Below are 57,671 nucleotides of genomic sequence, written 5' to 3'. Positions count from 1 at the left end.
ACCATCATCAGGCGCAGGGCGCTGGTGTTGGAGGTGCGCTGGGCGAGGGGGCGACCGATCAGCGCGCCGATCAGGTAACCCACCAGGTTGGCGGCGCCGAGGTACACCACGTCGTAGGCGGAGAACCACTGGGCCTGGATCAGGGTGGGGATCAACGGTGTATAGGCGAACCGCGCCAGGCCGATGCTGACCAAGCTGGCGCAGAGGCCGGCGAAAATGGGCAGCCAGATCGAGCTGCGGGGAGACGCGTGAGTGTCGAGCATGGTGGCTGTCCTGGGTATTTTTTCTGGTGGCCAGCATATCCAGCTATGATGATGCAATAATGCTGCGAATTGGCGTCACACTGATGCATAAACGCAGCATGGAGAACACTATGAACTGGGACGATGCCCGGGTATTCCTGGCGGTGTGTCGCGAATCCAGCTTGCGCGGCGCAGCGCGGGTGTTGGGAGTGGACCAGGCCACGGTCGGGCGGCGGGTGAATGCGCTGGAGAAATCCCTCAGTGCAACGTTGTTCCTGCGCACCTCCGAGGGTTACGCACTGACCGCCGTGGGTGAGGCCGCGTTGCTTTCGGTGGAGAAAATGGAGCGCTCGGCCCTGGACCTCGAGCGCCAGATCCAGGGCCTGGACGACCGCCTCACCGGCACCGTGCGGGTGAGTACCACCGACTCCCTCGCCATCGATTTCCTGATCCCGGCCATCGCGTGCCTGCACGCCAGGCACCCGGACGTGCGCGTGCAACTGGACGCCTCCACCCAGATCCTCAGCCTGGCCAAGCGTGAAGCCGACATCGCCGTGCGCAACACCCGCCCGGACAACCCGGACCTGATCGCCCGCCGCCTCGCGCGCTGGCCGGTGGGGTTGTTTGCCGCCCAGTCCTACATTGACCGCCACGGCATGCCGACGCCGGGCAGCCTGTTCGAAGGCCACGACCTGGTGGTGTACCAACCCTATCTGCAAAGCCAGAAGGACCTGACGCTGGTCTCCGAACCCTTGGGCCGTGGGCGCATAGTCGCGGCCTTGAGTTCCAGTCTGCTGGTGCGCCGCTCGCTCGCTGCCGGCCTGGGCATTGGTGAAATCCCGGTGCACAGCGGTGAGCTGGACGGCCTGGTGCGCCTATGGCCCGAGCGCACACGGCCGCTGCCTTACGATGTGTGGTTGGTGACCCACGCCGACCTGCGCCACACCGCGCGGGTACGGGCGGTGATCGATGAGATCGTCGCAGTGTTTGCCGGCACCGGCGACTGAGGTCAGCACAGGCTTGCAAGCGTTGATGCGTGCGTGTGGACACAATCGATCCCGATCGATTCTCGACGCACATGGAGCGCATATGAACGAAGCAAGACGTCAGGACCTGGGGCTGTTGTTTCTGCGGGTCAGTGGGGCGCTGTTCCTGCTGTGGGTGCATGGCTTGCCCAAGTTGCTCAACTACAGCGAGCAATTGAAGCTGATCGAAGACCCGTTTCACCTGGGGGCGACGATCACGTTGCTGTTGGCGATTTTTGCCGAGGTGCTGTGCCCGCTGCTGATCATCGCCGGGGTGCTGGTGCGCCTGGCGTGCTTGCCGATCCTGAGCGTGCTGCTGATTGCGCTGGTGGTGGTGCACCCGGAGTGGACGCTGTTTGAAGCGCAGTTTGGCTGGTTGTTGCTGATCATCTTCACGACGTTGCTGATCAGCGGGCCGGGGCGGTGGGTGGTGGGTAAACCGGCTGTGTGAGGAAGCTTTTGTAGTGAGCGGGCTTGCCCCGCTCACCACAATGACCGCGTCTGCCGATCAGCGTTGCAGGAACGCCAGCAGGTCTTCGTTCAGTTGCTGCGTGTGGGTCGCGGCAAAACCGTGCGGCGCGTCCTTGTAGACTTTCAGCTCGGCGCCCTTGATCAACTGGGCGGCCACCTTGCCGGTGGTTTCGAACGGCACGATCTGGTCACCATCACCGTGGATCACCAGGGTCGGTACGTCGATCTTGGCCATGTCCGGGCGGAAGTCGGTGTCGGCGAACGCACCGACGCAATCGACGGTGGCCTTGAGCGATGCCAGCAGGGCGATTTGCAGGGTCTGGGTCAGCACGCCTTCGGAGACGACCTGGCCTTTGTTGAGGCCAAAGAACGGCGTATTGAAATCGGCGATGAACTGCGCGCGGTCCTTGAGCAGGCCGGCCTTGATACCGTCGAACACTTCGGCGGGCACGCCTTGCGGGTAGTCGGCGGTCTGGCCGAAGATCGGCGTGACGGCGCCCAGCAGCACCAGGCCGGCGACACGGGCACTGCCGTGGCGTGCAATGTAGCGCGACACGTCACCGCCACCCATGGAGAAGCCGACCAGAGTCACGTCCTGGAGGTCCAGGTGTTCGATCAACTGGGCGATGTCGTCGGCGAAGGTATTGTAGTCGTTGCCGGTCCACGGCTGGTTCGAGCGGCCAAAACCGCGACGGTCGAACGCGATGGTGCGGTAGCCGCGGCTGCTCAGGTATTCCATCTGGTATTCCCACATGTCCGCGTCCAGTGGCCAGCCGTGGCTGAACAGCACGGGCTTGCCGCTGCCCCAATCCTTGAAATAAATCTGGGTTCCGTCTTTGGCAACAAAAGTGCTCATGGATAACTCCTGGTTGGGGGCAAAAGGCCTCCAGCTCACTATTGCGGCAAACCGGACGAAGGGCTTGTACGGGTGTGCTCGGTTGAACGGTTCAGCGTCTATGCTGGTCCACTGACCTCTCATGTCCGATCACACAGGTGAACGAAATGGCCAAGACCTACAGCTACGCCGCCCAGAACGCCAAGGATGCCCTCAAGCCCTTTACCTTCGAGCGGCGCGCGCCGGGGGCGGATGACGTGCAGCTCGACATTCTGTATTGCGGCGTATGCCACTCCGACCTGCACACCGCGCGCAACGAGTGGCACAACACCCTTTACCCGTCGGTACCCGGCCACGAAATCGTCGGCCGCGTCACGGCGGTGGGCGCCAATGTGAAGGCATTCAAGGTGGGTGATTTGGCGGGCGTCGGTTGCATGGTCGACAGCTGCCAGCATTGCGCTTCCTGCGCCGAGGGCGAGGAACAGTATTGCGAGAACGGCTTTACCGGCACCTACAACGGGCCGGTGTTCGGCGGTGAAAACACCTATGGCGGCTATTCCGACAGCATCGTGGTCAAGGAGAAGTTCGTATTGCGCATCTCCCACGACGACGCCAACCTGGCGGCCGTGGCGCCGCTGCTGTGTGCGGGGATTACCACGTATTCGCCGCTGCACCACTGGAAGGTCGGGCCCGGCAAGAAGGTCGGTGTGGTCGGCCTCGGAGGCCTGGGCCATATGGCGGTGAAAATCGCCCACGCCATGGGCGCCCATGTGACGCTGTTCACCACCTCGCCCAACAAACGTGAAGACGGCCTGCGCCTGGGCGCAGACCAGGTGGTGGTGTCGAAAAACCCTGATGAAATGGCCAAGGTCGCCAACAGCCTGGACTTCATCCTCAACACCGTCGCCGCGCCCCACGACCTGGATGCATTCCTCAACCTGCTCAAGCGCGACGGCACGATGACTCTGGTCGGCGCCCCCGACAGCCCGCACCCGTCGCCCAACGTGTTCAACCTGATCTTCAAGCGCCGCACCCTGGCCGGCTCGTTGATCGGCGGCATCCAGGAGACCCAGGACATGCTGGACTTCTGCGCCCGGCACGGGATTGTATCGGATGTGGAGATGATCGATATCCAGGGCATCAACGAGGCGTATGAACGGATGCTCAAAGGCGATGTGAAGTACCGCTTCGTGATCGACATGGCCAGCCTCAAGAAAGAAACCCACGCGGCCTGATGCCCTGTGGCGTTGCGTCATGGGGATAAGTGCGCCAACCTTGGTGGCCTCATCCCCACGACCAAAGCCCGCCATGCAAGCCACCCGCCTGACCCTCATCTGCCACGCCGTCACGCCCCTGCAAAAACAGGGGCGGTTTTGCGATGACGAGGCAGTGGCCATGGATGGGCAGGGGGCGCCACTGTCACTGGCCATGCGCTACAAAAAGAGCCGGCGTCTGCTGTGTGGCCCTGAGGCGCGCACCCGGCAGACGGCGGGCTTGTTCGGCGCTGACGCGCTGATCGAGCCCGCTTTGCGCGATGCCGATCTGGGCCGATGGAAAGGCCAGGACATCGCTCGGCTGGATGCTGACGAGTTGGACGCCTGGCTGACCGACAGCCGCAGCGCGCCCCATGGCGGCGAGTCGCTGGAGCAGCTGTGCACACGCGTGAGCCAGTGGATGCAGACGCTGGAAGGCCAGCCCGGCCATGTCGTTGCCATCACCCACCCCTTGGTGATCCGCGCCGCGATGCTCTACGTGATGCGGTTTCCGTTCGCGATGTTCTACCGCATCGACGTCGAACCGTTGTCCGCCACCGAGCTGCGCTTCAATAACCTGTGGCGCCTGCGCCTGGAAACTCACGCCTGACCCCGTGAACATGGCAAAATCCACGCCCCGCAATGAGAGCAACCCATGAAACGCATCCTGATCATCGGCATCGGCGCCGGCAACCCTGACTACATCACGATGCAGGCCGTGAAGGCGCTGAACCGCACCGACGTGTTTTTCCTGATGGACAAGGGTCAGAGCAAGGACAAGCTGATCGACCTGCGTCGTGAAATCTGCGAGACCTACATCACCGAACCCGGCTACCGCTTCGTCGAGGCCGACTGCCCTGAGCGCGTGCGCGGTGACATCGACTACACCACCGCCGTGCAGGACTTGAATCGCGACAAGCAGCAAACCTTCGAGCGCATGATCAACGAGGAAATGGCTGACGGTGAGGTGGGTGCATTCCTGGCCTGGGGCGACCCGGCGCTGTACGACAGCACCCTCCGTATCCTGCAGGCGATTCTGGCCAGCGGTCGCTGCGAGTTTGAGTTCGAGGTGATCCCCGGCATCACCAGCGTGCAGGCCCTGGCGGCCCAACATAAAGTGGCGCTGAACCGCATCGGCAAGTCGGTTGAAATCACCACCGGACGCCGGCTGGCGGCAGGGCAGGCGAGTGATGCGGACACCCTGGTGGTGATGCTCGACGCGGAAGATTCCTACCGCACCGTGGCGGATCAGGACCTGGACATCTACTGGGGCGCCTACCTGGGCACGCCGGATGAAATCCTCATCAGCGGCAAGGTGAGCGACGTGGCGGGTGAAATCGAACAGGTCCGCAAGGCCGCGCGCCAGGCCAATGGCTGGATCATGGACACTTACTTGCTGCGTAAACCCTGATTCTGCAGGCGCCGGCAAGCCGGCGCCTGCATAAGGGGATTATTTGCTGCCGGTGATCTGCTTGACCAGCAGCGCATGGCCTTTCACATCATCGGCACGGGAAATCGCCTGGATCACCAGCAGGTGGTTACCCGAACCGCCAAGGAACGTGGAATTCAGCGTCTTGCCACCGCCCTGGGTCGCCGTGCTGTCCACCTGGCGAAGGCCCAGGCCCTTGAAATCGAGTTTTTTCTCGCCGGTTTTCTTGAAGTCGGGCAGGGCGGCGCCCTGGTCCTTGACGAAGCCAGCCACGGCGCCGTCGAGAAACTGCGGGTCATTGTCCTTGATGGTGACGCCGTCACTGCGCACGGTTTCGGCGACGATCACCACGCTTTTGGTGGTCTGGTTGGCGTAGAGCGTGCCCTGGGTCGCGGCAGTGCCATCTTCGGCAGCGCCAACCGGCAGGGTATCTACGGTGTAGGCCTTGGGCAGGTCAAAGGTGAACTTGCCGCCCAGGGTGGAGATGGTCTGCGTGGTGGGCTTGCTGGCGGCGAATGCGCTGCCGGTGGCCAGTACGAGGGCCAGCAGGGCTGCGGTCTTGGTGAAGGTGGCCATGAAGCGCTCCAGGGGTAAACGAAATTGCGGAACATTCTGTCAGAAAATTCGCAATCTCGTTCACCGCCAGCCTCACACTCTGTCGGACTCTTCCTCAAGACGATCCATTTCAAACAGCCGCGCCAGTTCGCTACGGGCTTCCTGGGCGCTTTGCAGCACCTTGGCCGCGTCGTCGTACACCGCGTGTTGGGCGGCGAGCAATTGCAGGTCGTGGTTCTTGAAACGGGTGATGCGTGCGTCTGCCTGGGTTTCGCTCAAGCCCAGGCCCACCAGGGTGCGGCGGCTCATTTCCAGGCTGGAGTAGAAGGTCTCGCGCACCGGTGACGCATCCAGGTCCACCAGACGGTGCACGTGCTGGCGGTTACGGGCGCGGGCGATGATCTTCATGTGCGGGTAGAGGTTGCGCACCAACTCGGCAGTCTTGATGTTGATCTCCGGGTCGTCCATGGCGATCACGAAGAATTCCGCCTGGTCGACCTTGGCCGCGTGCAGGATCTCGGGGCGCTGCGGATCGCCGTAGAACACCGGCATGCCACCAAAGCTGCGGGTCAGTTCGATGGTTTCCACCGAGGTGTCCAGGGCAATGAACGAGATGTTCTGCGCACGCAGAATCCGCGCGACGATCTGGCCCATGCGGCCCATGCCGGCGATCACCACGCGCGGTGCGTCGGTTTCGATGGTGCGGTATTCCTCCGGCACTTCCACCGGCTTGACCTTGGGCTTGAACAGCTTCGGACACACCAGCAGCAACAGCGGCGTCACCGCCATCGACAGGGTGATGGTCAGCACCAGCACGTCGTACAGGTGCGGTTCGAACAGGCCCTGGTCGCGGCCGATCTTGAACACCACGAAGGCAAATTCGCCCCCGGCGGCCAGCACCACGCCCAGGCGCAGCGCGCTTTCGCGGTTGAGGTCGCCCACCATGCGGCCCACGGCGTACAGCAATGGCAACTTCAAGCCGATCAGCAGCAGGGTCAGGCCGATCACCAGCAGCGGTGCGCTGAGCAGCAGGCTGAGGTTGGCGCCCATGCCCACGCTGATGAAGAACAGGCCCAGCAGCAGGCCCTTGAACGGTTCGATCTGGGACTCCAGTTCGTGGCGGTATTCCGAGTCCGCCAGCAGCAGGCCGGCGAGGAAGGCGCCGAGGGCCATGGACACACCCACCAGTTCCATCAGCCAGGCGGTGCCAATCACTACCAGCAACGCGGTGGCCGTCGACACTTCACGCAGCCCGGTCTTGGCGACGATGCGAAACACCGGACGCAACAGATAGCGCCCGCCGATGATCACCACGGTGATGCTGCCCAGGATCTGCAGCACATGTTGCAGGCCCTGGGCCTCGGTGGTGGGGTGATCGCTGCCGGCCAGCAGGGGCACCATGGCGATCAGCGGGATCGCGGCGATGTCCTGGAACAGCAGCACCGCGAACGCCAGGCGCCCGTGGGGCTGGTTCAGCTCCTTGCGTTCCGCCAGGCTTTGCAGGCCAAACGCGGTTGACGACAACGCCAGGCCCAGGCCCAGCACGATGGCGCTGTTCCACGACTGGCCAAACAGCCATAGGGCCACTACCCCCATGACCAGGCCGGTGAGCAACACCTGCGCCAGGCCGACGCCAAACACCGCCTTGCGCATGACCCACAAACGTTTCGGCGACAACTCCAGGCCGATGATGAACAGCAGCAACACCACCCCCAGCTCGGAAAACTGCGCCACGCTCTGCGGGTTGCCCACCAGCCCCAGTACCGATGGGCCGATGATCACACCGGCGAACAGATAGCCCAGCACGGCGCCCAATTGCAGGCGCTTGGCCAGGGGCACGGTCAGCACGGCGGCGAGCAGGAACACCACGGCTGCTTGTAACAGGTTGCCTTCATGGGGCATTGAGAACTCCAGGATCTTTAAAACCAATCAACAGGCAGGTATTAGAGCGCTTTTTACGTTTCGAAAATTGTGTTTTTGCGGGGTCCGGGTGCGGTGGAACACCTTTTTTGCACGGGGCCGTAGGCATTGCGGGGTCATTGGAAGGATGTTCAAACACTTTCCCGAGGGTGGCGGGTGCCATCCTCCGCCCGGCGATATAACCCCACCGCCAACCCCACGATGATCACCGCAATCGAAACCAGCTCTGGCGTGGACACGCGCTCGCCGAGGATCAGCAACGAGCTGGCGATGCCGAACACCGGTATCAGCAGCGACAGCGGCGCCACGGTGGAGACGGGGTACAGCTTGAGCAGTGAGTTCCAGCCCCAGTAGGCGAAATGGGTCGCCAGGCAGACCTGGAACAGGATCGACAACAGGGCCGTCAGGTCCAGGCTGGCGTGCAGGTTTTCGAACGGGGCGCTGCCGTGCAGCAGCCAGGCGACGAGAAACAGTGGGATCGGCGGGATCAGGCTGGTCCACACCATGAACGCGAAGATCTCCTTGACCCCCGATAGCTTGATGATCACGTTGCCGACGCTCCAGGCCAGCGCGCTGAACACGATCAGCATCACCCCCAGCACGGCGTGGCTGCCGTGCTGGCTGGCGATGATGCCCGCCAGGCCGATCAAGGCCAGCACTGCGCCCACGCGCTGGGTGCGTCGAATCGTCTCGTGGAAGAGCACCACGCCCCAGCCCAGGGTGAAAAACACGCTCAGTTGAATGATCAACGAGGCGATGCCCGGGCTCACGCCCACCTGGATTGCGTAATTGATCACGCCCCACATGCCCAGCCCGAAAATAAGGCCATAGGCGGCCACATAGCGGAATGGCACAGCCGGGCGCTTGACGAAGAACACCAGCGGCAGGGCGGCAAGGGCAAAGCGGATACCGGTGAGGACAAACGGGTCGAGGGCGCGCAGGCCCAGTTTGGTGATGGGGAAATTGACGCCCCAGACCAGGGTGACCAGCACGGCCAGGGCGAGGTGTTTCTTCAGCATGGGATTTCCTTTGGGCAGTGCGTCAAAGGCGTCGATGGTAGGGCGCGGGTCGGTGGCCCGCTTGCAATGCCGGGTCATGGTTTGACAATATCGGGCCATGATTCCAGTTTTCGATGCCGATAGCCCTGATGCCGTGGTGACCCTGCGTGAATTCCCGTCCGGCACGGTGTTCGCGCGGCACTCGCACCCTCGCGGCCAGTTCGCATATGCCGCCACCGGGGCGCTGAAAATGTTCACCGACCTCGGCAACTGGGTGGTGCCGCCCCAGCGCGCCATCTGGGTGCCCGCCGGTGTGCCCCATGAAATGCACATGCGCGGCGATGTGCTGATGCTCAATACCTACCTGGAGGCTGACGCCGCTGCCGGTGCCGGGTTGCAGGCGCGTTGCCAGGTGTTTGCCGTGTCGTCCCTGCTCAGGCATTTGCTTGAGGCTGCGCTGGCGATTGAGCCTGCGGCGCCGCCCACGGTTCGACACCAATGCGTACTGACATTGCTGATGGACGAAATCGGCGCCATGCCGGAGCTGCCCCTCAGCGTGCCTTTGCCCGACGAACCGCGGCTGGCGCGAGCCTGCCAGCGCTTTATGGACGCACCTACGCAGCAAATCTGCCTGGATACCATGGCCGGTTGGGCGAACATGAGCCGGCGCACCTTCACGCGGCAGTTCCAGGCCAGTACCGGGATGACGTTCGTGGCCTGGCGCCAACAGGTGTGCCTGCTCGAAGCAACGGCACGCCTCAGTCAGGCCAGCTCGATCACCGAGGTGGCGTTGCAATTGGGCTTCAGCAGCTCCAGCGCCTTCACCTCGGTATTCCGCCGGCATCTGGGCGACTCGCCGGCGCGCTACCTGGCCAGATCCCGGGCAGCAGCGCTGTTCTGACCCACGCCGGTCAGGATTCACTTCGCAGCAGGGCGTGCTTTGTTACTATCGCCGTCCACCGTCACCAGGAGTCACCGGTCCATGCAGCACCAGTGGGATGAAATGCACCGCACCCGCAAGCCCACCTTTGTGCTGTGTGGCGAGCCCCAGGGGGATGTGCTCAATCTCTACGTCCACGGGTATTCGGCGTTCTTCAACCAGCAGCAGCTGGGCAGCTTCAAGGCGCAACTCGCGGGTATCGAAGGCTCCACCAACTTGATGCTGTTCTGGCCGGCGGGGCATTTCCTCGAGAACCTCTTCGCGCCGTTCAAGGACGTGATCAGCGCGATGCTCGGCGGCGGCAACCTGGGCGCGGCGACGGTGGGCGTGGGCAAGGCGATTGCATATTTTCTCGACCACTACAAAAGCGTCGAGGCCCGGGTGGACGAAGTGGCCAGGACCTTGCTCCCGGAGCTCGCCAGCTACTTGCACGGTGAATCCCTTGAGGTACGACGTATCAACCTGATCGGCCATTCCCTGGGCGCGCGCATTCTGGTCAAGAGCCTGCTGGCCAGCCCCGAGACCGCCCGCGAACTGCCGTTGGACAACGTGCTGCTGATGGGCGGCGCCATTTGTACCTCGAGTCCTTGGGATGAGGTGTCGGCGCCGCTCAAGGGCCGGGTGATCAACTGCCATTCCAGCAAGGACTGGGCCCTGGCCATCAAGCCGGACACCGAGCGCTGCATCGGTCGTTATGCCATCCCACTGACCCCGGCGCTCAAGGCCAAGGTCACCAATGTGCACCTGGCGACCTTTGACCACGCGGCCTATTGGCCGCAGTTGCAGACGGTGGTGCAGTACACCGACTTGCTGCACGAACGGCGCGGCATGATCCGTTCCGACCAGCGCAGCAGCGAGGTACGATTTGCCGAGGAAGACAATGAGCTGTTCCCGGCACTGGTGCAGGCGCGGCCGGACGAACTCAGGTTCCTCGCCGAACTGATGGCGCAAAAGCGCAGCGCGACGATCGATGCCACCGTGCGTGAACCCCTCAAGCTCGCGATTGAATTGCAGCGCATGGGCGGCGACAGCTTCATGAATATTGCCCGGGGCCATGGCGTGAGTTATCGCCAGATGGCCGAAGACGTGGCGCAGCGCCTGGGCATCAAGTTTGACCAGGCGCTGGAGCGCGTTGCGCTCGCCGACATCGAGGCCCAGGTCGCGGAAACCCTCATCGCGCAGTACAAGGACAAACTCAGCAACGCCGACCGCCAGGTATTCGAGGCTGAGCTGAAGGCGGCGGCGCAAAAAGAGCAGGGCATCTTCAATCGGTTCGATGTGGGGCGCTCGGCCACGACGGCCTTGAGCGGCACGGCGCTGGCGGGGTTGACCGGCTTCATATTGCGCCGGGGCGCGGCGACGGCGATTCCGGTGGTGGGGCAGGCGTTGGCGGCGGCCATGTTGCTGGTCACTGGGGTGCGTGCGTTTTCCGGCCCGGCGTACTCCATCACCACCTTGGCAGTGTTGGTGATCGGGGTGATTCGCCAACGCATGGAGCGCGAAGCGCTGAACCAGGAGATGGACCTGGTGGTGCAGGTGGTGGACGCCTTTGATTTGCCCCGGGACACGGTAATGCGCACGGTTGCATCCGACTGTTAAGCTGCGCCCCTGTCTAAGTGTGTTTGCCTGGAATGCCGCGTGAAATTCAGTCTGCCGAAAATCGCTACTGCCCCGTTCTGCCCGCCGGAAGTGGCCGGCTCCGTCGCCGTCGACCCCAAGGCGTCGTTCTTCAAGCGGGCATTGATGTTTGCCGGCCCCGGCCTGTTGATTTCCATCGGCTACATGGACCCTGGCAATTGGGCCACCGCCATCGAAGCCGGCTCGCGTTATGGCTATAACCTGTTGTTCGTGGTGTTGCTCGCCAGCCTGGCGGGGATGGCGGTGCAATGCCTGTGCTCACGGTTGGGCATTGCCACCGGCAAAGACCTGGCTCAACTGTGCCGCGAGCGCTACAGCAAACGCTCGGCCCGCACGCAATGGCTGCTGGCGGAAATATCCATCATCGCCACCGACCTCGCCGAAGTGCTGGGCTGTGCCCTGGCGTTTCACCTGTTGCTGGGGGTCTCGCTGACCACCGGGATAGTCATCACCGCCTTCGACACCTTGCTGATCCTGGCCCTGCAAAACCGCGGTTTCCGCCGCCTGGAAGCGATCATGCTGGCGCTGGTGGCGACCATCGGCGTGTGCTTCTTCATCGAACTGGTGTTGATCAAACCGTACTGGCCGGACGTTTTCAGCGGCTTCACGCCTTCACTGTCGGCCATCAGCGACGCTGCGCCGTTGTACCTGGCGATCGGCATTCTGGGCGCCACGGTCATGCCCCATAATCTCTATTTGCACAGCTCCATCGTGCAAACCCGCCTGATCGGCAAGGACCTGGCCAGCAAGCAGGATGCGGTCAAGCTGGCGCGCATCGACACCATCGGCTCGCTGGCCCTGGCCTTGCTGGTGAATGCCGCCATCCTGGTGCTCGCCGCCGCGGCGTTCCACAAGACCGGCCACACCGACGTGGTCGAGATCCAGGATGCCTACCACTTGCTTGACCCCCTGGTGGGTGGCGCCTTCGCCAGCATCCTGTTCGGTATCGCGTTGCTGGCCTCCGGGCAAAGCTCCACGTTCACCGGCACCATTGCCGGCCAGGTGATCATGGAAGGCTACCTCAACCTGCGCATTCCCTGCTGGCAACGCCGCCTGATTACCCGCGGGCTGGCGCTGATTCCCGCGTTCCTCGGCGTGTGGCTGATGGGCGACGACGCCATTGGCAAACTGCTGATCCTCAGCCAAGTGGTGCTCAGCCTGCAATTGCCTTTCGCGTTGTACCCGTTGATCCGCATGACCGGCGACAAACAGCTGATGGGCCCGTTCGTGAACCGGTTGCCGACGCGGATACTGGCGTGGTTGCTGTTTGCGGTGATCAGTGGGGCGAACGGGTGGTTGATCGGGCAGTGGGTGTTTTGAGTGACCTGTCCCAATACGGCACCGTGCCGAAACACTCCACAAAATAATCGATCACCGTGCGCACCTTCAGCGACAGCCGCCGACTTCCCGGCCATAGCGCCGCGATCTGCTGTGGCTCGAGTGTGGTCGCCACCTCGTATTCCGTGAGGACTGCCTGCAAGGTGCCGGCGCGCAGGCTTTCGCCGATCAGCCAGGAAGGGAACACCACCAGCCCCAGGCCCTGTTCGGCGGCGTGGGTGAGGGTGTCGGCGTGGTTGCCGGTGATGGGGCCCTTGACGCTGTAGGGCGTCCAGTCGCTGCCCGCACGGCGGAAGAACCAGCGTTGCTGGCCGGTGACGCCTTTATAGGCCAGGCATTGGTGGTGGGCCAGCTCATCGGGGTGTCCGGGCGTGCCGTGTCGCGCCAGGTAGCCGGGGCTCGCGGCGATGCGAAAGCGCTGCGGCGCGAAGATCCGCGCCTGCATGCTGGAGTCGTTGAGCACGCCGATGCGGAACAGCAGGTCAGTACCGTCCTGCAATGGGTCGACGTAGGTGTCGGTCTGCTGGATATCCAATTGCAGCTTGGGGTAGCGACGGCACAGCTCTCCAAGCCACGGCGACAGGTGACGCTGGCCGAACACCATCGGCGCATTGATGCGCACCAGGCCGCTCGGCTCGCTGTCCTGCTCCTGCAGGGCCTGGCCCGCAGCTTCCAGTTGTTCGAGCATCAGTCGCGCATGCCGGCCCAGCAGGCGTCCGGCCTCGGTGGGGCTGACCGCACGGGTGTGGCGGTACAGCAACTGTTGGCCGAGGGCCTGCTCCATCAGTTGGATCTGCCGGGAAATGGAGGAGGGCGCCAACCCTTCGCGGCGCGCCACTTCGGAAAAGCTGCCATGGTCGAGCACGGCGACGAACAGGCGCAGCGCCTTGAAACTCAGTTCATTCAAACCCTGCATCGTGACTCCTTGCTGTGCGTTTTGCGCAAAGGTGTTATCGGCATCATCCCATTTATTGCACAGCACGGCCACTGGATAATGCGCGCCATGTTTCCTTTCTTGAAATGCGGGTGATGTATGCAGGCAAGTTCGATCGAGGGTGTGGCCCAGGCGACGCCGAAGAAAAACCTTTTACGGTTGCTGTTGTTGCCGCTGGTGATCCTGGCGGGCATGGGCCTGTCGGTGGAGGCGGGCCTGCTCGGCCCGCTGGGTGAGCAGGTCGGGCATTTGTGGGCGACCTTGAGCATCTTTGGCGTGGGCTCGGCGATCCTGTTCTTGCTGCTGTTGTTCAGCGGCCCGAAAAAGGGCCCGGCGCTCACCGACCTGCCGCGCTGGCAGTTGATTGGCGGCTTTCTCGGGCCGATGTACGTGGTGGTGCTGACCCTCGCCACCCCCCATATCGGCATCGCCATGACCATGATCGCGATTCTGTCCGGCCAGGTGGGCAAGAGCGTGTTGATCGACCATTTCGGCTGGTTTGGCACCGCGCGCAAGCGGGTGAATGGCGAGCGCTGGATCGCGCTGGTGTTGATTGTGGCGGCACTTGTTCTGATTGCACGAGGGTAAGACGATGAATCTGATTCTGTTGTTGGTACTGGTGATTGCCGCCGGTGCGGTATTGAGCGTGCAGGCCGCGATCAACGGGCGTCTCGGCCAGTCGGTAGGCGTATTGCGCAGCAGCTTGCTGACCTTCGCCGTGGGCGCACTCACCACCGCGCTGCTGATTTTCTTCTTCGAGCCCGCCCAGGCGGTCAGCCTGCTGGACGTGCCGAAATGGCAACTCACCGGCGCACTGTTCGGCGTGGTGTACATGATCGTGATGGTGGGCGCGGTGCCTGTCGTCGGCACGGCAGTGGCCACGGTGGCGGTGATCGTCGGGCAATTGGGCATGGGCATGTTGATCGACAATTTCGGCTGGCTGGGCAACCCGGCCATCGAGCTGTCGGGCAGCCGGATCCTGGCGATGCTCTGCCTGGCGCTGGCGCTGGTGTTCATGTATCGCAGCAATACCCGTCAGGTCGATTAGCGATGACACGCCCTGCGCGCGCGTTTGGATTTGTGTTGTTTCAGTGAGCGGGGGCTTATTACCATAGGGGTTCACCTTTGATTGATGTGCTCCCCCATGGCCCTCGCCGCGCCCCCCGACCTGAGTGACCCCGCCGTCCCCGTGCAGCCGCTGGCGCGCACTTATCCCCGTGGTCTGTTCGTGGAGCCCCACAGCCACGATTGGGGCCAGTTGCTCTACGCCATGAGCGGCGTGATGTGGGTCGAGACCCCGCGCGAAGCCCTGGTGGTGCCGCCCCAGCGTGCGGTGTGGTTGCCGCCGGGGGTGGAGCATGGGATCCGCGTAGTGTCGGACCTGCAAATGCGCAATATCTACCTGCGACCGGCGCTGGCGGCAACGCTGGACAGGCAGGTGCAGGTGATCGAGGTCGGCGGCCTGCTGCGCGAGTTGATCGTCACGCTGGTGGACGAGGGCGATGGTGCTGACGGCGGCTATTACGACGCCGTGGTCAGCCTGGCCCTGCTGGAACTGCAACGGGCTCGCCGCTCGCAGATCCGCATCGCCATGCCGGTCGACGCCGACCGGCGCTTGATCAATGCCTGCCAGGCAGTCATGGCCGCGCCGTCGCTGGACATATCCTTCGAACACCACGCCGAAACCGCCGGTGCCAGCGTGCGCACGCTCGCGCGGTTGTATCAGCACCACCTGGGCATGGGGTTCGCCCAATGGCGGCGTCAGGTGCAGTTGGCCACGGCGGTGGCGGAGTTGATCCAGGGCCAATCCGTCAGCGGTATTGCACGTTCCCTCGGCTATTCCCCCAGCAGTTTCAGCGACATGTTCCGGCGCGAGCTGGGCGTGGCGCCATCGCATTACACCGGCTGAGGTTTGGCCGAAATCCTGAAGCACTTGGCCGATGCTTCAGGAATGGGCGCTCTACACTGCGTCCATCAACCTACACGGCGTCAACCTCATGAACTACCTGATCTCCCTCGCCATTGGCCTGTTTGTCGGCGTGATCTACGGCGCCCTGGATTTCCGCTCGCCTGCGCCGCCAGCCATTGCCCTGATCGGGCTGATGGGCATGCTGCTGGGTGAAAAACTCTGGCCCATGGGCCGGCAACTGGTGAGCGGTTGGTTGACCTGATTCCTATTTTCCCTTCAATGGAGATTGGCCATGAAAGCCCTGCAATTTTCTGCCACCGGTGACCTTGCTGCCCTGCGCTTCGTTGACGTCGCCACCCCGGTGCCCGCGACCGGTGAAGTACTGGTCGAGATCAAGGCCGCCGGCCTTAACCCCAGCGATGTGAAAAACGTGCTGGGGCGCTTTCCCTACACGACCTTGCCACGCATCCCCGGCCGTGATTTCGCCGGCGTGGTGGTGGAAGGCCCGCAGGCGCTGCTCGGCCAGGAAGTCTGGGGCACCGGGCGTGACCTCGGTTTTTTTGCCGACGGCTCCCACGCCCAGTTCCTGACAGTCTCGGCCAAGGGCGTGGCGCGCAAGCCCAGCCATTTAAGCTTCGCCCAGGCTGCCAGCCTCGGCGTTCCCTACACCACTGCGTGGGATGCCTTGGAGCGTAGCGGTGTGAGCAACGGCACGCGCCTGCTGGTGATTGGCGCCAATGGCGCCGTGGGCAGCGCGACCCTGGCCCTGGCAAAAACCCGCGGCGCCCAGGTACTGGCGGCGGTGCGTCGGCCGGAGCAGGTCGAGGTGTTGCAGCGCCAGGGCATCGAGACCATTGCCCTGGGCGCGCCCGAAGCGCTGGGCGCGCAGGTCAATGCGGTGTTCAAGGGCGGTGCCGACGTGATCTTCGACACCACCGGTTTCTGGTTGCCGGCAGCAGTGGCAGGTTTGGCGCCGTTCGGACGCATCGCGATCATTGCCGCGCCGGTGGACGGCCAGGTGCAACTGCCGGCCCTGAACCTGTACCGCAAGGGTGGCTCGGTGGTGGGGATCAATTCGTTGCTCTACAACTGCGAACAATGTGCGGTGATGCTTGAGCAGTTCGGGCGCTTCTTCGATGACGGCGCGCTGCCCCTGCCCGAAGGCTTGCGTGAGGTAGCGCTGGCCGATGGCGTGCAGAGCTACGCCCAGGTCAATGAAGGCAGTGCAGACAAAATCATCTTCCTGCCCTGACCGTGCAGGCGCCGGCAAACCGGCGCCTACAGTGAGTGTGCCTGGCGGTATTCGGTAGGGGTCTGGTGCATTTCGATGCGGAAGTGGCGATTGAAGTTGGACAGGTTGGCGTAGCCCACTTCAAAGCAGATATCCGACACTGACATTTCGCTTTGCAGCAATAACCGGCACGCGCGCTGCACGCGAAACTTGCGCATCAGGTCGATGAAACCATGGCCGGTGTTGCGCTTGAAGAACCGTGAGAAGCCCGGCTCGCTCATCTCCAGTTGCCGGGCAATGTCCGACAGGCGCACGTCGCCGGTGAGTTCGCGCATCAGGTAGTCGAACGCCTTGCTGATGCGTTCGGCGCTGCGCGCGTCCAGGCTGGGGGCGTAGTAGGGGCTGGCCAAGGCCTTGGCATGCGGGGGTGGGGCGTTTTTCAGGGTATTGAGCAACTGCAGGAACAGGACCAGCCGCTGCAAACCCTGGGCGTGACCGATGTCTTCCATCAAGCGCGCCGCCTGTACGGCGGTGTCGCCGCCAAACTCGAGGCCGCGCCGTGCCCGTTCGAACAACGGCTGCAAGTCGCCCAGCTCCGGCAGGACCTTGCGCAGGCCGAGCAGGGCGGTGCCGTCGAATTGCAGCACCACATCACGACCGCGCTGGTACTCGCCGGGTGCCAGTTCGCCGATCCAGTCGTGGGGCAGGTCCGGACCAATCAAGGCCACATGGCCTGCGCTGAAGGGGCCGATGTAGTCGCCTGCCACCAGCTTGCCGCAACCTTGGCGGATCAAGTGGATTTCGAACTCGGGATGATGGTTCCAGCGCGCCAGGTCATAGGGGTAGTCGTGCTCGAACCAGCGAAAGCAATGGTCGGGTTCGGGCAGGATCACTTCACGTTCGGCGGGACGGTGCTCGAACAGCTGGGCGCGGCTGGCAGGCATGGCAGGGCTTCTTGTGATTCTTGTAATCCGCTCAAAATACGCGCCCCGGCGGGGTGCGCGCTACCCCTTGTGTCACAGGGCACTGATACTTTTTTAACTGCGCTGCCCAGGTTAAAAAAGTATCAGCCGGGCATCCGCCATGGGTTTGTGAGGCCAGGGCCAAGCTGCTGTAATCGGCCCTCAACAACAAAAACAACAGGTGGATACCGCCATGCTCAAGCTCCCGCAAGTGCTGTTCCTGCTGTCCGGCCTGGCGCTGGCCATGCCCAGTCACGCTGCCGACACTGTCACCATCGCCACGGTCAACAACAGCGACATGATCCGCATGCAGCGCCTGTCCAAGGTGTTCGAAGCGCAGCACCCGGACATCAAGCTCAACTGGGTGGTGCTGGAAGAAAACGTCCTGCGTCAGCGCCTTACCACCGATATCGCCACCCAGGGCGGGCAGTTCGATGTGCTGACCATCGGCACCTACGAAACCCCGTTGTGGGGCGCCAAGCAATGGCTGGAACCGCTGACCCAACTGCCGGCCGACTATGACGTCGACGATATTTTCCCCTCCGTGCGTCAGGGCCTGTCGGTCAACAACACCTTGTACGCCTTGCCGTTCTACGGCGAGAGCACCGTCACTTACTACCGCACTGACTTGTTCCAGCAGGCCGGGCTGAGCATGCCCGCACACCCGACGTGGACGCAGTTGGGTGAGTTTGCCGCCAAGCTGACGGTGAAAGACAAGGGCCAGTACGGCCTGTGCCTGCGCGGCAAGGCTGGCTGGGGCGAGAACATTGCCCTGCTGAGCACCATGGCCAATGCCTTCGGCGCACGCTGGTTCGATGAACAGTGGAAGCCCGAACTGACCAGCCCGGAGTGGACCGCCGCGGCCAATTTCTACGTCGACACGTTGAAAAAATATGGCCCACCAGGGGTGTCCAGCAACGGCTTCAATGAAACCCTGGCGCTGTTCAACAGCGGCAAGTGCGCGATCTGGGTGGATGCCAGCGTCGCCGGCTCCTTCACCACCGACAAGAGCCAGAGCAAGGTGGCCGACAGCGTCGGGTTCGCCGCCGCACCCACCGAAGTCACCGACAAGGGCTCGTCGTGGCTGTACGCCTGGTCCCTGGCCATTCCGGCCACCTCCCAGCACAAGGAGGCGGCCAAGGCGTTCATTGCCTGGGCCACCTCCAAGGCGTACATCCAACTGGTCGCCGACAAGGACGGCATCACCAACGTACCGCCAGGCACCCGCCAATCCACTTACAGCGAGGCGTACCTCAAGGCCGCGCCGTTCGCCCAGGTGACCCTGGAGATGATGAAGCACGCCGACCCCGCGCACCCGTCGGCCAAGCCCGTGCCATACGTGGGCATCCAATACGTGACCATTCCCGAGTTTCAGGCCATCGGCACTTCGGTGGGCAAGCTGTTCTCGGCCGCGCTGACTGGTGGCATGTCGGTCGAGCAGGCGTTGCAGCAAGCCCAGTCCACCACCGAGCGCGAGATGAAACGCGCCGGCTACCCCAAATGATTGTCAACGGACCCGCACCCATGAAACGACTCGAAGGTAAAAGCGCGCTGATCACCGGATCGGCGCGCGGGATAGGTCGCGCCTTTGCCCAGGCCTACATCGCCGAGGGCGCCACCGTTGCCATCGCCGATATCGACCTGCAACGGGCCCAGGCCACGGCCAGTGAGCTTGGCCCGCAGGCCTACGCCGTGCAGATGGATGTCACCGATCAAGCCTCCATCGACAACGCGATTGCCGCCGTGGTGGGCACGGCTGGCAAGCTGGACATCCTGGTCAACAACGCCGCGCTGTTCGACCTGGCGCCCATCGTCGACATCACCCGCGACAGCGTCGAGCGACTCTTCTCGATCAACGTCGCCGGCACCCTGTTCACCTTGCAGGCCGCCGCGCGCCAGATGATCAGCCAGGGTCACGGCGGTAAGATCATCAACATGGCCAGCCAGGCCGGGCGCCGTGGCGAGCCACTGGTGGCGGTGTACTGCGCGACCAAGGCCGCCGTGATCAGCCTCACGCAATCGGCGGGGTTGAACCTGATCGGGCAGGGCATCAACGTCAACGCCATCGCCCCGGGCGTGGTGGACGGCGAGCATTGGGATGGGGTGGACGCGCTGTTCGCCAAACATGAAGGCCTGGCGCCGGGAGAGAAGAAAAAACGGGTAGGGGCCGAGGTGCCGTTTGGGCGGATGGGCACGGCGGAGGACCTGACCGGAATGGCGATTTTCCTCGCGTCCAAAGAGGCCGATTATGTGGTCGCGCAAACCTACAATGTCGATGGCGGCAACTGGATGAGCTGACGTTCGTCCAGACCAAGACGATTGACGGTGGGAGCTGGCGAGCCAGCGCCCACCTTTAGTTTCATTGATCCTTGAATCAGGCCTGCTCTGCAAAGCTGCGATCAAAAAAGTACACCGCCCCAGGCTTCAACACCTCCACCGTCGCCTGCGGCCTGCCACCCTCGCCATTCTTCTTGCGCCCGGTCTCGCGCAAATACCCGGCCTCGGTCAGTTTCAGCAAGCGCTGGCGGATGCTGGTCTTCAATACCGGTCGCGAGAGCACAACGGAAAAAATCGTGGTCGCTTCCGGCGCGCTGAACTCATCGCCCAGGAACATCAGCGGCAAGCTGCTGTACAGCGACTTGGACAACAAGCGCTCGTGCACCGCCGCGACGATCAGGTTGTGATCGAACGGCAGCCGGATGCTGCCGTCGGCCACCGCGTTCAGCGCAAACCAGGCTTGATGCTCGTCCAGCGCCACTGCATCCGCGACAATCGCCAGGTAAAAAGTCGACGACGACCAGCAGCGCGGATCGCGAAATGCATCCCCCACGGTGCCTACTTGTTCGCTCCAGGCCAGGTCGAACCCCACCTTGTCACTGGCGCGCAGCCGCTCTACCGCATCCTTGAGGCTCAGGTCCTGCACGCCGCCGTTGACCACCACACCCGGCAACGCCCAATGGCCGGCGAACGGCTCGGCTTCACGTTTGTTCAGCAACAGCTTCAACTCCCCGGAGGCGCGGCAGTAGAACAGCACGCACAGGTCGACGGTGTGGAGGTAGGCGCTGAGTGACATGGGCAATCCTTGTGAGCAGTGGCGGGGCATAGTCTAACGGATCGAACAGATATGTCATGTACTGGCACAAGGATAGAGAACTAAATGTTTGTTGCAATGAAAGTACATGACGTGTACTTTTGTTGTCAGGCCACAGGAGAACCGCCATGACCCTTGCGAACACTGCCATTGCTTCCTTCGACGTCGATGCCCAGAAGAGTTTCACGCCGCTCTGCCCGAATGAATTGCCGGTGGTTGGCGGTGACCAGATCGGCGCCGAACTCAACTATATGGCCAGCCTGGCCGGCCACCGTGTCGGCAGCAAGGACGCCCACACGCCCCAGGCACCCTGGGTGGTGGCGCAACACAGCGAGATGCTCCAGCCCACTGGCCTGGAACATGCGGATGTCACGTGGGTCAGCCACTGCGTGCCGGGTACTGAGGGTTTCACGCTGCTGGATGAGCTGCCCACGCCCTACGACTACGATTACTTCATCTGGAAAGGCGTCGAACCCGACCTGCACCCCTACGGCGCCTGCTTCCACGACCTTCACGACAAGCTGTCCACCGGTGTCATCGAGTACCTGAACGCCCATGGGGTTGTTCGGGTGATCGTCGGCGGCCTGGCCCTGGACTACTGCGTCAAGACCACCGCGCTGCAACTGCTCAAGGCCGGTTTCGACGTGGTGCTGCACCTGCCAGCCTGCCGAGGCATTACCGAAGAGGGTGGCATCCAGGCGGTGAAGGATTTGCTCGAGGCCGGTGCCGCCATCAGCCGCACCCGCGAAGAACTGGCCGCGATGGCCGCGCGTTAAGGAGACACCCCATGGAAAGTGCCTACGACTTCGACGCCCCGGTGATCCAGGGCCTGCTCGATACCGACTACTACACCTTCACCATGATGCAGGCCGTGCTGCACCAGCACCCCAACGTCGATGTGGAGTACAACTTCATCGTCCGCTCGAAAGAAAAGCTCGGCCACCTGATTCCGCAACTGCGCGACGAACTTGAAAAGCTCGCCGGCCTGCACATGCGTGAAGGCGAGCTGCGTTTTCTGTTCAACCCGCGTTTTCGCGAATACCTCACCCCGGACTACGAGCGCTTCCTCGGGTTGTTCCGCTTCAACCTGCGCTACATCCATGTCAGCGAAATCGACGGTCAGCTGAACATCCGCGTGGTCGGCCCGATGCTGCACTGCATCATGTTCGAACAGCCGGTGCTGGCGCTGGTGAGCGAGTTGCGCAACCGCGACAAATACCCCGACGTGACCCTCGAAGACGTCACCCGCAAGCTCTACCAGAAGTTTGACTGGCTGGAAAAAAACCTCAGCCGAGAAGAACTGGCCGACCTGCGGGTGTCGGATTTTTCCACCCGTCGGCGCCTGTCCTTCAAGGCCCAGCGCGAAGTGATCGACATCATGCGCCGCGACTTCCCCGGCCAGTTCGTCGGCACCAGCAACGCGCACCTGGCCTATGAGTTCGACTTGCCGCTGATCGGCACCATGGCCCACCAATGGCTGATGGTTCACCAGCAACTGGGGCGCCTGCGCGAGAGCCAGAACGCCGCCCTGGAGAACTGGGTGCGTGAATACCGCGGGCGACTTGGCATTGCCTTGACCGACTGCATCAGCACCGACTTTTTCCTCAAGGACTTCGACCTGTACTTCGCCAAACTGTATGACGGCCTGCGCCAGGACTCCGGCGACCCCATCGCCTGGGCCGACAAGGTGCTGGCCCGCTACCAGCAACTGGGCATCGACCCGATGACCAAAGACCTGATGTTCTCCGATGGCCTGAACTTCGAAAAATGCCTGCCGATCCTGCGGCACGTGCGCGGCAAGGCCAGGTTCGGATTCGGCATGGGCACCAGCCTGGCCTGCGATGTGGAGGGCGTGGAGCCGCTGAGCATCGTGATGAAACTGGTGCGGGTGCACGGTGAGCCGGTGGTGAAATTCTCCGATGACCCGATCAAGAATGTCTGCGAAGACGCCTCGTTTTTGCAGTACGCCGCTCAAGTCTTCAATGTCGGCAGTAGGGAGGTGTGACATGCAAGCACGTATCGCCCAGGAACTGAACATCGATCGGCAACTCGTTAAAGGCGGTGAGGCCACGGAGATTCAACGGCGCATCGATTTCATCAAGACCACCTTGCGTGGCTCAGGCTGCACGGCCCTGGTGCTGGGCATCAGTGGCGGGGTCGACTCCCTGACGGCGGGCCGCCTGTGCCAACTGGCCGTGGAGCAACTGCGCGACGAACACTACGCCGCGCGCTTCATCGCCATGCGCCTGCCCTACAAGACCCAGGCCGACGAGCGTGACGCCCAGGCCTCCCTGGCCTTCATCACCCCGGACCAGACCGACACCCTCGACATCGCCGCCAGCGTCGACGGCCTGATGGCCAGCCTCACCGCCACCGAGGCCGGTGCCGCCCATGTCGACTTCATCAAGGGCAACGTCAAGGCGCGCACGCGGATGATCGCGCAGTACGCTGTGGCCAACCTGCACAATGGTCTAGTGGTGGGCACTGACCACGGTGCCGAGGCGTTGATGGGGTTTTTCACCAAGTTTGGTGACGGCGCCTGCGACCTGGCACCGCTGTCGGGCCTGACCAAGACCCAGGTGCGGCTGCTGGCGGCTGCCCTCGGCGCGCCGGACGATCTTGTGCACAAACACCCGACTGCCGACCTGGAAGAATTGGCGCCGGGCAAGTTGGACGAGCACGCCTATGGTTGCACCTATGCCGAGATCGACGCCTACCTGATGGGCGAACCGGTCAGTGAGCGGGTGAGGGCGATAGTGGAAGGGGCATACGCCAAGACCGGTCACAAGCGTGCGCTGCCCATCGCGCCGCGCTAACAGACATCCGTTGTCCCGCACCCCCACCGCTTCAGATTGCGGCAAGGGCGACCGATGTCGCGGCGGTGCGGGTCTCGACGCCGAGCTTCACATACACATGCTCCAAATGCTTGTTCACCGTCCTCGGGCTCAAGCCGAGAATATCGCCAATGTCCCGATTGGTTTTCCCGCACGCCACCCAGCGCAATACCTCCACCTCGCGCTCGGTCAACGCAAACCGCGCCGACAACAAGCGCTGCGCCGGTTCATCCTCCAGTGTCAGCACGCTCGGCTGCTTGGCCTCCCGCGCCGACAGCAAGATCCGCGATGTACGCAAATGCGCCGCCACCCGCGCCAGCACTTCGTCGGTCTGGATCGGCTTGGTCACGTAGTCGCTGCCGCCCACCTCGAAGCCCTGCACCACATGGCGCGTATCGGTGAGCCCGGTCATGAACACCACCGGGATGTCCGCACTGGCCGGCTGTGCCTTGAGCCGACGGCAGGTTTCGAAGCCGTCCAGGCCGGGCATCATGGCGTCCAGCAGGATCAAGTCCGGGCGCCGGCGTTGCACGCGGTTCAATGCGCTGAGGCCGTCCAGCGCTACCAGCACCATGTAACCGGCATCGTCGAGGGCGTCGGAGAGCATGGCCAGGTTGTCCGGGGTATCGTCCACGATCAACACCACGCCGGGTTCAGTGCTGCGGGTGAGTGCATTCATCTTCGGCCTCCTTGAGGGTTCGGTTGAGTTCATCCAGGCGAAAGCTCTTGAGCAGCCCACGCACCTTGCCGATGAACGGCGCGGTGTCGGGCTGCTGCTCGAGGATGCTGTCGAGTTTGGCGTGCAAGCCACGGACATAGCCGATGGCGCTCAGTTCGGCGAGTTCCGCGAGGTCCTCGGCGCTCGGCACGACGCTGGGCGGCGGCGGTGGCACGCGGGTTTGTGTGCGGCGCAGCCACTGCAGGCCCAGGTGCTGATGCACGCGGCCCAGCAGCTCCGGGGTGCGTACCGGCTTGGCCAGGTAGTCATTGCAGGCAGCGGCAATGCTGCGCTCGCGGTCGTCGGTGAACGCGTTGGCGGAGATCACGATGATCGGCGCAGTGGACAGCGCATTGCGCCGGATCAAGCGGCTGGTCTCGTAGCCGTCCAGCGTGGGCATCGACAGGTCCATCAATATCAGGTCCGGCGCCAGCAGCGCCACCTGGCGAATCGCGTCCTGGCCGTTGCTCGCCTGGATCACCTCGAAACCCAACGGCGTGAGCATGCCGCTGAGCACCTTGCGATGGTCCACGTGGTCGTCCACCACCAGGATGCGCCGCCGTGTACCTTCGTAGCCGATGATGTCGTGCTCCACATGCACCACGGCCTGGGGGGCGCGCACCTGGGAGAGGAACAGTCGCACCTGGAAGCAGGTGCCCTTGTCCAGCTCGCTGGTGACCCGCAGCTCGCCGCCCATCAGCGCAGTGAGCATGCGCGTGATGGTCAGGCCGAGGCCGACGCCGTTGTCCTGGCGCATCAGGTCGCCGCGCTCGAAGGGCTGGAATATCCGCTCCAGTTGCCCGGGGTCGATGCCGATGCCGGTGTCGATGATCTCGAAGGTGGCGGTCTCGCGCCTGTAACTGACCCGCAGGCGCACCTCGCCGCTGTCGGTGAAGTTCACCGCGTTGCCCAGCAGGTTGATCAGGATCTGGCGCACGCGTTTCTCGTCACCGCGCACCACGGCGGGGATCTTGCCCACGCAGTCCAGGCGAAAGCGCAGGCCCTTGTCCCGGGCCTGGGGCGTGAACATCTGCTCCAGGTCGTGGAGCAGTTCGGGGAAGGGGATTTCGGTGAGTTCCAGGCGTAACTTGCCGGCTTCGATCTTGGCCACATCCAGCAAGCCGTCGATCAGTGACACCAGGTGCGAACCGCTGCGCAAGATCGTCGCCAGCGCGTCTTGATGCTGCTCGGGCATGGCGCTGTCGCGCTGCAGGATCTGGGTGAAACCGAGAATACTGTTGAGCGGCGTGCGCAGTTCGTGGGACAGCCCGGTGACGTAGCGGCTCTTGGCGGCATTCGCGGCCTCCGAGGCCTCCTTGGCCTGTTGCAGGGCCTGGTCGGTCAGGCTGTGGGCGGCGATTTCCTGCATCAGCAGCAGGGTCTGGCGGTCGGATTCTTCCTGGGCCACGCCGCGGCTTTCGCGGGTCAGCACCACCCACCAGGCGAGCACGGCGGCCAGTACGCAGAGGGTCAGGAACGCCTTGAAAAACGCCTGGTACAGGGTTTCCGAGTGGGGTTGCCCCTGGGCCGCCTGCATATAGATCAGCGCCAGGGCGCCGGCGAGCATCAGCACCAGCGCGAGCAACAAACCCAGGTAATGCGCCAGCCGGGTGTGCAGGCGCGGCATCAGGGTGTTGGGCAGCAACCAGCGCAGCACGCCTTCGAACTGACTGACCAACCGCCCATGAGGTTTGCAGCGATCACCGCAGCGGGCGTCCAGCGAACAACACAACGAACAGATTGGCGTGCTGTAGGCCGGGCAGAACGCCATGTCCGCCGTTTCGAACGGGTTGCTGCACAGGCCGCACACCACCAGGTGGTCGGGGACTACCGGGTGGATCAGTTGGGCGTCGCTGGTGCGTGCGATGTAGTACTTGCCCCGCGTCAACCTGGCCAGCAGCGGTGCCATGACCAAGGCCGTACCCAGCGCAACGAGCGGCGGTGCGGCCTGTGCCAGCGCGCCAAACAGGCCGAAATGGGCGAGGATCGACAGCAACGACGCGATCAGCATCGAGCCGACGCCCACCGGGTTGATGTCATAAAGGTGTGCGCGCTTGAACTCGATGTGCCGGGGCGACAATCCCAGTGGCTTGTTGATCACCAGGTCTGCCACCAGCGTGCCGATCCAGGCAATCGCGATATTGGCGTAAAGCCCCAGCACCTGGTCGATCACATCAAAGACGCCCAGCTCCATCAGCATCAGCGCGATGGCTACGTTGAACACCAGCCACACCACGCGGCCCGGGTGGCTGTGGGTGACGCGGGCAAAGAAGTTCGACCAGGCCAGTGAGCCGGCGTAGGCGTTGGTGAGGTTGATCTTCATCTGCGAGATGACCACGAACAGCACCATGGCGCCGAGGGCCCATTCCGGTGAGCTGAACACGTAGCGGAACGCCACCAGGTACATCTGGGTCGGTTCGGCGGCCCGTTCCATGGGGATTTCGTGTTGCAGGGCGAGAAACGCCAGGAAGGCGCCGGCAAACATCTTCAAGGCACCGGGGATGATCCAGCCGGGGCCGGCGCAGAGCAGGGCGGCCCACCAGCGCTTGCGGTTGGCGGCGGTCTTTTCCGGCAGGAAGCGCAGGTAGTCCACTTGCTCGCCGATTTGGGTCACCAGCGACAAGGCCACCGTGCACGCCGCGCAGAACGCCAGCAGGTTGAACTCGCCACCGTCGCCGCTGCGCCCCACGAAGCTGGTCCAGTCGCTGAAGGCGTCTGGGTTTTTCCAGGCCACGAAGCCATAGGGCAACACCAGCAACAACAACCAGATCGGTTGTGTCCACAATTGCAGCCGGCTGATCAGCGTGACGCCATATGCCACGAGCGGGATCACCAGCAATGAGCAGATCACATAAGCGAAGGCCAGCGGGATATGGAAGTACAGCTCCAGAGCCAGGGCCATGATCGCCGCTTCGAGGGCGAAGAACAGGAAGGTGAAACTCGCGTAGATCAGCGAGGTAATGGTCGAGCCGATGTAGCCGAAGCCGGCGCCACGGGTGAGCAAATCCATGTCCACGCCGTAGCGCGCCGCGTAGTAGCTGATGGGCAGGCCGGTGAGGAAGATCACCAGGCTGATGGCCAGGATCGCCCACAACGTGTTGGTGAAACCGTAATTGAGGACCAGCACACCGCCGATGGCTTCCAATGCGAGGAACGACACGGCGGCTAGGGCAGTGTTGGCAATGCGCAGCTCCGACCATTTGCGAAACGACTTGGGGGTATAGCGCAGGGCGTAGTCTTCCATGGTCTCGTCGGCGACCCAGGAGTTGTAGTCGCGGCGGATCTTGACGATGCGCTGGGTGCCGGGAGGAGGGTGCACGGTGGAAGGCTCCGTAGGGATGGCGGATGTGAGTGAGCAAGTTCCATGCCCTTGATCACCCTGAGATCCAAATGTGGGAGGGGGCTTGCCCACGATGGCGGTGGGTCAGTCACTTGATGTACGGCTGACGGACCGCCATCGGGGGCAAGCCCCTCCCACAAGGGACCTCCAGTGTCTGGGGGAGCGCGATCCTGCGCGAAAATGGTGCGCAGCGGCATACGTCAAATGACGTATGCCGTTACGTCAGGCTGCGTATACCCGCGCTGACCCCTTGCCGCCATGCTGGCCCCCTCATTGCAGAGGAGTCGCCCCATGGCACAAAGATTGATCCGCTCCAAACCGCTGTTGGCCCTGTCACTGTTGGCCGCCGCGCTGTTCAGCCAGGGCGTGCTGGCCGATAACGAGGGCCTGGCCGTGACCCCGACCGAAGTCACCGTCGGCCAGTTGCACTCGGCCACGGGCACCATGGCGATTTCCGAGACCGGCTCGATCCAGGCCGAGCGCCTGGCCATCGAGCAGATCAACGCCTCCGGCGGGATTTTGGGGCGCCAGATCAAAGTGATCCAGGAAGACGGCGCCTCCGACTGGCCGACCTTCGCCGAAAAAGCCAAGAAGTTGCTGGTCAACGACAAGGTTGCCGCCGTCTTCGGCTGCTGGACCTCGGCCTCGCGCAAGGCCGTGCTGCCGATCTTCGAAAAAGAAAACGGCCTGCTCTACTACCCGACCTTCTACGAAGGCCTGGAACAGTCGAAAAACGTGATCTACACCGGCCAGGAAGCCACCCAGCAGATCCTCGCCAGCCTCGATTGGATCGCCAAGACCAAAGGCGCCAAGACCTTCTACCTGGTGGGCTCGGACTACATCTGGCCGCGCACCTCGATGAAGATCGCGCGCAAGCACATCGAAAACGTGTTGCACGGCACCGTGGTCGGCGAGGACTACTACCCGCTGGGCAACACCCAGTTCGGCTCGCTGATCAACAAGGTCAAGCTGAAGAAGCCTGACGTAGTCTTCGCGGCTGTCGTGGGCGGCTCCAACGTGGCCTTTTACAAACAACTCAACGCCGCCGGTGTGAACTCGGCCAAGCAGACCCTGCTGACCCTGTCGGTGACCGAAGACGAACTGCTGGGCATCGGTGGCGAGAACATGGCCGGCTTCTATGCCTCCATGAAGTACTTCCAGAGCCTGGACAACCCCAACAACAAAGCCTTCGTAGAGGCGTTCAAGGCCAAGTACGGCAAGGACGCAGTGATCGGCGACGTGACCCAGGCAGCCTACCTCGGTCCATGGCTGTGGAAAGCGGCGGTCGAGAAGGCTGGCAGTTTCGACGTGGACAAAGTGGTCGCGGCATCGCCGGGCATCGAGCTGAAAACCGCGCCGGAAGGCTATGTGAAGGTCCACGAGAACCATCACCTGTGGAGCAAGTCGCGCATCGGTGAAGTGCAGCCGGACGGCCAGTTCAAGGTGATCTACGAGTCGGATCTGGTCGAGCCGAACCCGTTTCCGAAGGGTTACCAGTAACCCCCGGGCACACTGGGTTTCAACATGTGGGAGGGGGCTTGCCCCCGATGACGGTACGTCAGCAAGGCATCCGTTGACTGACCCACCGCTATCGGGGGCAAGCCCACGCCCACACAGAGCAAAAGCGGGCCGCATTTCATCTCTCTGTAGGAGACCATCATCATGGAATGGCTATCGGAATTTGGAGCCATCGCGGCAATGCAGGGGTTCAACGGTTTGTCCGTGTTCTGCGTGCTGTTGCTGATGGCATTGGGGTTGGCAATCATCTTTGGCCAGATGGGCGTGATCAACATGGCCCACGGTGAGTTCCTGACCATCGGCGCCTACACCACCTACGTGTGTTCCAGCCTCACCGCGCACTTTGCGCCGAGCTTCCAACCCTATTACTTTTTCTTCGCCATCGCGCTGTCATTCCTCGTCGCCGGCGCCGTCGGCTGGCTGGTGGAGTGGGCGATGATCAGTCGCTTGTACAAGCGCCCCCTGGACACCTTGCTCGCCACGTGGGGCCTGTCGCTGGTGATGCAGCAAACCTTCCGCTCGGTGTTCGGCGCCCGTGAAGTCAGCGCCGAGCCACCGGCCTGGCTGATGGGCTCGGTGAACGTCACCGACGCCATCGAGATTCCGCGCAACGGCCTGTTCATGATGGGCCTGACCCTGCTGCTGACAGCGGCGATCTTCCTGATGCTCTACCGCTCGCGCTGGGGCCTGCACGTGCGCGCCACCGTGCAGAACCGCCTGATGAGCCGCGCGGTGGGCATCAATACGCGCAAGGTCGACCGCATGACCTTTGCCCTCGGCTGTGGCGTGGCCGGGGTCGCTGGCGCGGCGTTCACCACCATTGGCTCCACTGGGCCGACGGCGGGTTCGCAATACATCGTCGACACCTTCCTGGTGGTGGTGTTTGGCGGTGCGCAGAGCCTGTTCGGCACGATTGCCTCGGCGTTCGTGATCGCCCAGACCCAATCGCTGTCGGAGTTTTTCCTCAGTGGCTCGATGGCCAAGGTGCTCACCTTGTCCTCGGTGATTCTGATCCTGATGCTGCGCCCGCAAGGGTTGTTCTCCATCAAAGTGCGCAAGTAGAGGCGACCGGATGAAGGCTTTAGACAAGCTGCTGGGCGGCCAGCAAAACCTGATCGGCATCGTCTTGCTGGCGCTGTTGATCCTGGTGATATTCCCGCTGACCCTGGATGCATTCCGCCTGAACATGGTGGGCAAGTACCTGACCTACGCGTTCGTCGCGGTGGGCCTGGTGTTGTGCTGGGGCTATGGCGGCATCCTCAGCCTGGGGCAGGGCGTGTTCTTCGGCGTCGGCGGCTACTGCATGGCGATGTTCCTCAAGCTCGAAGCGTCCGACCCGCAGAGCACCAAGATCCAATCCACACCGGGCATTCCGGACTTCATGGACTGGAACCAGATCACCGAGCTGCCGCTGTTGTGGCAGCCCTTCCACAGTTTCAGCTTCACCCTGGTGGCGGTGATCGCCGTGCCGGTGCTGCTGGCATTCATCATCGGCATGGCGCTGTTCAAGCGCCGCGTGGGCGATGTGTATTTCTCCATCGTCACCCAGGCGATTGCGCTGATTCTCACGGTGTTGATCGTCGGCCAGCAAGGCCTCACTGGCGGCGTCAACGGCATCACCGACCTCAGGACCCTGCTGGGCTGGGACCTGCGCACCGACAGCGCGAAGCTGATCCTGTACTTCATCAACGCCGGCCTGTTGTTTGGCTGCATCTTCATTGGCCGCTTTATCCTCGCGTCCAAGCTCGGCCGCTTGCTGATGGCCATGCGTGACAAGGAAGAGCGCGTGCGGTTCTCCGGCTATGACGTGGCCAGTTTCAAGATCTTCGTGTTCTGCGTGGCGGCGGCGTTTTCCGCGATTGGCGGGGCGATGTTCGCCTTGCAGGTGGGCTTCATGTCGCCGTCGTTCGTGGGCATCGTGCCGTCCATCGAGATGGTGATCTTCGCGGCGGTGGGCGGGCGCATGTCGCTGCTCGGCGCGGTGTATGGCGCGTTGCTGGTGAACTACGGCAAGACCTATTTCTCCGAGTCTTTCCCGGAGCTGTGGCTGTACCTGATGGGCGGGTTGTTCATCGCGGTGGTCATGTATTTCCCCAACGGCCTTGCCGGTTTGTGGGAGAGCCATGGACGCCAGGCGTTGGCAAAACTGTTGCGGCGCCAGCCTGTCGTGAACGCTCCGGTCAAGGCAAAGGCCAAGACTAAAATCCTGGAGACTCAACCATGACCGCCGTCGGCTTCGAAATGAAAAAACCGGTGCTGGCCATCGAAGGCCTCACCGTGTCGTTCGACGGCTTCAAGGCTGTCGACAACCTCAACCTGTATATCGACCGCAACGAAGTGCGCGTGGTGATCGGCCCCAACGGTGCCGGCAAGACCACGGTGCTCGACCTGATCTGCGGCAAGACTCGCGCCACCAGCGGCAGCATCCAGTTCGACGGGCAGGAACTGACGAAGATGCGCGAGTACAACATCGTCCGTGCCGGTGTAGGGCGTAAGTTCCAGAACCCGTCGATCTACGAAAACCTCACCGTATTCGAAAACCTGGAGATGTCCTACCCCGCGGGCCGCAAGGTATGGGGTGCGCTGTTCTTCAAACGCAATGCCCAGGTGATCGCACGGGTGGAGGCGGTGGCACGGGAGATCTTCCTCGGCGACCTGCTGCAACAACAGGCCGACTTGCTGTCCCACGGGCAAAAACAGTGGCTGGAGATCGGCATGCTGCTGATGCAAGACCCGGAGCTGCTGATGCTGGACGAGCCGGTGGCCGGCATGAGCGTCAACGAGCGCGCGCAAACCGCCGAGTTGCTCAACCGCATCAGCCAGGGGCGCTCGGTGCTGGTGATCGAGCACGACATGGAATTCGTCAAAAGCATCGCCCACAAGGTCACCGTGCTGCACCAGGGCAAGGTGCTGGCCGAGGGCAGCATGGAGTCGGTGCAAAGCAATCCTAAAGTCATTGAAGTGTATTTGGGCCACTGAGGAAGCAGGCATGTTCAAGATCGACCAGTTGTCCTGCGGCTACGGCCAGAGCCAGATTCTCCACGACCTGGACCTCAACGTGGCCAAGCGCGAGATCGTTGCGGTGATGGGCCGCAATGGCATGGGCAAGACCACCCTGTTCAAGAGCCTGATGGGCATCCTGCCGCAATGGCACGGCCAGGTGAGTGTGGATGGCCAGGACGTTTCGGCGCTGGAAACCCATGAGCGGGTGGAGCGGGGCATTGCCTACGTGCCCCAGGGCCGCATGATTTTTCCCAGCATGAGCGTCCTGGAAAACATCCAGACCGGCCTGCCGGCCTCGGCACGCGGCAAGGTGCCCGACGATTTGTACGCGCTGTTCCCGGTGCTCTACGACATGCAATCGCGCAAGGGCGGCAACCTCTCCGGCGGCCAGCAACAGCAATTGGCGATTGCCCGCGCGCTGGCCACCAACCCCAAGGTGCTGCTGCTGGACGAACCCACCGAAGGCATCCAGCCGTCGATCATCAAGGACATTGCCCGCACGCTCAAAGAAATCCGCACCCTGCGGGACTTGACCATCGTCGTCTCAGAGCAGGTGCTGTCCTTCACGCTGGAAATCGCCGATCGGTTCCTGGTGATCGAGAAGGGGCGATTTGTGATCGAGGAAACCCGGGACCGGGTGGATGAGGCGACGATCAGCCGCTATCTGTCGGTGTGACTGGGAAAAATTCCTGCGGTAAAGAGTACCTTCACTGATAACTGCAGGAACCGTTCTACTACTCGCAACCACAGACGGAGGGCTAGCCCTACTCGCTTTTGAGACGGGCTGGCAGTGATTCATTCCAACGTCTGAGGATTAACCATGACCTGTGTAGATTTTCGTCAGCCGGCGCTGTGTCGCGGTGATTTCAATCAATATAAGCAGCAGTCCAGCAACTTCGCGAACCACGGACTGATGAAACCTTCCGACTTGGCAGTGTCTGAGGAGTTATACAATCATTTCAAAGACATTCAGGACCGATGCGGTGGTGCGGTGACGCCGTATGGACTTCAGCAAATGGCCGAAGGCCCAGCCTATGATGCGTTCGATCATCACATGAAGGAGTTGGCGCACAGGCTGCTCCAGCGTCCTGAGCTGTTGAAGTCTATGGATGGCGCCCAGCACGGAGGGCGAACAGACGGCTTCATCAGTCGGGACGACGTCGGGCTGACGATAGACCGCTTGCGAGATCAAGAAAGTCAAAGAATGAGCCGGTTTCCTGGTCAACAGAACGGCTATATGTCGCAAATGCGCTTGGACAGTAATTACGCGCCCTCGGTCGACTGGCGACAGCCGGCTTACGGCGCCAATACGCCTGCGCCAGCGCCGCGATTTGCCGGCGTGGGTCAGTTCAACGGTCCAATGAACGGTTCCGGGGAACGCCCGTATTCCAACCACACCGATCAATCGCTGGTCGACAAGCTGCATGCGCAGTTCAGCACGTTCGAGGACCCTGCGAATCCAGGCAACATCACTGACCGAAGCTTGGCCATGGTTGCTGGAGGGGTTCGCCCTGACGGTTCTGCTGCTTTACCGGAGGAGGTGGCCTTGGCCATGGAGCTGCGCGAGCGCGGCGGGCTGTTCAAAGTCATGGACAAGGACGCTACGGGCAAGTACGACGGTGCTGTGTCGCGGGACGATCTGGAAACCGCATCCTACCGGCTTAAGTCTGACGACGAAATCACCCAGACCATCAGCGACAACTTCAAGATATACACCAAGGGAGCGGATGATGAATACGTCAATGAAGACGAATTGAAAGCAGCCGCAAACTCGCTCCCTTCGGATTCCAAGTACACGGTGGAAGCGAGGGAGGCTGCCAAGGTACTGCTCGACCGGCGGCAGCTGTTCCGAAAAATTGACATAGGCGAGAAGAAAGAAAGCGGCAAACCCGGGGCGGAAGATGGCCGGTTCGACCAACATAACCTCAACCATACCCTCAATAAAAATCGAGCACCGGCCGCTTGATACCCCTAGGGCATGAGCCGGCCATCCGGCTCATGCCCATTGTCAGCCGGCCGGTCGAAGCATCGCGTCAGGCCGCACATGGCGCTGGTATTCCTCGGCCGTGATCAGCCCAAGCTGCACCGCAGCCTCCTGGGGTGATAGCCCTTCATCCGCCGCCTTGCGGGTGATCTGCGCCACACGGTCATAGCCCAGCAGCGGGTTGAGCACCGTTGCCATCAGCAAGGACTGCTCTACGTTACGCGCCAATTGAGGGCGATTGAGCTCAAGGCCATGCAACAGTTTCTGGTTGAACAGGCTGACGCAGTCGGACAGTACCTCGATCGATTGCAGCAGGGTATGGATCAGTACCGGCTTGGCCACGTTCAATTCGAATGCACTGGATGCCCCGGCAAGCGTAATGGTGACGTGGTTGCCCATCACTTGCATCGCCGCTTGTACCAGCACCTCCGCGATGGTCGGGTTGCGCTTTCCAGGCATGATCGAAGAGGTCAGGCCATCGTCCGGCACCACCAATTCCGTTAGGCCACAGCGCGGGCCCGAGCCCAGCCAGCGGATGTCATTGGCGATCTTGGTCAACGACACCGCGAGTACGTTCAAGGCACCGGACGCCTCCACCAGCGCATCGTGGGTGCCCATGCCCTCGAACTTGCAGGGATTGGTTTCAAAGGGCACACCGGTCAGTTGGCTGATTTCCTCGCAGAACGCCACATCGAACCCCACCGGCGAGTTCAGCCCGGTGCCCACTGCCGTGCCCCCCTGGGGTAACAGGCGCAGACGCGGCATGCACGCCTCGATACGGGCGATGCCGTGCTCGATCTGCTGGGCAAACGCGCCGAACGCCTGGCCCTGGCTCATCGGCACCGCATCCATGAGGTGGGTACGACCGATTTTCAACGCGTCACGCCAGGCCTCGGCCTTGGCGTTCAGGCCCGCGCACAGCTGAGCGAGTGCCGGCAGCAGGTGACCGCGCAGTGCCAGCACGGTGGTCACGTGCATCACCGTGGGGAAGCTGTCGTTGGACGACTGCGAGCGGTTCACATGGTCGTTGGGATGCACCGGCGACTTGCTGCCCAGCTCACCCCCAAGCTTGAGATTGGCGCAGTTGGCGATCACCTCGTTGGCGTTCATGTTGGTCTGGGTGCCGGAGCCGGTTTGCCAGATCGACAACGGGAAGTGCGCGTCAAAGGCGCCGTCGGCCACTTGCGCCGCGGCTTGCTCGATGGCCTGCGCCAGCTCCGGCGCCAATACGCCGAGCCGGGCGTTGGCGCGGGCGCACGCGCGTTTTTGCTGGCCGAAGGCGCGGATCAGGCTGACAGTGAACGGCTGCTTGCTGCCGAACACCTCCAGGGCTCGCTGAGTCTGTGCGCCCCAGTAGCGGTCGGCCGGGATGGATACCGGCCCGAACGCGTCATGTTCGATTCGTAGTGTGGTCATCGGCGGCCTCGGCTACAGTGCCGCGCCGGCCGGACGGCCGAGCACACGTTGGTATTCGACCTTGGCGGTCTGCTCGGAAAACTCCCCCGACCACTTCGACACCACCACGGTGGCCACGCTGTTGCCAATGGTGTTGCAGGTGGCAATGGCCATCGACATGAAGCGGTACACGCCAAACAGCAGTGCCAGGCCTTCGGTCGGCAACACGCCGATGGCGGTGACCGTCGCCGCAAACACCACGAAGCTGCCGCCCGAGACCGCCGCCGCGCCCTTGGACGTCACCAGCATGATCGCGATGATGCCCAGCTGTTGCTCCCAGCTCAGCGGCACGCCGTAGGCATTGGCAATAAACAGCACGCACAGCGACATGTAGATCGACGTACCGTCGAGGTTGAATGCATAGCCCGTGGGCAGCACCAGGCCGACGCTTTGTTTGGAGCAGCCGAACTTCTCAAGCTTTTGCAGCAGGCGCGGCAGTGCGCTTTCCGACGAGGCGGTGCCGAGCACGATGAAGATTTCATCCTTGATGTAGGTGAGGAAGCGCCACAGGCTGAACCCGCTCAAACGGCATACCGCGCCCAGCACCACGAAGATAAAGAACGCGATGCCCACGTAGAACATCAGCACCAGGTTGGCCAGCGACATCAGCACCGCCGTGCCATTGCTGCCCACGGCGTAGGCCACCGAACCGAAGGCACCCAGGGGCGCGAACTTCATGATCAGGTTGATGAATTCAAAGAAGCATTCCGAGATACGGTTCAGACCGTCCTCGATCACCTCACGGCGCTCAGGCTTCAACGCCAGCAGGGCGAAGCCGAACAGCACCGAGATCACCAGCACTTGCAGCAATTGACCACCGGCGAAGGCACCGACGAAGTTGTCGGGAAAGATGCCGTAGATGAAGTCCATGGTCGACGCCGGCGCGTGGCCTTTGGCAACCGCGGCATTGGCAGCGGCAGCGGCGGCGCTGCTCGGATGGGCGTCGTGCATGCCGGAGCCGATCTGCAGCAGGTTGCCCCACAGTAAGCCGATGGCCAGGGCGAGGGTGGACACCACTTCGAAGTAGATGAGTGCGCGCAGACCTACCTTGCCGACCCGCTTGATATCACCGGCCGAGGCAATGCCGTGGACCACGGTGAAAAACACCAGCGGCGCAACGGCGGTCTTGATCAGCTTGAGGAAAATATCACCAAGGATCTTGAAACTGGCGGCCAGCTCGGGGGCGATAAAGCCGAAGGCAATCCCCAGGAACATGGCGGCAACGACCTGGAAGGTCAGGTCCTTGTACAGCGGTTTTTTAGCAGGGGTGGATGACATGTCTGTGATCTCATTGTTTTTATGGTTATGAAAACGCTGGAGATCCCCTGTGGGAGAGGCCGTGCGACGATTCGACTTGCCCCTCCCACATTAGATCTCCATCAGGTCCGAGGCTCAGCGTTTCACTGCGCCTTGGCGCGCCAGCGCGATATCCACCATCTGCGGCGCGAGCCCCAGGTAGTTCGCCGGGTCGGTCAGGCGTTGCAGCTCAGCCACGTCCAACTGCGCCGTGGCTTCACCCTGGGCGAGCAGGGCGTCGAGCAGGCTGGTGCCCTGATCGTTGGCCATGCGGCACGCGGCGTAGACCACATCGTGGGCCACCTGGCGGCCGAGGGCAGGCGCAAGGCCCATCATTACCGCTTCGGCCACGATCAACCCTTGGGTCATGTCGAGGTTCTTGCGCATGCGCTCCGGTCGCACTTCCAGGCCGGCGAGCATGAACGTCGCCTGGCCCAGCGACGCTGCGCTGAGGGCGAAGGCTTCCGGGATGGCGATCCATTCGGCCTGCCAAGGGCCGGTGGAGCGCTCGAAATCCTGGATCATCGCATCCAGCATCAGCCCGGCGTGTTGGCGCACGCCCTTGGCAGCGGCGTACATCAGTTCGCACGAAATCGGGTTGCGCTTCTGCGGCATGGTGCTGCTGGCGCCACGGCCCTTGACGAATGGCTCGTACACTTCGCCCAGCTCGCTGGTCATCATCATCATGATGTCCAGGGCGATCTTGCCCAGCGACCCGGTGACCAGGCCGAGGAAGTTCAGGGTTTCTGCCAGCCCGTCACGGGCCACGTGCCAGGTGGCTTGTGGTACGCCGAGGCCGAGTTCGGCCATCAACGCCTCCTGCACCTCCAAGCCCTTGTCGCCCAGGGAGGCGAGGGTGCCCGCAGCCCCGGCGAACTGGCCGATCTCCACCCGCGGGCGCAGTTCCACCAGGCGCTCGGCGTGGCGGTCGAACATGCTCAGCCACACCGCGCACTTGTAGCCGAAGGTGATCGGCAGCGCGTGTTGCAAATGCGTGCGGCCGGCCATTGGCGTGTCGCGATAACGCGCGGCGAGGCCGGCGAGCAGGCCGCGCACGGCCTGGATATCGCGCTCGACGATGGCCAGGGCAGCGCGCACCTGCAGGACCACAGCGGTGTCCATGATGTCCTGGGTGGTCGCGCCCCAGTGCACATAGCGGCCGGCGTCGCCGCAGATCTTCGACAGTTGCTCCACCAGCGGCAGGATCGGGTAGCCGACGATTTCGGTCTCGTGCTGCATCAGCGCCAGGTCCAGCGCCTCGTACTGCGACAGCGCGGCAATCTGCTCCGCGGCCTCAGCGGGGATCACGCCGCATCGGGCTTCGGCGCGGGCCAGGGCCACTTCCACTTCGATGTAGCGCTCGATCAGCGCTTTATCGGAGAACACTCCGCGCATTTCGGCGGTGCCGAACATGTCGCGGAACAGGGCGGAATCAAAAACGGTACTCGACATGGGAAAATCCTAATTGTTATTTTTAAACCATACATATTTAATATGTCCGTACATTATGATTACGCCTGTGCTGATACACTGTCAACTCGACAACGAGGGTAAAAATGGAAAGCGTGAGCCAGAGGCGTTATGCGGCGGTTGCCAGGGACTTGATCGAGCAGATCGGCAGTGGTCGTTATCCGGTGGGGTCGTTGTTGCCCACTGAATTCGAGCTGTGTTCGCTGTACGCCGTGAGCCGCCACACTGTGCGCGCGGCCATCGACCAGTTGCAGGGCCAGGGCATGGTCTCGCGGCGCAAGCGCGTGGGTACGCGGGTCGAGGCAGCGGCGCCGCAGGGCGGCTATTCCCAGGCGATGGCCTCGGTGGCCGACCTGGTGCAGGTGGCCGAAACCCATATCCGCGATATCCAGGACGTGCGCGAATTCGTCGCCGACATTGCCCTGGCGCGGCGCCTGGGCCTGGAGCCGGGCGGGCATTACTTCTGCGTGTCGAGCATCAAGGTGGATGCCGGCAACGGCAACGCGCCGTTGTGCTGGACCGACGTCTATGCAGAACAGGCCTTTGCCGACATCATCCCGCAAGCCCGCAAACACCCGGGCGAACTGATCGCCGCGCTGATCGGCAAGGCCAGCTCGCGGCACATCGACCTGGTCGACCAACAGGTGCGTCCGGTGCAACTGAGCGCCGAGTTGGCCGTCCGGCTCAAGGCGCAGAACGGCGCACTGGGCCTGACGATCGTCCGCCAGTACCGCGATGACGACGGCGCGCTGATTGCGGTGGCGGAATCGGTGTACCCCGCCGACCGTTTCACCCTGACCATGCAGATGAAACGCGACAAGCGCTGACCCCATACGTCATCCAACGTATTCCCCGTTTCCGCTGGCTCCACGAGACTGGATCGAACGCAACCCGTCGTCCGTCCAGGAGCCAGTCCATGACCGAAACGCTGATCAAAGTCGACCTCAACCAGCCTGTCACCGAGAACGAGCAAATCCATAACCGCTGGCACCCAGACATTCCGATGGCCTGCTGGGTCAAGCCGGGCGATGACTTCATCCTCGAAACCTACGACTGGACCGCCGGCGCGATCAAGAACAACGACGACGCCAGCGATGTGCGCGACGTGGACCTGTCCACCGTGCACTACCTCTCCGGCCCGGTGGGTGTGCACGGCGCCGAGCCGGGTGACTTGCTGGTGGTGGACTTGCTGGATATCGGCGCCAAGGCCGAATCCCAGTGGGGCTTCAACGGCTTCTTCTCGCGCCAGAACGGTGGCGGCTTTCTGACCGATCACTTCCCGAGCGCCCAAAAAGCGATCTGGGATTTCAAGGGCATGTTCACCAGTTCCCGCCATATTCCCGGGGTTAACTTCGCCGGCCTGATACACCCCGGCCTGATCGGCTGCCTGCCCGACCCAGTGATGCTCGCCGACTGGAACCGGCGCGAGCAGGAACTGATCGACACCAACCCGACCCGCGTCCCGCCTCTGGCCAACGCGCCGCTGGCTGCCACCGCGCACATGGGCAAGATGCAGGGCCAGGCCCGCGACGATGCCGCCGCCACCGGCGCGCGCACCGTACCGCCGCGCGAGCATGGCGGTAACTGCGATATCAAGGATTTGTCCCGCGGTTCGAAGATCTTTTTCCCGGTCTACGTCAACGGCGCCGGCCTGTCGGTGGGCGACTTGCACTTCAGCCAGGGCGACGGCGAAATCACCTTTTGCGGCGCCATCGAAATGGCCGGCTGGGTGCACATGAAAGTCGAGCTGATCAAGGGCGGCATGGCCAAGTATGGGATCAAAAACCCGGTGTTCAAGCCCAGCCCGATCACCCCGAACTACAAGAACTACCTGATCTTCGAAGGCATCTCCGTAGACGAACAGGGCCAACAGCACTACCTGGACGTCAACGTCGCTTACCGCCAGGCGTGCCTGAATGCGATCAACTACCTGACCAAGTTCGGCTACTCGCCGGCCCAGGGCTACGCGCTGCTCGGCTCGGCGCCGGTGCAAGGGCATATCAGCGGCGTGGTGGATATTCCGAACGCCTGCGCGACATTGTGGTTGCCCACGGAGATCTTCGAATTCGACATCAACCCCAACGCCAACGGCCCGACCAAATTCCTCGACGGCAGCATCGACCTGCCCATCGCCCCGGACCTGTAGCCATGCCGACCTATGAATACGCCTGCGCGGCGTGCGGCACCTTCACGATGCTGCGCCCCATGGCGCAGCGCCACGAATCGAGCGAGTGCCCGTATTGCGCAGGGCCGGGCGGCCAGCTGCGGGTGTCCGCCCCGGCGCTGCAAACCCTGTCGGCCAACCAGCGCAAGGCCATCGCCGGCAACGAGCGCAGCGCCAACGCTCCGCAAACCGTCGGCGAGTACCAGGACAGTCGCCGGCACCCGGCCGGTTGCGGCTGTTGCGGTACGAGCAAAAAGGTCGTGCCGAGCAAGGCCAACCCTTTGGGCCTGAAGACCCGGACCGGCCCACGGCCGTGGATGATCAGTCACTAGAACAGGAGCGTTGCAATGCGCCATGGCGACATTTCCAGCACCCCGGACACCCTCGGTGTAGCGGTGGTGAACTACGCCAGCGCTTTGCCCAGGGCAGGCGCTTGCGCGTCGAATTGGAACCGGCGCTTGCCGAATGCCTGCTGCAGGGCAATGCCCGGCACCTGAGCGCGACGGTGCGCAACGCGCGTCTGGTGGTGGAACCCGAAAGCACGGGAAGATGGGATCCACTTGCGGTATAACCCTCGGACGCTTTAGTGATCCGAGGCCCCGTTTTTCATGCAAAGCCCTTTGCAACGTCCGCTGTGGCAGGTCTACCTGATCTTTCTAGCACCGATGGTGCTGTCCAACTTCCTGCAAAGTTTTTCCGGCACCCTGAATGGCATCTATGTCGGACAAATGCTCGGCACCCAGGCGCTGGCGGCGGTGTCGGGCATGTTCCCCATCGTGTTTTTCTTCATTGCCTTGGTGATCGGTCTGGGGGCGGGCGCCTCGGTGCTGATCGGGCAGGCCTGGGGCGCGCAGGAAACCTCGATGGTCAAGGTGATCACCGGTGCCACCCTGACGCTGGGCGCGCTGGTGGGGGTGATCGCGGCGGTGCTGGGCAGTCTGTTTGCGCGTCCGGCGTTGCAGGCGTTGGGCACGCCGATTGACGTGCTGGACGATGCGGTGGGCTATGCCCAGAAGATGATGCTGATCATGCCGCTGCTGCTGGTGTTCATTCTCTATACCCAGTTGCTGCGCGGCGTCAGTGACACGGTCTCGCCGTTGCTGGCGCTGATGGTGTCGACCCTGGTTGGCCTGTTGCTGACGCCGGCACTGATCGGCGGCTGGATCGGCCTGCCGCCCATGGGCATCCAGAGCGCGGTGTATGCCGGACTCGTGGGCAACGCCTTGGCCATGCTGTTTCTGACCATGCGCCTGCGCCACAAGCGTCATGTGATGGCGCCGGATCGCGAGCTGCTCGCGGCCTTGCGCCTGGATCCTGTGGTGCTCGGCAAAGTCCTGCGTATCGGTTTGCCCACCGGCTTGCAGATGGTGGTGCTGTCGCTCTCCGAGCTGGTCATCCTCGCCCTGGTCAACGGCCACGGCTCCCAGGCCACGGCGGCGTATGGCGCGGTGACACAGATCGTCAACTACGTGCAATTCCCGGCGTTGTCGATTGCCATCACCGCCTCGATCCTGGGTGCACAGGCGATTGGCGCCGGACGGCTGGAGCGTATCGGGCCGATCTTGCGCACGGGTTTGTTGATCAACCTGTGCCTGACCGGTGGCCTGATTGTGCTCGGTTATGGGTTGTCCCACTGGTTGCTCGGCCTGTTCATCACTGACGATGGGGCACGGGTCAACGCCGAACACCTGTTGCACATCATGCTCTGGAGCATTCTGGTGTTCGGCTTCCAGGCGGTGGTGGGCGGGATCATGCGTGCCAGCGGCGTGGTGCTGATGCCGGTAGTGATTTCGATTTTCTGCGTGCTCTGCGTGGAACTGCCGATGGCCTACCTGTTCAACGCGCATTTTGGCCTGGAGGGCGTTTGGATGGCGTTTCCGGTGACCTACCTGGCAATGCTGGTCCTGCAGACCGCCTATTACCGCTTGGTATGGCGGCACAAACAGATCAAACGGTTGGTGTGATGCAAGGTTGCGCACCGGTCGTGGACGCTATTAATCGACCTGTGTTGAAAGGTGGTGTGTCCAACAGTTGCTCAAGCCGGCTGTATTCGGTGGGATGGGGACCGTAGCGGGTGTCTACATACGCCTCGAGCAATCGGATGAAATCCTGGGCAATATCGGGACCCTTCAAGGTCAGGGTCCGCTTGCCATCGATATACACGGGGGCGCTAGGGTGTTCTCCTGCACCCGGCAGTGAGACACCTATGTCGGCCAGCCTGCTCTCGCCTGGGCCATTGACCACGCATCCCATCACGGCGACGTGCATCCGCTCAACCCCAGGGTAGCGGTCGCGCCATCGCGGCATTTGTGTTGTCAGAAAGGCTTCGATCTGTTGTGCCATCGCCTGGAAGAACACACTGGTAGTCCGGCCACACCCCGGGCACGCCACCACCTGTGGGGTAAAAGCGCGCAGGCCCATGGTTTGCATAATTTGCTGGGCGACCTGGACTTCTCGGTTACGCTCGCCGCCGGGGTCTGGGGTCAGTGAAATTCGCAAGGTATCGCCAATGCCTTCCTGCAACAACACGGCAAGGGCCGCGGTTGAGGCGACGATACCTTTGGAGCCCATGCCGGCTTCGGTCAGCCCCAGGTGCAGCGGGAAGTCACAACGTGCAGCCAGGGTGCGGTAGACAGCGATGAGGTCTTGAACGTGGCTGACCTTGGCGGATAACACGATATGGTCCGGCGGCAGGCCGACGTCCATGGCCCTCTGGGCATTTTCCAGGGCCGACACGACCAGCGCCTCGCGCATGACGGTGTCGGCCGCGAGCGGCGTAGTGAGGATGGCGTTGGCGTCCATCATTCTGGCAAGCAAGTCGGGATCGAGGCTGCCCCAGTTGACACCGATACGCACGGGCTTGTCGTAGCGGCAGGCGACTTCGATCATCTGGCAGAACTGTTCGTCGCGCCGCGCACCTTTGCCGACGTTACCGGGGTTGATCCGGTACTTGGCCAAGGCTTCTGCGCACTGAGGATACGCCGCCAGCAGCCGATGGCCGTTGAAGTGGAAATCCCCCACGAGGGGCACGTGGATGTTGCGCCGGTCCAACAGCTCCCGGATCGTTGCGACCTGGGCTGCGGCCTCATGACTATTGACTGTGATGCGCACCAGTTCGGCCCCGGCGACGGCCAGGCTTTCCACCTGTGCCGCCGTGGCGCGGGCATCGGCGGTGTCGGTGTTGGTCATCGCCTGCACCACAATCGGCGCGTCGCTGCCCAAGGGCACCAGGCCGACGTTCACACGCTGGGTAACGCGACGTGCAGGCAAGGCGTGCATGATGCGACTCCTCTGTTCTATTGCCGGGTAATCAACCCGGGCAGGGGCAGAAACCGTACCTGTTCCTCACGACCTGGCAAGGTCTGGATCTGCAACGGGGCAATCAGTGCCAACGCAGCGATGACGTCCTTCACCGACGTTTCCGGGGTTGAGGCGCCTGCGGTAATACCCACAGTCATGTCAGGCGTGAACCATTGGTGGTCGACCTCACTGCCATCGGCAACCAGATGACTCGGCACGCCGAGGTCATTGCCCAGCACACACAAGGTCACGGCGTTGGCGCTGTTGGCATTGCCCACAACCAACAATGCGTGCACCCGCGCGCAAAGTTCGCGCACGGCTTGTTGACGGTTTTGCACCGCGTAGCAGATATCGCGGCTGGCGGGCCCGACGATCTGCGGGTAGCGCCGTGTCAACGCCTGCACCACTGCACGAGTAGCGTCCACGCTCAGGGTGGTCTGGGTCAGGTAGGCCAACGGCGTATCCTCGGCAAATGTCAGCTCACCGACCTGTTTGACGGTCTGGATCAACGTGATCGGCGCATCAACCTGGCCTTGGATGCCGATGACTTCAGGGTGGTCGGGCTCGCCGATCAAAATCAGTCTGTAACCCTTGGCCGCGTACTGGCGCCCATGGTTATGCACCTTGGTCACCAGTGGGCAGGTGGCATCGAATACCTGAAGCTGACGCTGCCGAGCGTTGCGCTCCACCTCACGGGTCACGCCGTGGGCGCTGAAAATGGTCACCGCGCCCACTGGCACTTGATCCAGCTCATCCACAAAGGTCGCGCCTTGGTCACTCAACGCCTGCACGACATGGCGGTTATGCACGATTTCATGACGTACATACACCGGTGCGCCGAACTGCTTCAGGGCTTGTTCCACCGTATCAATGGCACGTTCAACGCCGGCGCAGAACCCTCGTGGCTGGGCAATGATCACGTTCATGCTCAGGCGCTCGCCTGACGCGCCGCAGCATTGGGCGTAATGCCGGGAGCCGCGTAGCCAAGTCCGAACGTGTAGGCGAATTCACGCATGGAACGGGCGATCCCGCCCGCATCCAGGCCGTAGTAGCTCAATAGCTGCTCAGGGGCGCCGTGCTCGATGAACTGGTCGGGTAGCCCCAGACACAGCAGCGCCGACCGCTGATTCTGACTGGCCAGGGATTCCAGGCAAGCCGAGCCTGCGCCACCCATGATGCTCCCTTCTTCCACGGTCACCAGCCAATCATGATCCCGTGCCATCGCCAGGATGAGTTCATTGTCCAAGGGCTTGATGAAACGCATGTTGGCTACCGTGGCATCGATCAGGTTTGCCGCCTCCATTGCTCTTTGTGTCATTGAACCAAAGGCTAGAATGGCGACGCGATGTCCTCGTGCCTGCGTACAGGTACGGCGAATTTCACCTTTGCCCAGTGCCAGTGTGGTCAGGTCCGGTGAGGGCGCACTACCGCTTGCGCCACCGCGTGGGTAACGCACCGCACAGGGGCCATCTTGTTGCAAGGCGGTGTGCAGCATCTGTCTGCATTCCTTTTCATCTGCGGGTGCCATGATCGTCAGGTTGGGGATGCAGCGCAGGTAGGCGATATCGAAGGCGCCATTGTGTGTAGCGCCGTCGGCACCGACTATCCCCGCCCGGTCGATGGCAAACACCACCGACAGGTTCTGGAGTGCGATGTCATGAATGAGCTGGTCATACCCGCGTTGCAGGAAGGTCGAATAGATCGCGACCACTGGCCGCATGCCTTCGGTGGCAAGGCCGGCGGCGAAGGTGAGGGCATGCTGTTCGGCGATGCCCACGTCGAAGTAGCGCCCGGCAAACTGCTGTTCGAATGCTGACAGGCCGGAACCTTCGCGCATGGCCGGGGTGATCGCGACGACGCGTGAATCGCGCTGCGCTTCATCCGCCAACCACTGGCTGAACACGTGTGTGTAGGTCTGGGGGCCTGGGGTCGAGGGACAGATCCCCTGGACGGGATCAAATTTGCCGGGGCCGTGATACAGCACCGGATCAGCAGCCGCTGGCGAGTAACCGTGGCCTTTCTCTGTGATGATATGCAGCAACTGCGGCCCTTTGCGGGACCTGAGCGTGCGCAGTGTTTTCACCAGTTGCGCGAGGTCATGCCCGTCGATGGTGCCGGTGTAGGTCAAACCCATCGCCTTGAACAGGTTCACCTCATGGCTTGCGCGATGATCGGCGGTCAATGCACCCAGATGCTCGCGCAGCATGCCCACCGAGGGCGAAATGGACATATCGTTATCGTTGAGGACTACGAGGAACCGAAGGTCGGGGTAGCGGCCCGCATTGTTCAGGGCCTCGAAGGCCATGCCACCACTCAGGGCTCCGTCGCCCATCACGGCGATGCAGTGGCGGGGGCTACCGAGGTTTCGGGCGGCCAACGCCATACCCAGCGCCGCCGAGATCGACGTGCTGGAATGGCCAGTGCCAAAACAGTCGTAGGTCGATTCGCATCGGCGTGGAAATCCAGATATGCCGCCAAACTGGCGAATACCGGCCATTTCTTCGCGGCGCCCTGTAAGAATCTTATGAGCATAGGCTTGGTGGCCGACATCCCAAACGATCCTGTCGTCTGGCGTGTTGAACACGTAATGCAAGGCGAGGGTCAATTCGACGGTGCCCAGGTTGGCGGAAAGGTGGCCGCCTGTTGCACTCACGCTTTGCAGGATGAAGGCTCGCAATTCGTCGGCGAGCGGCCCGAGTGCCCCAGGGTGCAGAGTGCGCAGGTGGGCAGGCGTATCCAGTGTCTCGAGGAGTTCGAACATGGAAGGGGTCCTCAGGTCTCAAGGTGGCAAGACGCTTTCAGGTCGTCTACGTATTGGCGCGTTGCTGCCACTTCCTGCGCGCTTGACCCATAGTCAAAGCCTTGAATAGACGGCCTGGCGCCGGGAGGGGCGCGAAGCTCACGGTCATTGCGCAACCGGTGGTCGTCTGCCCATTCAATGACCTGCTTTTCGACCGCCCGCGCATGCGGTGAGCAAGCACTTTGCCAATCAAAAGAGAAGAGGGGGGGATACAAATGATTCGGTGTGTTCATAGCAAGACTCGACAGTGTCTATGCCATTGGACGGTACGACGGACCAAGGATAAGCGTTAAAAAAGTGTGGGCGGAAGTTGTTTAATCTAGAAGGCGCTGAATGAAACGCAATGGGCGGAATAGTTTATTTTGGAATCGGCAAGATTATTAAATGCGATAGGCGCAACGATATAATTAAAGGTGTTCTGTTTAATCGCCAGTGGGTATGACGTGCACGTTGTAAAACATTGAGAGGGGCCTAGTATTGTTTCGCACTACAACTTAAATACGGATGGCAAGATCATGTTGCAGCGCCTGCTCGTTCTCGGGTCAACCGGGTCGATTGGCGACAGTGTTCTGGATGTAGTCGCGCGTCACCCTGAGACATTGAAAGTACAAGGGCTCACGGCCCATCGGAACATGGAAAAGTTGTACCAGCAATGCGTGAAGTTTCGCCCTCCATTCGCCGTGGTCATTGAACCTCAGCACGCTATCGAGTTGCAGGCCCACCTGCTGGCGGCAGACCTGCCTACCGAAGTGTTGTGTGGTGTCGATGCCCTGTGCGCAGCGGCGGCGGCGCCGGATGTGGACACGGTGGTGGCCGGTATCGTCGGCGCGGCTGGCTTGTTGCCAACCCTCAGTGCCGCCCAGGCAGGCAAGAAAATCCTGTTGGCCAACAAGGAAGCCTTGATCATGGCAGGCGTCTTGTTCGTCGAAACCGTGGCCAGCGGCGCAGCGACGGTGATACCGCTCGACAGTGAGCACAACGCGATTTTCCAGTGCTTGCAAGGCTGCCAAGGTTCGCTGGATGACGTGGATCATCTGATCCTGACGGCCTCTGGCGGACCTTTCAGGGAGCGTCCGCTCGACAGCCTGGACGACGTGACTCCCGACCAGGCATGCGCCCATCCCAATTGGTCGATGGGCCGCAAAATTTCCGTGGATTGCGCCACTATGATGAACAAGGGCCTGGAAATCATTGAAGCCCATTGGTTGTTCGATCTACCCGCCGAACGCATACGTGCCTTGATCCATCCGCAAAGCGTGGTGCATTCATTGGTGGTGTTTCGCGATCAGTCCGTGCTGGCCCAACTGGGTAACCCGGACATGCGGATGCCGGTAGCTCATGCCCTCGCGTACCCGCAACGCATCGAGTCCGGGGTGTCGCCGCTGGACCTGACACGCACCGGCGGGCTGACGTTCGAATATCCCGACCTGCAGCGTTTTCCCTGCCTCGGCCTGGCTCTGCAGGTGCTTGCCGAGGGCACCCAAGCCAGTGCTGCGTTGAACGCGGCCAATGAAGTGGCGGTCGAGGCGTTTCTGGGCGGGCGCATTCGGTTCACCCAGATTCCGCGTGTGGTCGATCACACCTTGCAGCATATAAACCTGCAGACGCTCTCCAGCCTGGACGATATTTTCGAGCAGGATCACCAGGCTCGACGATTGGCACGTGAAGAGGTCCGGGTCTGCAGTTCAAAGGGTTGAAACCGACTTCAGCCAATCACCGGCGTCGGCTCACTGCGGTGGTGCTGCAGGCATGCGGCTGCGCACCTCCATCCCCCCGCTAATTTTTCGCTTCCCGGTTCGTTTTATAGGGACGACGTGCCTCTGTGCCTCCTGCCTATCGCTGCGGACTCCAAGAAATGAATGCTGAAGACTCCTTGAAACTTGCTCGCCGGTTTATCGGGCTGCCCCTGGAAAAACGCCAGTTGTTCCTGCAGGCATTGCAGAAAGAAGGGGTGGACTTTTCAAGGTTTCCGATTCCGGCCGGGGTCGAGGTGGAGGATCGCCAGGCGCTGTCCTACGCACAACAGCGCATGTGGTTTTTGTGGCAATTGGACCCGGCCAGCGGCGCCTATAACCTGCCGGGGGCGGTGCGGCTCAAGGGGGCGTTGAACCTGGCGGTGCTGGAGCAGGCTTTCGCCAGCCTGGTGGCACGGCACGAAACCCTGCGCACGGTGTTCCAGCGCCAGGCCGATGACCGCCTGGCACAGGTCGCCCTGCAGTCGGCGCTGGCCGTCGAACACACTGACCTCAGCGCGTTGCCGCACGCCGAGCGCGAGCTGGCCGTCATCGACGCCGCCACCCGCCAGTCGCTGCAGCCGTTCGACCTGGAACACGGCCCGCTGCTGCGCGTGCAACTGCTCAAGCTTGATGAGCGCGAACATGTGCTGCTGCTGACCCTGCACCACATCGTCTCCGATGGCTGGTCGATGAACGTGCTGATCGACGAATTCATCCGCTGCTACGACGCCCATGCACGCAACGAAACCCCGCAACTGCCGGCGCTGCCGATCCAGTACAGCGATTATGCCCTGTGGCAGCGCCGCTGGCTGGAAGCCGGCGAGCAGGCGCGCCAGCTCGATTATTGGCAGGCGCGCCTGGGTGATGAGCACCCGGTGCTGGAGTTGCCCACCGACCACCCGCGCCCGGCCATGCCCAGCTATCAGGGCACCCGTCATGAGTTCGCGATTGCGCCGCAGCTGGCCGCACAACTGCGCAGCTGCGCGCAACAGCACAACGTCACCTTGTTCATGCTGCTGCTCGGTGCCTTCAACGTGCTGCTGCATCGCTACAGTGGCCAGGGCGATATCCGCGTCGGCGTGCCGATTGCCAACCGCAACCGCAATGAAGTCGAAGGGCTGATCGGTTTCTTCGTCAACACCCAGGTACTGCGCACCGAGCTGACCGGGCAGACCCGCGTCACCGAACTGCTGCAAGGCATCAAGGAGCATGCCCTGGGTGCCCAGGCCCATCAGGAGCTGCCCTTCGAACGCCTGGTGGAAGCCCTCAAGGTCGAGCGCAGCCTCAGCCATACGCCGCTGTTCCAGGTGATGTACAACCACCAGCCGGTGGTGGCGGACATTGCCAGCGTCAGCACCGCGTCGGGACTGGAACTGGCCCTGGTGCAATGGCAGGGCCGCACCACGCAGTTCGACCTGACCCTCGACACCTACGAAAAGTCCGGCACCCTGCACGCCGCGCTGACTTACGCCAACGACCTGTTCGACGCCCCGACCATCGCGCGCATGGCCCGCCACTGGATTCGCCTGTTGCAGGCGATGGCAGCGGACGGCGAGCAGCGTATCGGCGAGTTGCCGATGCTGGCCGACGACGAGCGCCAGGTGCTGGTGCATGACTGGAACCAGACCGCGCAGGCTTATCCGACCGAGTGCGCGCTGCACCAGCTCATCGAGGATCAGGTGCAGCGCAGCCCGCACGCACCGGCCTTGGTGTTCGGCGCTACCGCATTGACCTACGCCCAGCTTGACGCCCGCGCCAACCAACTGGCCCACGCGTTGGTGGCGCGGGGCGTTGGCCCCGACAGCCTGGTGGGCATCTGCGTCGAGCGTTCCATCGAAATGGTGGTGGGCCTGCTGGCGATCCTCAAGGCCGGCGGCGGCTACGTGCCGCTGGACCCTGAATACCCCCGCGAACGCCTGGCCTACATGGTCGAGGACAGCGGCATCCAATGGCTGCTCAGCCAGCACCACGTGTTGGGGTCGCTGCCCACCGAGGGCCTCCAGGTGATTGCCCTCGACGGGCCTGCCGATTGGCTGGACGCCTATGAGACCACGGCGCCCGATGTCGCCGTGCACGCCTTGAACCTCGCGTATGTGATCTACACCTCCGGCTCCACCGGCAAACCCAAGGGCGCCGGCAATAGCCATCGTGCGCTGGTCAATCGCCTGTGCTGGATGCAACAGGCTTATGGCCTCGACGCCAGCGACGCGGTGTTGCAGAAGACCCCGTTCAGCTTCGACGTATCGGTGTGGGAGTTCTTCTGGCCGCTGATGACCGGCGCGCGCCTGGTGGTCGCAGCCCCCGGCGAACACCGCGAACCGGCGCGCCTGATCGAGACCATCGGCCGGCAGGCCATCACCACCTTGCACTTCGTACCCTCCATGCTCCAGGCGTTCATCCACGAGCCGGGCGTGTACGCCTGCGCGAGCCTCAAACGCATCGTGTGCAGCGGCGAAGCCCTGCCGCTGGATGCGCAATTGCAGGTGTTCGCCAAGCTGCCGAACGCTGGCCTGTTCAACCTCTATGGGCCCACCGAAGCGGCCATCGACGTGACCCACTGGACCTGCATCGACGAAGGCGCCGACAGCGTGCCCATCGGGCGGCCCATCGCCAACCTCGGCACCTGGGTGCTGGACGCCCAGCTCAACCCGGTGCCGGCGGGTGTCGCCGGCGAGCTGTACCTGGGCGGTACCGGCCTGGCCCGCAGCTATCACCGGCGCCCGGCCCTGACCGCCGAACGCTTTGTGCCGAGCCCGTTTGGCGACGGCGCGCGGCTGTACCGCACCGGCGACCGTGTGCGCCAGCGTGCCGACGGGGTGATTGAATACCTCGGCCGCCTCGACCACCAGGTCAAGCTGCGCGGGCTGCGCATCGAACTGGGCGAAATCGAGACCCGCCTGATGCAACACGCCGCCGTGCGCGAAGCCGTGGTGCTGGTACAGGGCGGCAAACAGTTGGTCGCCTACCTGGTGCTGGAAACGAGCGAACCCTCGGACCTCAAGGCATGGCTCTTGAGCAGCCTGCCGGAATACATGGTGCCGAGCCACTTCGTGACGCTGGAAAAATTGCCGGTGACCGCCAATGGCAAGCTCGACCGCAAGGCCTTGCCAATGCCCGACGCGGCGCCGCGACAGGCCTACGCCGCGCCGGAAAACGCGCTGCAACAAGCCCTCGCACAGGTCTGGAGCGATGTGCTCGGCATTGCGCAGGTGGGCCTGGACGACAACTTCTTCGAACTGGGCGGTGACTCGATCATCTCCATCCAGGTGGTCAGTCGCGCTCGGCAGGCGGGCATACGCCTGAGCCCGCGCGACCTGTTCCAGTACCAGAGCGTGCGCAGCCTGGCACGGGTGGCCAGCGCTGAACAGGCCATCGTCATTGACCAGGGCCCGGTCAGCGGCGACGTGCTGCTGACGCCGGTGCAACAGCAATTTTTTGCCGAAGCGATCCCTGCACGCCAGCATTGGAACCAATCCCTGTTGCTGGCCCCGCGTGAGGCGCTGCAACCCGCGCGCCTTGAAGCGGCGCTGACGCGGTTGATCAACCACCACGACGCCCTGCGCCTGCGTTTTGCGCAGCGGGCCGGCGCCTGGCAGCAAACCCATGCGGTGCCCGTGAGCGAGCCGGGGTTGTGGCAAGCCCAGGCGGCCAACGACGACGCCTTGGCCGTGCTTTGCGACGAAGCCCAGCGCAGCCTCGATCTGGAACACGGCCCACTGTTGCGCGCGGTGCTGGTCAACCTGGCTGACGGCCGCCAGCGCCTGCTACTGGTCGTTCATCACCTGGTGGTGGACGGCGTGTCCTGGCGCATCCTGCTCGAAGACCTGCAACAGGCCTATCGCAATGCACCGCTGCCGGCCAAGACCAGCGCCTATCAGCAGTGGGCGCTGCAGTTGCAGGCCCATGCGCAAACGCTGGGCACCCAACTGCCGTACTGGCAGGCCCAGGTCGCCGACGCCGAATTGCCCTGCGACCACCCCGGGGGCGGCCTGCAAAATCGCCTGGGCACCAAGCTCGATAGTCGTCTCAGCGTCGAACAGACCCGGCAGTTGTTGCAGGACGCGCCAGCGGCCTACCGCACCCAGGTCAACGACCTGCTGCTGACTGCGCTCGCACGGGTCGTCAGCCGCTGGAGCGGCCAGTCGGCGGCGCTCATCCAGTTGGAAGGCCATGGCCGCGAAGACCTGTTCGATGACGTTGACCTGAGCCGCACCGTTGGCTGGTTTACCAGCCTGTTCCCGCTGCGCCTGCACGCCGAGGGCGAGTTGGCCGGCGCGATCAAGTCGGTCAAGGAGCAACTGCGCGCGGTGCCCGACAAAGGCATCGGCTACGGCCTGCTGCGCTACCTCGGTACACCGCAGGCTTTGAGCAGCCTTGCCGTGCCGCGCATCACCTTCAACTACCTGGGGCAGTTCGACCGTCAGTTCGACGACTCGGCACTCTGGGTGCCTGCCAGCGAGGGCAGTGGGCAAGCCCAGGATCCCGAGGCGCCGCTTGCCAATTGGCTGACGGTGGAAGGGCAGGTGTACGGCGGCGAGCTGACACTGCAATGGGGCTTTAGCCGTGAGATGTTCGAAGCGTCCACCATCCAGCAACTGGCTGACGATTATCGCGAGGAACTGCTGGCGCTGATCGCCCATTGCCTCGACCCGCAGCACGGCGGCCTCACCCCGGCCGACGTGCGTCTGGCGCAACTGAGCCAGGCCCAGCTCGACGCCCTGGCCCTGCCGGCGCGTGACGTGCAGGACCTGTACCCGCTGTCGCCGATGCAACAGGGCATGTTGTTCCACAGCCTCTACCAGCAGGGTGAGGATGACGTCTACGTCAGCCAGTTGCGCGCCGATGTGCAGGGCGTGGACGTGGCCCGGTTCCAGCATGCCTGGGCCCAGGTATTGGCACGGCACGACATGCTGCGCACCGGGTTTGTCTGGCAGGACGATCAGGGCCAGGCCCTGCAAGTGGTGCATCGCCACGTCGACCTGCCATTCAGCGAGCACGACTGGCGCGGGCGCCAGGACCTTGCCACCGCCCTCGACGAGCTGGCTGCCGAACACCATCGCCAGGGCTTCGAACTGGCGAGCCCGCCGTTGCTGCGGGTGGCGCTGGTGCGTCTTGATGAAGCGCGCTGGCACCTGATCTACACCAGTCACCACATCCTGATGGATGGCTGGAGCAACGCGCTGGTACTCAACGAAGTGCTGCAGGCGTGCAAAGGGCAGGCATTGCCGCCGGCCAGTGCGGCGTTCTCGCAACATATCGCCTGGCTGCAACAACAAGACCCGGCGCTGGGTGAAGCTTTCTGGCGTGAGCGCCTGATGCTGCTGGAGGAGCCGACGCACCTGGCCCGCAGCGTAGCGGGGAGTCCTGCGCAGGCGGGCGGTGAATACGCTGAAGTCCTCTGTGAACTGGATGCAACCCAGACCGCGCGCCTGAGCGCTTTCGCGCGAGCCCACCAAGTGACACTCAATACCCTGGTGCAATCGGCGTGGCTGTTGCTGCTGCAACGCTATACCGGCCAGGCCAGCGTCGCTTGCGGGGTGACGGTGTCGGGGCGTCCGGCGCAGTTGCCGGACGTCGAGCAGCAAGTCGGCCTGTTCATCAACACCTTGCCGCTGATCGCCGCGCCGGGCCCGGCGCAAAGCGTCGGCGACTGGGTGCGTGGCGTGCAGGCGCTGAACCTGCAAATGCGCGATCACGAGCACACGCCGCTGTTCGATATCCAGCGCTGGGCCGGGTCGGCCGGTGAAGTGCTGTTCGACACCCTGGTGGTGTTCGAAAACTTTCCGGTCGCCAAGAGCCTGGAGCAGGCGGGCGAGGGTGGACTGCAGTTCAGCAACGTTCGCCATCAGGAGCGCACCAACTACCCGCTGACCCTGACCGTACACGGCGGCCACCACCTGAACCTGCACCTGGAATACCTGCGGGAAGCATTTGCCGCCGACGCGGTGCAGCACATCGCCGCGTACTTGCAGGCGTTGTTGCAACGCTTTGCCGAGGGGCCAGAGCAAGCGTTGGGCGCGATCCCCACGCTGCTGGCCCATGAGCACCAGCGCGTGCTGCACGACTGGAACCCCGCCAATGTTGCACAGCCGGCCGGTGCCAGCGTGCTGCAACGTTTTGAGCAACAAGCCGCGCTGCACCCGGACAGCCTCGCGTTGATCCTCGATGAGCAGCGCATGGGCTACGCCGAACTCAACCGACGCGCCAACCGTCTGGCTCACCGTCTGATCGAACTGGGCGTGAGTGCCGACACCCTGGTGGGCGTGGCGGTGGACCGTTCGCTGGAGATGATCGTCGGCCTGCTGGCGGTGCTCAAGGCCGGCGGTGCCTACGTACCGCTGGACCCGAAATACCCCGCCGATCGCCTGCAATGCATGATCGAGGACAGTGGCCTGCACGTCCTGTTGACCCAGCAGGCATTGCTTGAACAGCAGCCGATCACGGCGGACCTCACCCTGGTGTGCCTGGACAGCGACGCCGGTTGGCTGGCCGACTACAGCGGCGAGAACCCGGCACCCCGGGCGTTGCCGACCAACCTGGCCTACTTGATGTTCACGTCCGGTTCTACAGGCCGGCCCAAAGGCGTGGGCATCGACCAGGCCTCCCTGGCACGGCATGTGGAGGTGTTTACCGGGCTGTTCGCACTGTGCGCCGATGACCGCGTGCTGCAATTCGGCACGTTCAACTTCGATGGTTTCGTCGAGCAACTCTACCCGGCGCTGTGCTGCGGCGCGGCGGTGGTGGTGCGGGGCGGCGACCTGTGGGACAGCGACACCTTCTACCAGCAGCTTATAGAACACCAGATTTCCGTGGTCGACCTGACCACCGCCTATTGGCTGTTGCTGGTGCGCGATTTCGCCGACCACGGCCCGCGCGACTACGGGCGCCTGCGCCAACTGCACATCGGTGGCGAAGCCATGCCGCCCGAAGGCCTGAACGCCTGGCGTGCCGCAGGATTGCAGCACGTGCGCCTGCTGAATACCTACGGCCCCACCGAGGCCACGGTGACTGCCACCGCCCTGGACTGCGCCGCCTACGTGGACGGGCGCGAAGCCTTGCCATCAATGATGCCCATCGGCCGCGTGCTGGAAGGTCGGGCCATTTACCTGCTGGACGCCAACCTCAACCCGGTGCCGGTGGGGGTGGCCGGTGAGCTGGTGATCGGCGGGCCGCTGCTGGCGCGGGGTTACTTCAATCGCCCCGAGCTGACTGCGCATCGCTTCATTCCCGATCCTTTCTGCAGCCAGGGCGCGGGGCGGCTGTACCGCACCGGCGACCTGGCGCGCTACCGTGCCGATGGCATGATCGAATACGTAGGGCGCATTGACCACCAGGTGAAAGTGCGCGGCTTCCGCATCGAACTGGGGGAAATTGAAACGCGCCTGCTGGCCCAGGCCGGCGTGCGCGAAGCCTTGGTGCTCGCCGCCGACAGCCAATTGATCGGCTACGTGGTCGCCAGCCAGCCGCTGTCCGACACCGAGCAGGCGCAGTTGCGCTCGCAGCTCAAGGCCACCTTGCGCGATGAATTGCCGGACTACATGGTGCCCGCACATCTACTGCTGCTGGACGCGCTGCCGCTGAGCCCCAACGGCAAGCTGGACCGCGCGGCATTGCCCACGCCGGACGCCAGCCACTCCCTTATTGAATGGGTGGCGCCGGTCACCGCGCTGGAGCAGCAGGTCGCCGCCATCTGGTCCCAGGTGTTGGGCGCCGAGCGGGTAGGGCTTACAGATCACTTCTTCGAACTGGGCGGGCATTCGCTGCTTGCCACCCAGACCGTCTCCCGCGTGCGCCACAGCCTTGGGGTGGAAGTAAGTCTCAAGTTACTGTTCGAGCAGCCCTTGCTGGGCGACTTCGTGCGTGGCCTGGGCAGTGAACGTGACCGTACCCCGGCGCTGGCGGCGGAGGGGCGCGACCAGCCACTCCTGTTGTCCTACGCCCAGGAGCGCCAGTGGTTTCTCTGGCAACTGGATCCCCACAGCGCGGCCTACCACGTGCCGAGTGCCTTGCGCCTCGGCGGTCACCTGGACCAGCCCGCCTTGCAACGCGCCTTCGATACCCTGGTGGCGCGTCACGAAAGCCTGCGCATTCACCTGCAACAGGAGGGCGAGCGCACCGTGCAGGTGATCAACCCGTCGGCGCGGATCAAGCTGGAAACCCAGCCGATTGTCGAGGAGGCGTTGAAGGTCCGGCTCGAAGCCTTGATCGCCCAGCCGTTCGATCTGCGCCAGGGCCCACTGATGCGCGTCAACCTGCTGCGCCTGGCCGAAGACCAGCATGTGCTGGTGCTGGTGCAGCACCACATCATCTCCGATGGCTGGTCGATGCAGGTGCTGGTCGATGAACTCGTCCAGCTCTACAGCGCCTACAGCCAGGGCCGGTCGCTGCACTTGCCGGCGCTGCCGATCCAGTACGTCGACTATGCCCTGTGGCAACGCCGCTGGATGGAGGCCGGGGAAAAAGCCCGCCAGCTCGATTACTGGCGCGAGCAATTGGGTGGCGAGCAACCGGTGCTGGAACTGCCGTTTGACTATCAGCGCCCGGCGGCACCGACTCATCGCGGCGCGCGCCTGAACATCCCGTTGGCGCTGCCGCTGTTGGACTCACTCAAAGCCCTGGCCCAGCGCGAAGGCGTGACCCTGTTCATGTTGCTGCTGGCCTCCTATCAAGTGCTGTTGCACCGCTACAGCGGCCAGCACGACATCCGCGTCGGCGTGCCGATTGCCAACCGCAACCGGGTCGAGACCGAGCGTCTGATCGGCTTCTTCGTCAACACCCAGGTGCTCAAGGCCGAGATCGACGGGCACACCACCGTGCGTGAGGTTCTGGCCCAGGTCAAACAACGCGCATTGGAGGCCCAGGCCCACCAGGACCTGCCGTTCGAGCAATTGGTGGAGGCCCTGCAACCCGAGCGCAGCCTGAGCCTGAGCCCATTGTTCCAGGTGGCGTTCAACCACCATGTGAGCCTGGCCGGCCACCATCTGCAGCGCCTGGCAGGGTTGCAGATGAGCCCGGTCACGTGGGATGAAACCGTCGCCCAGTTCGACCTGACCCTGGATATCGAAGAGTCACAGGACCTGCTGCGTGCATCCCTGAGCTACGCCACCGACCTGTTCGCACCCGCCACCATCGAGCGCATGGCGCGCCACTGGCAGAACCTGTTGCAGGCGATGGTTGCCGATCAACAGCAGACCGTCGGTGAACTGAACCTGCTGGACGCGGATGAGCAGCAACACATCCTGCACCTGTGGAACCAGGCTGACGCCGGCTTCCCGAACCAGC

General features: G+C 63.1%; 47 protein-coding genes (1 of these 47 running past the window's edge). 31 read left to right on the top strand and 16 right to left on the bottom strand.

Going from position 1 to position 57,671, the window contains the following annotated elements; translation table 11 throughout:
* A protein-coding gene (locus tag CQ041_RS22685) for a YbfB/YjiJ family MFS transporter (RefSeq protein ID WP_105523776.1) crosses the window boundary here: on the bottom strand, positions 1-263 show its 5' portion. It extends 970 nt beyond the left edge of the window; the window shows 263 of its 1,233 coding nt (coding positions 1-263); it begins with the start codon at positions 261-263; its stop codon lies off the left edge, out of view.
* 110 nt (positions 264-373) lie between these two features.
* Here CQ041_RS22685 and CQ041_RS22680 point away from each other — a divergent pair, with 110 nt between their 5' ends.
* Positions 374-1,249: a LysR family transcriptional regulator gene (locus CQ041_RS22680; protein ID WP_105523775.1), complete on the top strand. Its 876-nt coding sequence runs from the start codon at positions 374-376 to the stop codon at positions 1,247-1,249.
* An 82-nt stretch (positions 1,250-1,331) separates the two neighbouring features.
* The gene (locus tag CQ041_RS22675) at positions 1,332-1,718 is read left to right on the top strand and encodes a DoxX family protein (RefSeq protein ID WP_105523774.1); all 387 of its coding nucleotides are present in this window, start codon (positions 1,332-1,334) and stop codon (positions 1,716-1,718) included.
* Between the two features lie 57 nt (positions 1,719-1,775).
* On the opposite strand, the gene CQ041_RS22670 is transcribed toward CQ041_RS22675, so the two are convergent.
* Positions 1,776-2,594 carry an alpha/beta fold hydrolase gene (locus CQ041_RS22670; protein WP_105523773.1) on the bottom strand — a complete coding sequence of 273 codons (819 nt, stop codon included), beginning with the start codon at positions 2,592-2,594 and terminating at the stop codon, positions 1,776-1,778.
* A gap of 146 nt (positions 2,595-2,740) precedes the next feature.
* Here CQ041_RS22670 and CQ041_RS22665 point away from each other — a divergent pair, with 146 nt between their 5' ends.
* The 3 genes from CQ041_RS22665 to cobF all read left to right on the top strand — a co-directional run bounded on the left by CQ041_RS22665 (position 2,741) and on the right by cobF (position 5,237).
* Positions 2,741-3,808 (top strand): NAD(P)-dependent alcohol dehydrogenase, encoded by a 1,068-nt coding sequence (locus CQ041_RS22665; protein WP_105523772.1) that lies wholly within the window; start codon positions 2,741-2,743, stop codon positions 3,806-3,808.
* 73 nt (positions 3,809-3,881) lie between these two features.
* On the top strand, positions 3,882-4,436 hold the full coding sequence (locus CQ041_RS22660) for a histidine phosphatase family protein (RefSeq protein ID WP_105523771.1): 555 nt from the start codon (positions 3,882-3,884) through the stop codon (positions 4,434-4,436).
* Between the two features lie 45 nt (positions 4,437-4,481).
* Entirely contained in the window at positions 4,482-5,237 is a 756-nt protein-coding gene (cobF, locus tag CQ041_RS22655) for a precorrin-6A synthase (deacetylating) (RefSeq protein ID WP_105523770.1), read from the top strand.
* A gap of 39 nt (positions 5,238-5,276) precedes the next feature.
* Here the strand turns inward: cobF and CQ041_RS22650 are convergent, their stop codons facing one another.
* From CQ041_RS22650 to CQ041_RS22640, 3 genes are all read right to left on the bottom strand, one after another.
* A complete protein-coding gene (locus tag CQ041_RS22650; RefSeq protein ID WP_105523769.1) occupies positions 5,277-5,831 on the bottom strand; it encodes a hypothetical protein in 555 nt (184 codons plus the stop codon).
* A 72-nt stretch (positions 5,832-5,903) separates the two neighbouring features.
* Positions 5,904-7,712 (bottom strand): monovalent cation:proton antiporter-2 (CPA2) family protein, encoded by a 1,809-nt coding sequence (locus CQ041_RS22645; RefSeq protein ID WP_105523768.1) that lies wholly within the window; start codon positions 7,710-7,712, stop codon positions 5,904-5,906.
* Positions 7,713-7,861: 149 nt separating this feature from the next.
* Positions 7,862-8,749, bottom strand: coding sequence for an EamA family transporter (locus tag CQ041_RS22640; RefSeq protein WP_105523767.1), 888 nt, complete (start codon positions 8,747-8,749; stop codon positions 7,862-7,864).
* 97 nt (positions 8,750-8,846) lie between these two features.
* Here CQ041_RS22640 and CQ041_RS22635 point away from each other — a divergent pair, with 97 nt between their 5' ends.
* The 3 genes from CQ041_RS22635 (at position 8,847) to CQ041_RS22625 (ending at position 12,626) form a co-directional block, all read left to right on the top strand.
* Positions 8,847-9,629, top strand: coding sequence for a helix-turn-helix domain-containing protein (locus CQ041_RS22635; RefSeq protein WP_105523766.1), 783 nt, complete (start codon positions 8,847-8,849; stop codon positions 9,627-9,629).
* An 81-nt stretch (positions 9,630-9,710) separates the two neighbouring features.
* Positions 9,711-11,267, top strand: a complete 1,557-nt coding sequence (locus CQ041_RS22630) for a DUF726 domain-containing protein (RefSeq protein WP_105523765.1) — start codon at positions 9,711-9,713, stop codon at positions 11,265-11,267.
* A 39-nt stretch (positions 11,268-11,306) separates the two neighbouring features.
* Positions 11,307-12,626 (top strand): Nramp family divalent metal transporter, encoded by a 1,320-nt coding sequence (locus CQ041_RS22625; RefSeq protein ID WP_105523764.1) that lies wholly within the window; start codon positions 11,307-11,309, stop codon positions 12,624-12,626.
* Here the strand turns inward: CQ041_RS22625 and CQ041_RS22620 are convergent.
* On the bottom strand, positions 12,583-13,560 hold the full coding sequence (locus CQ041_RS22620) for a LysR family transcriptional regulator (RefSeq protein ID WP_105523790.1): 978 nt from the start codon (positions 13,558-13,560) through the stop codon (positions 12,583-12,585). The genes CQ041_RS22625 and CQ041_RS22620 overlap by 44 nt on opposite strands.
* A 117-nt stretch (positions 13,561-13,677) precedes the next feature.
* Between CQ041_RS22620 and CQ041_RS22615 the strand changes: the two genes are divergently transcribed.
* The 5 genes from CQ041_RS22615 to CQ041_RS22595 all read left to right on the top strand — a co-directional run bounded on the left by CQ041_RS22615 (position 13,678) and on the right by CQ041_RS22595 (position 16,739).
* Positions 13,678-14,166, top strand: coding sequence for a DMT family transporter (locus tag CQ041_RS22615; protein WP_105523763.1), 489 nt, complete (start codon positions 13,678-13,680; stop codon positions 14,164-14,166).
* A 4-nt stretch (positions 14,167-14,170) separates the two neighbouring features.
* Positions 14,171-14,626 (top strand): DMT family transporter, encoded by a 456-nt coding sequence (locus CQ041_RS22610; RefSeq protein WP_105523762.1) that lies wholly within the window; start codon positions 14,171-14,173, stop codon positions 14,624-14,626.
* A gap of 96 nt (positions 14,627-14,722) precedes the next feature.
* Positions 14,723-15,487 carry a helix-turn-helix domain-containing protein gene (locus tag CQ041_RS22605; protein WP_105523761.1) on the top strand — a complete coding sequence of 255 codons (765 nt, stop codon included), beginning with the start codon at positions 14,723-14,725 and terminating at the stop codon, positions 15,485-15,487.
* Positions 15,488-15,575: 88 nt separating this feature from the next.
* The gene (locus CQ041_RS22600) at positions 15,576-15,749 is read left to right on the top strand and encodes a DUF1427 family protein (RefSeq protein WP_105523789.1); all 174 of its coding nucleotides are present in this window, start codon (positions 15,576-15,578) and stop codon (positions 15,747-15,749) included.
* Positions 15,750-15,779: 30 nt separating this feature from the next.
* Entirely contained in the window at positions 15,780-16,739 is a 960-nt protein-coding gene (locus CQ041_RS22595; protein ID WP_105523760.1) for a zinc-binding alcohol dehydrogenase family protein, read from the top strand.
* Between the two features lie 26 nt (positions 16,740-16,765).
* On the opposite strand, the gene CQ041_RS22590 is transcribed toward CQ041_RS22595, so the two are convergent.
* Entirely contained in the window at positions 16,766-17,662 is an 897-nt protein-coding gene (locus tag CQ041_RS22590; RefSeq protein ID WP_105523759.1) for an AraC family transcriptional regulator, read from the bottom strand.
* 262 nt (positions 17,663-17,924) lie between these two features.
* Here CQ041_RS22590 and CQ041_RS22585 point away from each other — a divergent pair, with 262 nt between their 5' ends.
* Together CQ041_RS22585 and CQ041_RS22580 are read left to right on the top strand one after the other, a co-directional pair.
* On the top strand, positions 17,925-19,184 hold the full coding sequence (locus CQ041_RS22585) for a sugar ABC transporter substrate-binding protein (protein WP_371923035.1): 1,260 nt from the start codon (positions 17,925-17,927) through the stop codon (positions 19,182-19,184).
* A 20-nt stretch (positions 19,185-19,204) separates the two neighbouring features.
* The gene (locus CQ041_RS22580) at positions 19,205-19,978 is read left to right on the top strand and encodes an L-iditol 2-dehydrogenase (RefSeq protein ID WP_105523757.1); all 774 of its coding nucleotides are present in this window, start codon (positions 19,205-19,207) and stop codon (positions 19,976-19,978) included.
* Positions 19,979-20,054: 76 nt separating this feature from the next.
* Here the strand turns inward: CQ041_RS22580 and CQ041_RS22575 are convergent, their stop codons facing one another.
* Positions 20,055-20,753 (bottom strand): NUDIX hydrolase, encoded by a 699-nt coding sequence (locus CQ041_RS22575; protein WP_105523756.1) that lies wholly within the window; start codon positions 20,751-20,753, stop codon positions 20,055-20,057.
* Positions 20,754-20,899: 146 nt separating this feature from the next.
* On the opposite strand from CQ041_RS22575, the gene CQ041_RS22570 reads away from it, so the two are divergent.
* From CQ041_RS22570 to nadE, 3 genes are read left to right on the top strand one after another with little or no spacing between them, the layout of a single operon-like run.
* On the top strand, positions 20,900-21,547 hold the full coding sequence (locus tag CQ041_RS22570) for an isochorismatase family protein (protein WP_105523755.1): 648 nt from the start codon (positions 20,900-20,902) through the stop codon (positions 21,545-21,547).
* An 11-nt stretch (positions 21,548-21,558) separates the two neighbouring features.
* Positions 21,559-22,776 carry a nicotinate phosphoribosyltransferase gene (pncB, locus tag CQ041_RS22565; RefSeq protein WP_105523754.1) on the top strand — a complete coding sequence of 406 codons (1,218 nt, stop codon included), beginning with the start codon at positions 21,559-21,561 and terminating at the stop codon, positions 22,774-22,776.
* 1 nt (position 22,777) lies between these two features.
* Complete coding sequence (gene nadE / locus CQ041_RS22560; RefSeq protein WP_105523753.1) at positions 22,778-23,587, top strand: ammonia-dependent NAD(+) synthetase; 810 nt, start codon at positions 22,778-22,780, stop codon at positions 23,585-23,587.
* A 31-nt stretch (positions 23,588-23,618) separates the two neighbouring features.
* On the opposite strand, the gene CQ041_RS22555 is transcribed toward nadE, so the two are convergent.
* The gene (locus tag CQ041_RS22555) at positions 23,619-24,284 is read right to left on the bottom strand and encodes a response regulator (protein ID WP_105523752.1); all 666 of its coding nucleotides are present in this window, start codon (positions 24,282-24,284) and stop codon (positions 23,619-23,621) included.
* Positions 24,259-27,642 carry an ATP-binding protein gene (locus CQ041_RS22550; RefSeq protein ID WP_105523751.1) on the bottom strand — a complete coding sequence of 1,128 codons (3,384 nt, stop codon included), beginning with the start codon at positions 27,640-27,642 and terminating at the stop codon, positions 24,259-24,261. The genes CQ041_RS22555 and CQ041_RS22550 overlap by 26 nt, the downstream gene beginning before the upstream one ends.
* A gap of 312 nt (positions 27,643-27,954) precedes the next feature.
* On the opposite strand from CQ041_RS22550, the gene urtA reads away from it, so the two are divergent.
* The 6 genes from urtA (at position 27,955) to CQ041_RS26425 (ending at position 34,150) form a co-directional block, all read left to right on the top strand.
* The gene (gene urtA, locus CQ041_RS22545) at positions 27,955-29,163 is read left to right on the top strand and encodes an urea ABC transporter substrate-binding protein (protein WP_105523750.1); all 1,209 of its coding nucleotides are present in this window, start codon (positions 27,955-27,957) and stop codon (positions 29,161-29,163) included.
* 162 nt (positions 29,164-29,325) lie between these two features.
* Positions 29,326-30,243: an urea ABC transporter permease subunit UrtB gene (urtB, locus tag CQ041_RS22540; protein WP_177429414.1), complete on the top strand. Its 918-nt coding sequence runs from the start codon at positions 29,326-29,328 to the stop codon at positions 30,241-30,243.
* Between the two features lie 10 nt (positions 30,244-30,253).
* Positions 30,254-31,405 carry an urea ABC transporter permease subunit UrtC gene (gene urtC, locus CQ041_RS22535; protein WP_105523749.1) on the top strand — a complete coding sequence of 384 codons (1,152 nt, stop codon included), beginning with the start codon at positions 30,254-30,256 and terminating at the stop codon, positions 31,403-31,405.
* Entirely contained in the window at positions 31,402-32,160 is a 759-nt protein-coding gene (gene urtD, locus CQ041_RS22530) for an urea ABC transporter ATP-binding protein UrtD (protein WP_105523748.1), read from the top strand. Before urtC ends, urtD begins: the two co-directional genes overlap by 4 nt.
* Positions 32,161-32,170: 10 nt before the next feature.
* On the top strand, positions 32,171-32,860 hold the full coding sequence (gene urtE / locus CQ041_RS22525) for an urea ABC transporter ATP-binding subunit UrtE (RefSeq protein WP_105523747.1): 690 nt from the start codon (positions 32,171-32,173) through the stop codon (positions 32,858-32,860).
* A gap of 144 nt (positions 32,861-33,004) precedes the next feature.
* Entirely contained in the window at positions 33,005-34,150 is a 1,146-nt protein-coding gene (locus tag CQ041_RS26425) for a hypothetical protein (protein WP_177429413.1), read from the top strand.
* Positions 34,151-34,192: 42 nt separating this feature from the next.
* Here the strand turns inward: CQ041_RS26425 and CQ041_RS22515 are convergent, their stop codons facing one another.
* From CQ041_RS22515 to CQ041_RS22505, 3 genes are all read right to left on the bottom strand, one after another.
* Complete coding sequence (locus tag CQ041_RS22515; RefSeq protein ID WP_105523746.1) at positions 34,193-35,584, bottom strand: lyase family protein; 1,392 nt, start codon at positions 35,582-35,584, stop codon at positions 34,193-34,195.
* Positions 35,585-35,596: 12 nt separating this feature from the next.
* Positions 35,597-36,901: a cation:dicarboxylate symporter family transporter gene (locus CQ041_RS22510; RefSeq protein ID WP_105523745.1), complete on the bottom strand. Its 1,305-nt coding sequence runs from the start codon at positions 36,899-36,901 to the stop codon at positions 35,597-35,599.
* 114 nt (positions 36,902-37,015) lie between these two features.
* Entirely contained in the window at positions 37,016-38,371 is a 1,356-nt protein-coding gene (locus CQ041_RS22505; protein WP_105523744.1) for an adenylosuccinate lyase family protein, read from the bottom strand.
* Positions 38,372-38,484: 113 nt separating this feature from the next.
* Between CQ041_RS22505 and CQ041_RS22500 the strand changes: the two genes are divergently transcribed.
* The 5 genes from CQ041_RS22500 (at position 38,485) to CQ041_RS22485 (ending at position 42,517) form a co-directional block, all read left to right on the top strand.
* Positions 38,485-39,216 carry a GntR family transcriptional regulator gene (locus CQ041_RS22500; RefSeq protein WP_177429415.1) on the top strand — a complete coding sequence of 244 codons (732 nt, stop codon included), beginning with the start codon at positions 38,485-38,487 and terminating at the stop codon, positions 39,214-39,216.
* 89 nt (positions 39,217-39,305) lie between these two features.
* On the top strand, positions 39,306-40,535 hold the full coding sequence (gene fmdA / locus CQ041_RS22495; protein WP_105523742.1) for a formamidase: 1,230 nt from the start codon (positions 39,306-39,308) through the stop codon (positions 40,533-40,535).
* Between the two features lie 2 nt (positions 40,536-40,537).
* Entirely contained in the window at positions 40,538-40,885 is a 348-nt protein-coding gene (locus CQ041_RS22490) for a zinc ribbon domain-containing protein (protein ID WP_105523741.1), read from the top strand.
* Positions 40,886-40,900: 15 nt separating this feature from the next.
* The gene (locus CQ041_RS26320; RefSeq protein ID WP_156088633.1) at positions 40,901-41,050 is read left to right on the top strand and encodes a hypothetical protein; all 150 of its coding nucleotides are present in this window, start codon (positions 40,901-40,903) and stop codon (positions 41,048-41,050) included.
* 111 nt (positions 41,051-41,161) lie between these two features.
* Entirely contained in the window at positions 41,162-42,517 is a 1,356-nt protein-coding gene (locus CQ041_RS22485; RefSeq protein WP_105523740.1) for an MATE family efflux transporter, read from the top strand.
* On the opposite strand, the gene ispG is transcribed toward CQ041_RS22485, so the two are convergent.
* Genes ispG through dxs form a run of 3 tightly spaced genes read right to left on the bottom strand, consistent with a single transcriptional unit; the run spans position 42,501 to position 46,614 of the window.
* Complete coding sequence (gene ispG / locus CQ041_RS22480) at positions 42,501-43,832, bottom strand: flavodoxin-dependent (E)-4-hydroxy-3-methylbut-2-enyl-diphosphate synthase (protein ID WP_105523739.1); 1,332 nt, start codon at positions 43,830-43,832, stop codon at positions 42,501-42,503. The two genes, CQ041_RS22485 and ispG, sit on opposite strands and share 17 nt — an antisense overlap.
* A 17-nt stretch (positions 43,833-43,849) precedes the next feature.
* Entirely contained in the window at positions 43,850-44,779 is a 930-nt protein-coding gene (gene ispH / locus CQ041_RS22475) for a 4-hydroxy-3-methylbut-2-enyl diphosphate reductase (protein ID WP_105523738.1), read from the bottom strand.
* A gap of 2 nt (positions 44,780-44,781) precedes the next feature.
* Positions 44,782-46,614 (bottom strand): 1-deoxy-D-xylulose-5-phosphate synthase, encoded by a 1,833-nt coding sequence (gene dxs, locus CQ041_RS22470; protein ID WP_105523737.1) that lies wholly within the window; start codon positions 46,612-46,614, stop codon positions 44,782-44,784.
* 554 nt (positions 46,615-47,168) lie between these two features.
* Between dxs and ispC the strand changes: the two genes are divergently transcribed.
* The gene (ispC, locus tag CQ041_RS22465) at positions 47,169-48,350 is read left to right on the top strand and encodes a 1-deoxy-D-xylulose-5-phosphate reductoisomerase (protein ID WP_105523736.1); all 1,182 of its coding nucleotides are present in this window, start codon (positions 47,169-47,171) and stop codon (positions 48,348-48,350) included.
* A 158-nt stretch (positions 48,351-48,508) separates the two neighbouring features.
* Positions 48,509-57,671, top strand: a 9,163-nt coding sequence (locus tag CQ041_RS22460; protein ID WP_105649057.1) for a non-ribosomal peptide synthetase, incomplete at its 3' end; no start/stop codon positions are given.

This window comes from Pseudomonas sp. MYb60, from assembly GCF_002979555.1.
Classification (GTDB): domain Bacteria; phylum Pseudomonadota; class Gammaproteobacteria; order Pseudomonadales; family Pseudomonadaceae; genus Aquipseudomonas.
Note: the sequence above shows the minus strand (reverse complement) of the source record. Positions and strands in the feature narration are given on the sequence as shown.

Coding starts and splice junctions, on each gene's coding strand:
- CQ041_RS22680 (WP_105523775.1), top strand. CDS start 374: ATGAACTGGGACGATGCCCGGGTATTCCTGGCGGTGTGTCGCGAATCC.
- CQ041_RS22675 (WP_105523774.1), top strand. CDS start 1,332: ATGAACGAAGCAAGACGTCAGGACCTGGGGCTGTTGTTTCTGCGGGTC.
- CQ041_RS22670 (WP_105523773.1), bottom strand. CDS start 2,594: ATGAGCACTTTTGTTGCCAAAGACGGAACCCAGATTTATTTCAAGGAT.
- CQ041_RS22665 (WP_105523772.1), top strand. CDS start 2,741: ATGGCCAAGACCTACAGCTACGCCGCCCAGAACGCCAAGGATGCCCTC.
- CQ041_RS22660 (WP_105523771.1), top strand. CDS start 3,882: ATGCAAGCCACCCGCCTGACCCTCATCTGCCACGCCGTCACGCCCCTG.
- cobF (WP_105523770.1), top strand. CDS start 4,482: ATGAAACGCATCCTGATCATCGGCATCGGCGCCGGCAACCCTGACTAC.
- CQ041_RS22650 (WP_105523769.1), bottom strand. CDS start 5,831: ATGGCCACCTTCACCAAGACCGCAGCCCTGCTGGCCCTCGTACTGGCC.
- CQ041_RS22645 (WP_105523768.1), bottom strand. CDS start 7,712: ATGCCCCATGAAGGCAACCTGTTACAAGCAGCCGTGGTGTTCCTGCTC.
- CQ041_RS22640 (WP_105523767.1), bottom strand. CDS start 8,749: ATGCTGAAGAAACACCTCGCCCTGGCCGTGCTGGTCACCCTGGTCTGG.
- CQ041_RS22635 (WP_105523766.1), top strand. CDS start 8,847: ATGATTCCAGTTTTCGATGCCGATAGCCCTGATGCCGTGGTGACCCTG.
- CQ041_RS22630 (WP_105523765.1), top strand. CDS start 9,711: ATGCAGCACCAGTGGGATGAAATGCACCGCACCCGCAAGCCCACCTTT.
- CQ041_RS22620 (WP_105523790.1), bottom strand. CDS start 13,560: ATGCAGGGTTTGAATGAACTGAGTTTCAAGGCGCTGCGCCTGTTCGTC.
- CQ041_RS22615 (WP_105523763.1), top strand. CDS start 13,678: ATGCAGGCAAGTTCGATCGAGGGTGTGGCCCAGGCGACGCCGAAGAAA.
- CQ041_RS22610 (WP_105523762.1), top strand. CDS start 14,171: ATGAATCTGATTCTGTTGTTGGTACTGGTGATTGCCGCCGGTGCGGTA.
- CQ041_RS22605 (WP_105523761.1), top strand. CDS start 14,723: ATGGCCCTCGCCGCGCCCCCCGACCTGAGTGACCCCGCCGTCCCCGTG.
- CQ041_RS22600 (WP_105523789.1), top strand. CDS start 15,576: ATGAACTACCTGATCTCCCTCGCCATTGGCCTGTTTGTCGGCGTGATC.
- CQ041_RS22595 (WP_105523760.1), top strand. CDS start 15,780: ATGAAAGCCCTGCAATTTTCTGCCACCGGTGACCTTGCTGCCCTGCGC.
- CQ041_RS22590 (WP_105523759.1), bottom strand. CDS start 17,662: ATGCCTGCCAGCCGCGCCCAGCTGTTCGAGCACCGTCCCGCCGAACGT.
- CQ041_RS22585 (WP_371923035.1), top strand. CDS start 17,925: ATGCCCAGTCACGCTGCCGACACTGTCACCATCGCCACGGTCAACAAC.
- CQ041_RS22580 (WP_105523757.1), top strand. CDS start 19,205: ATGAAACGACTCGAAGGTAAAAGCGCGCTGATCACCGGATCGGCGCGC.
- CQ041_RS22575 (WP_105523756.1), bottom strand. CDS start 20,753: ATGTCACTCAGCGCCTACCTCCACACCGTCGACCTGTGCGTGCTGTTC.
- CQ041_RS22570 (WP_105523755.1), top strand. CDS start 20,900: ATGACCCTTGCGAACACTGCCATTGCTTCCTTCGACGTCGATGCCCAG.
- pncB (WP_105523754.1), top strand. CDS start 21,559: ATGGAAAGTGCCTACGACTTCGACGCCCCGGTGATCCAGGGCCTGCTC.
- nadE (WP_105523753.1), top strand. CDS start 22,778: ATGCAAGCACGTATCGCCCAGGAACTGAACATCGATCGGCAACTCGTT.
- CQ041_RS22555 (WP_105523752.1), bottom strand. CDS start 24,284: ATGAATGCACTCACCCGCAGCACTGAACCCGGCGTGGTGTTGATCGTG.
- urtA (WP_105523750.1), top strand. CDS start 27,955: ATGGCACAAAGATTGATCCGCTCCAAACCGCTGTTGGCCCTGTCACTG.
- urtB (WP_177429414.1), top strand. CDS start 29,326: ATGGAATGGCTATCGGAATTTGGAGCCATCGCGGCAATGCAGGGGTTC.
- urtC (WP_105523749.1), top strand. CDS start 30,254: ATGAAGGCTTTAGACAAGCTGCTGGGCGGCCAGCAAAACCTGATCGGC.
- urtD (WP_105523748.1), top strand. CDS start 31,402: ATGACCGCCGTCGGCTTCGAAATGAAAAAACCGGTGCTGGCCATCGAA.
- urtE (WP_105523747.1), top strand. CDS start 32,171: ATGTTCAAGATCGACCAGTTGTCCTGCGGCTACGGCCAGAGCCAGATT.
- CQ041_RS26425 (WP_177429413.1), top strand. CDS start 33,005: ATGACCTGTGTAGATTTTCGTCAGCCGGCGCTGTGTCGCGGTGATTTC.
- CQ041_RS22515 (WP_105523746.1), bottom strand. CDS start 35,584: ATGACCACACTACGAATCGAACATGACGCGTTCGGGCCGGTATCCATC.
- CQ041_RS22510 (WP_105523745.1), bottom strand. CDS start 36,901: ATGTCATCCACCCCTGCTAAAAAACCGCTGTACAAGGACCTGACCTTC.
- CQ041_RS22505 (WP_105523744.1), bottom strand. CDS start 38,371: ATGTCGAGTACCGTTTTTGATTCCGCCCTGTTCCGCGACATGTTCGGC.
- fmdA (WP_105523742.1), top strand. CDS start 39,306: ATGACCGAAACGCTGATCAAAGTCGACCTCAACCAGCCTGTCACCGAG.
- CQ041_RS22490 (WP_105523741.1), top strand. CDS start 40,538: ATGCCGACCTATGAATACGCCTGCGCGGCGTGCGGCACCTTCACGATG.
- CQ041_RS26320 (WP_156088633.1), top strand. CDS start 40,901: ATGCGCCATGGCGACATTTCCAGCACCCCGGACACCCTCGGTGTAGCG.
- CQ041_RS22485 (WP_105523740.1), top strand. CDS start 41,162: ATGCAAAGCCCTTTGCAACGTCCGCTGTGGCAGGTCTACCTGATCTTT.
- ispG (WP_105523739.1), bottom strand. CDS start 43,832: ATGCACGCCTTGCCTGCACGTCGCGTTACCCAGCGTGTGAACGTCGGC.
- ispH (WP_105523738.1), bottom strand. CDS start 44,779: ATGAACGTGATCATTGCCCAGCCACGAGGGTTCTGCGCCGGCGTTGAA.
- dxs (WP_105523737.1), bottom strand. CDS start 46,614: ATGTTCGAACTCCTCGAGACACTGGATACGCCTGCCCACCTGCGCACT.
- ispC (WP_105523736.1), top strand. CDS start 47,169: ATGTTGCAGCGCCTGCTCGTTCTCGGGTCAACCGGGTCGATTGGCGAC.